Raw genomic sequence first — 57671 nt, forward strand, 5'->3', positions numbered from 1 at the left:
TTAGCGTTAAACCTGATTGATGGGTCAGTGTTACTCGAGAGAATGAACCTAAAAATTCAATCTCGTTGATCAGGACATCGAGACTGTTAGTATCACTATTGTTGATTGATCGGGCACCTATATCTTCGGGACGAATAGCAAGCAGAGCCTGTTTACCAAGCAGCACCTGCGGGGCGCTAACGTTCAGTTTTACACCGCCTACTTCAACTGAATTGGCGTCTATGACGGTGCAGGGTAAAAGGTTAGTGGTGCCGACAAAGTTGGCGACAAAGGCGGTTGCAGGGTGTTGATAAATTTCCTGAGGGGTGCCGACTTGCTCAATGACACCGTGATTCATAACCACAATACGGTCAGCCATTGTCATGGCTTCTTCCTGATCATGGGTGACCATAATGGTGGTTACTTCTAGATTGCGTTGTAAGGCTTTAATTTCACTGCGCAAATGGGTACGTACTTGTGCATCTAAGGCTGAAAGAGGCTCATCCAGTAAGAGTAAGCCTGGCGATGTCGCTAATGCTCTAGCCAGTGCCACCCGTTGTTGCTGTCCACCGGATAGTGCTGCGGGGTATTTGCTTTCTGAACCGGGCAGACCAACCGTATGTAAGAGTTCAGATACTTTTTGTTGAATGTCTGGTTTGCTGGCCTTACGGTTGACCAGTCCATAGGCAACATTTTTTGCCACGGTAAGGTTTGGAAAGAGTGCATAGGATTGAAAGACAATGCCAAAATCACGTTTATTGGGTTGCAACTCAGATACGTCGACACCTGATTGTATTAGCTTTCCTGATGTTTGATGATCGAGTCCTGCAATGGCTCTTAGAAACGTGGTCTTGCCACAACCCGACGGTCCTAGAAAGCAGATAAATTCGCCGCTATTGATGGTGAGTGATATACCTTTTAGCGCAACGAAATCATCGTATTTTTTAACAAGATCGATGATTTCAAGATACTTATTTCCCATCCCTACGACATTTTTAATAGCTGCAGCGGCATCGTTTTTAGGATCGTGATATTCGTATTCAAGTTGTTTTTTTTCTAACGCTACCATAAAGACCTCTAGACTTTTATTGTATATAACGGGCTAAGCAGTGCAGGGCTGTTATGCCCTGCACCTTGGGGATAGAGAGATCTATTTTTTAGGTTCTGATTTGGCGTTGTAGCGACTATTCCATTCGGTCAGTATTTTTGATCGATTGGCGGCAGCCCATGCAAAATCATTATCAATCATGCGTTCGGTGATCTCTGGCGGGAAGTTCTTAACGGGTTTAGCAATGCCTGGAATCGCCAGTACCGCAAAACTTTTGTTATACATTTCGTTGGCTTTAACGGTGACGGAGAAATCCATAAGTTTCTGTGCGGCAGCAAGATTCTTTGTACCTTTGATAATGCCGCCCGCTTCCATATCCCAACCAACACCTTCGGTCGGTACGATGACCGACAACGGTGCTCCTTTATTGATCAGTCTCGCTGCTCGGTAGGCATAAGAGATACCGATGGGAATCTCACCTGCTGCGGCTAACTTGCAGGGTTTAGATCCCGAATGCGTATAGCGGTCGATATTCTTGTGCAATCCATCCATGAATGCCCAGCCTTCATCTTCGCCAAATATTTGTAACCAGCTTGATACATCTAAAAATCCGGTACCTGACGAGCCGGGGTTCGGCATAATCAAGTGGCCTTGGTAGACAGGGTCAAGCAGGTCTTTCCATGAGGTGGGTTTGGGCAAGCCTAGTTTCTTGGATTCAATTTCGTTGTAGCAAATTGAGGCGACCCAAGCATCCATCCCCGTCCATGTTGGTGGGTTGCTGGTATCTTTAAAACTAGGGGAGAGTTTTTCTACGCCTTTGGGGGCGTAAGGTTCAAGCATGCCCTCATTAGCAAGCAGCAGCAGACTCGTTCCTGCAAGACCCCACACAACATCCGCTCGGGAGTTTTCTTTTTCGGCTAGAAGTTTAGCCGTTACTATACCGGTGGAGTCACGTACCCAGTTAATTTTTATATCGGGGTACTCTTCTTCAAAAGAAGACGAATACATTTTTAGTTGGTCTGCTTCTAAAGCAGTGTATACCGTTAACTCTGTTGCGGCTTGTGCTTGATAAGAACCAGCTAACAGCATGGCGACCGAAAGGGACGTTAAGGCCGACTTTACTTTACAAGGAATAAATTTCATCTTCATTCGTATTACCTTATCTCGTTTTAAGTTTAATCGAGCGCAGATTCTGCTATCTCAGTTTAAGGCCGTGGTAACCCGTTATCGTCTTAACGTTGCAACGGTTAGGCCAACTTTAAAAAGTTATTGGCTGTCATCGTTTCTTTCAAAAAGCAGATAGACACTATTTTTATATCATAAATAACAGTATCTGGTATATACCAGAGATATTAAGTGTGAAAATAATTTGTTGTAGATGCTTTTTAATAGATCTTTGTTAAGGTTGTCAGTTGAAATAATACCTATATGAAACAATGGTTTATGTTTTTTAATCATGGGTTTTTATAAATATTTATAAGCTTTTAATATTATCTGATTATGATGCACTGCTGTTTTTTGTCTTAAAAATAAGCGCACTACAATAATGCGGATTAAGGTTTTTTGTATTCAGTAGCGCTCCATTTTAGGTCAATGATAAAGGGGGGGAGTGAATATTCTTTACTATAGCGTTAAGTATAGAGGCGTTCTCTATTCTGATTTTTTGCGCTATAGAGATATCCATCTTATGGATTTAGTCATCGATACTATCAGGTGCTATATAGGGTTGTAATATCATTGATATCACCATGTTTTTGATAAAATTGATCAAGATTAGTAAAGAATTGCTGCAGTATTCTTACAATTTTATGAATAGATCAAACTTTTAATAGAAAAAATTAGCAGATTCACAAAAGAATTTTTTTATTTAAAGTCTTAAGATTAAGGTATATAAAGTAATATTTTTCTGGTATATACCATGAAGAATAGCATTTGTTTGGGGTTTTAAAAAAAGTGAATTCAATTATTGACTGAACCAAGAACAAGCAATATTATTTAGCTCTAATCTGGTATAGACCAGAAAAATTAATTCGGCCATGCAGAGGCAATGATTGATGAACGCTATACCTGACAACCCCTATTTACTCCTAACCCCTGGCCCTCTATCGACTAGCCCTTCCGTTCGTCAGGCGATGATGAAAGATTGGTGCACTTGGGATCAAGAATATAACCAACTCGTCAACGCTATTCGCGAAAGGCTTGTCACGTTGGCGTTACCTGAAAGCCATGACGTCTCTAATGATTACACTTGTGTGTTAATGCAGGGGAGTGGGTCTGCCTCGGTTGAGAGTGTTATCGGCTCTGTTATTCCGAACAGTGGCAAATTATTAGTGCTCGCTAACGGGACTTATGGAAAGCGTATTGGTCAGATTGCTGATGTGCTGTCCATCGATAATAAGGTGTGGGATTTTGGCGAGCAAGGCGCTATTGATTTGGCAGCGCTCGAACAACAGCTATCTGGTGATCATGGTTATAGTCACGTAGCGGTAGTGCATTGTGAGACGACAACCGGTCGCCTAAATCCTATTGAGCAGATTGCTAAAATCGTTAAAAAAACCGATACCTGTTTGATTGTTGATGCCATGAGTAGTTTTGGTGGTGTACCCATTGATGTTGCCAAACTTGAGATCGATTTTTTGATCAGCAGTGCCAATAAGTGTATCCAAGGGGTTCCTGGCTTTGGCTTTATTATTGCAAAACGTTCGGCTTTAACTGCGGCGAAAGGGTTTGCTCGGTCACTTTCTCTGGACCTGTATGATCAGTGGACATGTATGGAGGAGGGCGGTGGAAAGTGGCGTTTCACCTCCCCGACTCACACTGTCAGAGCGTTTGATCAGGCATTGATCGAACTTGAGCAGGAAGGCGGTATCAATGCTCGTTATCAACGTTACCAGCAAAACCACAAAGTATTGGTTGATGGGATGCGAAGCTTAGGTTTCAAAACCATGCTTAATGATGAGGTTCAGTCACCGTTTATCACCACTTTTTATAACCCCACGGATGCGGGTTATCAGTTCCAGGAGTTTTATCGGCGGTTAAAGCTAAAAGGTTTTGTTATCTATCCGGGAAAAGTATCGGATGCCGACTGTTTCCGGATTGGCAACATCGGGCATGTATTTCCTGACGATATGGAGCGACTGATTAAGGTGATCGACTCTGAGCTTTATTGGTTAGCGTAAATTAACCGTTGATAGATCAGCGAACAAACAATGGGGCATTAACATGAATATGCCAAAACAGGATGGACAACGATGATAGCTACAGCAACTCACTACCAATATACCCGTCGATACACTGGGCCAGTAAAAGCCGTTATTTGTGACTGGGCAGGCACAACTATCGATTTTGGGTCACGGGCACCTATTATTGCTTTTTTAGAGCTATTTAAGAAACATGGTGTAATGGCGACAGAAGCTCAGGCAAGAGAGCCGATGGGAACAGAAAAAAGCGTTCATATAAGGCAAATGCTGGTAATGCCTGAGATCTCAGAACAGTGGAAAGCCGCTAAAGGGGCAGAGCCGGTCGAAGCGGATGTGCAGGCCTTATATGAAGAATTTTTACCCTTGCAACTAGCCACTATCCGACAGTGCGGCGAACTAATTCCTGGCTGGTTAACTACTGTAACTAAATTACGTCAGCAAGGCATCCAGTTAGGTGGGAATACGGGTTACAACACTGAAATGTATGGTCAAGTTAAAGCGGTTGCTAAAGAGCTAGGCTATGAAGCGGATGTGAATGTTTGTGCAACCGAAGTATCAAAGGGCCGTCCTTACCCTTACATGGCACAAGCGGTGATGGAAAAACTGGGTGTTCTCGAAGCTCAGGCGTGTATCAAAGTAGATGATACTGAAACCGGTATCGAAGAGGGTTTGAACGCTGGTATGTGGACTGTTGGGGTGGCTGTTAGTGGTAATGCTAATGGTTTAAGTTTGGCGCAGTGGGATGCACTGAATGCTGAAACTAAAGAGAGTATCAGATTGAAAGCTCACCGACAGATGGCACTCTCCGGGGCTCACTATGTGATTGATTCGGTTGCCGACTTACCGGCCGTAGTCGATAACATCAATGCGCGGTTAGCGGCGGGTCAACAACCGTAATTAAGTCATGAGACAGAGTACAACTCATCAATTAATAAATTCGTCTTGGGAATCATCTCTTGATTGATAGATAAAGATTGATAATCGCATGGAGAGGCTGACTTGAGCGTGGCATTCATCAAAGAGTTCCCTTTGATCAGTAGCCTGCTTCAGTCAGCCTGTTGTCGATTCCAGAAACATCTTTCTGATCAAGATATGACCTCCAAAAAGGTGGCGAAACGTTAGAATGGTCGATCGGCTTATCCAGTGGTAAACCTGAAAGAAGCTGCATGGATGCAGTTTCGTAAAGAGCATCCTCTATTGCTGGCTCGCTCATGTTGCACTACTACCGCCATGTCTGCTGAATGTCAGAAGTGGCTCTTCATCAGTGAGTGTTGCAAGGTCACTTTTTTCTGCGTTATCTATCGATCTTTCTTCTTTATAATTCGTTAGAAATCTTTTTATATCCTTCTACTAGCCAGTGGTTAGCCGCCACCACCGACTCAGAAAAAGAGGAGTAGTCCGGGGGAACCTGCTCGATCTGATCAAGATTAAAGTCGGGCCCGATATGAGTCATTGGCGGGACATGCATCTTGGTGGGTAAGTCCAAGCCATCGATGACACAGTTATGTCGAATAACGCAGCCATCGTTAATATGGGATCGGAATACCACGCTGTTAAAGCCGATAAAGACATCATCTCCCACGGTGCAAGGGCCATGGATAATCGAGCGGTGGGCAATTGAGGTACGTTGCCCGACCGTAACCGCTGCGCCAGATTTTGAGTGGATGACGACACCATCTTGAATATTGGAATCACGCTGGATAATAATCGGCTCCATATTGCCATGGGTGTCCACCTCATCGGCACGGATGACGGCGTAGGGACCGACAAAAACATTGTCTTCAATAATGACACGCCCACAGATGATAGCCGTCGGATCGATAAAGGCTTTGGCAGATACTTGGGGGCTGAGGCCTGAAGGGTTTTTTCGTAGCATTATTTAGTTATCCGCCGTGTATTTCTGATCGATGACCACCGCATTATGGGCATGCAGGCTCTCTTGATGTTCCACTTTAAACCAGTAGTCGGTTATCTCGCTCATTGCTTCCAATGATTGCTTGATCCGTCGTGCTGCATCTTCACAGAACATTAGATTTTCTGCATTCAGGCGGGCGAATTCTTGCTCATCGCTGCGTTTCACCGCCGCTTGTACTGGGGTGCCGATAGCTTCTTCGAAACGATCGATGAGTTCGGGTAGTTGAGGAAACGCGTGATCATTCAGCTGCATCTTCAGATAGGCATAGGAGCGTTGACTATGGGGTGTGGCGATGGAGCCAGCCTCGGACTGGAGCCACAGCAGCAGAGCCTCTTTGTCGATGGCTGTACCCGCAAACTTTCGATCGATCGCTTCACTGTATAACTGCCTTGATAAAGAGGCGGAGCAAGGGCAGGTGCTGGAGTAGGGAATAGTCAGTTCTAATTCGATATTAAGGCGGTCGCCCAGCAGTTCCGCATTGAGGGTGAACGGGTAGGATTGATAGCCCTGTTCGTTACTTTTTAAGGAACTTCGTTGCAGCAGCAGATCAAACTGTAGCTGTATCCGTGCGCCTTGGCTGATGCCTTGTTGCGATTCCACCATCAAAGACAGTAGCTGTGCGATAGCGTCTCTACTGAGAGATCTGTTTGCCAGATGGCTGTTCATCTGTAAGTACAGCCGAGACATATGGATACCTTTTGCATCCGGGCTATCGAGGCTGACATAGAGATTGGCACTGGCATTGATCGGCTGCTGATCGTTATTGCCTAAATCAAGCTTGATTGGCAGTGCAATATTTTCCATTCCTACCCATTGCAGTGTCAGCGCATGTGAGGCGGTATGGTGTGCTGCAACATCCGGCAGCGGTTTAGTTTTTAGCATAGAAGTTGTTTTAATCATGTTTTTTAGTGTGAAAAATTAAGCGCCATCGCTGTCGGTGTTGAACTCAGCTGATGGCCATCGAAAACCTGAGTACCATTGACCCAAGTGGAAAGGATTTTTGAGCTAAACGTATGGCCATCAAAGGGTGTCCAGCCACAGTGATAGCGAGATGAAGCATGAGAAGCTGCGGTGTTGCCCTGCGGGTTAACCAATACCAGATCCGCGAAGTAGCCCTCCCGCAGGAAACCTCGCTCGGCAACACCATAACGAAGTGCTGGATTGTGGGCCGTTTTTTCGACTATTTGGGTGACGGTCATGCGCCGTTGATGGGCGTGATCGAGCAAGCTTAATAGGGCATGCTCGACTAACGGTAGTCCAGCTGGCGCCTGCCGATAGGCTTGCTGTTTTTCCTCCCAAGTATGGGGCGCATGGTCGGTTGCAATAATATCTATCTGACCGGTATGCAGAGCTTGAATCAGGGCGTCTCGATCTCTGGACGTCTTGATCGACGGATTACATTTGATTAGGTTGCCCCGAGCTGGATAGTCATCATCAGCGAACCAGAGGTGATGTGCACAGGCCTCGGCGGTAATCGATTTTCCAGTCACGGGGCCCGCTTCAAATAGGTTGAGTTCCTGTTCAGTGGTGATATGCAGGACATGTAATTGGCTGTTATAGCGCTTAGCCAAGCCCACGGCATAAGATGACGAGGCATAGCAGGCTTCATGTGAGCGGATAATGGGATAATGGGATGATCAGTGATCACCGGTTCGATACCTGCGTGAGCATAATGATCCAGATTGTGTTGAATCACTGGCCCACTTTCACAATGGGTGACAATCAAGACGGGGCTCTCTCTGAAAATTGCCTCAAGGGCTTGCGGCGCTTCTACCAGTAGATCCCCGGTGGAGGCTCCCATAAATACTTTGACGCCACAGTGCTTTGATGGGTTCAATCGTTTGATCTGTTCCAGATTGTCTTGGGTTGCCCCCAGATAGAAAGCATAATTAGCCATCGAGCTTTGTTGAGCCAGACCGTACTTCTGTTCTAAGGCGGAGAGTGTCGTGGTTGACGGATTGACGTTCGGCATCTCCATAAAACTGGTGATACCACCGGCTACCGCAGCGCGGGATTCACTGGCAATCGTGCCTTTATGCGTCATGCCCGGTTCTCGAAAATGGACCTGATCATCGATCATTCCCGGAAGTAACCAGCAACCATCAGCATCAACAACGTCATCATTGGCGCTCGCCGGGATCTCCCTTGATATCTGTTCGATACGCCGACCTGCAATACGGAGGTCTGCTACAAACTCGGCACCTTCGTTAAACAGGGTCGCATTTTTAATGAGGGTTGTTTTTATGGGGGACGCTTTCATGGCGGACAGGCATCCCCTAGAACCCTAATTTGTTGCTGTTCAGGCTCAACTTCAAGATAGAAACAGGCGGGCCTACCGGTATGGCAGGCAGCTCCTTTTTGTTGCACCTGACAGAGAATAACATCACCATCGCAATCGAATGACATACTGACTAGCGTTTGGGTATGCCCACTGGTTGCCCCTTTTTCCCAGAAACAGTTACGACTGCGTGACCAATACACCATACGCCGCGTATGTAGGGTTTTATTCAGCGCTTCTCGATTCATCCACGCCTGCATCAACACGGCTTTGGTTGCGTCGTCCTGCGCGATGACTGGAATCAGCCCCTGTTCATTGAAGCAGAGGTTATCCATCACCTCAGCCAATGGCAGCCTGTCGTCATGGGCGTTGTTTTCCAGACGCTGAAAGAACGCCTTACTCATATAATCATCACTCCTGCCATCAATAGCTGTTGTCTCATCTTACTAGACGTTAGAAATACTTCGTTAACCATGTTATAACATAACATTAATTTCGATAATTGTAATAAAAATGTCAGGTGTGGGTATGAATGCGGTCGAGCAGGAAGTAAATCAGGCAGGTTATATCGGGGAAGAGCCGAGCTATTCATCAGGTTGCATACCTGAAGTGCTGACTGATATTTATCAGCAACCGATAAATATCGTTGTATTACAGCGAACGTTGGCAGAAGAGGTGTCTGATTATTGCCAGAAACTAGTCGACAGCAAACCCAATTTTAACCTTCGCTCGGTCATTACTCCTGAGAAAGCCGGGTTGTCACTAAAATCCTCATTACCGGATATGGAAGGCCAATCAGTCTTCATTGACGATCTGGTGTTGTTATTAGAGATGTATGCCTGTTTGTTTGAGCTTGATGAGGTGGGTGTCAGACTGCAGGTGCTCGACCGTGCCATGTGCCCTCGTTTTCATACGGATAAACTAGGTTGTCGTTTGGTCAGCACTTTTCTGGGACAGGGAACCGAGTGGCTGCAGAATAGTGATGTCGATCGCAGCAAGTTGGGGGTTGGGAATCAGGGGTTGAGTGATGATAAATCTGGGCTGTATTTAAGTTCCGCCTGTATTCAACAGGTTAATCCGGGAGGTGTGGTGCTGTTAAAAGGGGAAGGCTGGTATGACAATGATGGATTGGGAGCGGTGCATCGTTCACCGGCGATTTCTGGGGAAAAGCGTCTCGTTGTGACTATGGATTTCGCTTGAGATTTTACATAAGAGTTCAAGGCACAATAGCAACCCGTTAGGGGCTGTTCTAGCTGGGTTGCAAGCTTGATTGTATCGCCGTCAGAAGAGCGCTGGTGACATAATGACACCCGAACATTATCAGTGATTAGAACCTGAGGTGATGACTGGTTTCTTCGTTCTAGAAAGTTCATCAAGAGCCTTACGCTAAACTTTTAATACCGATTCAAAGTAAGCCCAGATAAGGGTACATAGCGTCATAATGAGTAAAAACGTAAACGTTATGACGATTACCTGAGTTTTATACTCGTTAGGCAAATATGTTAGATAGGCTATTTAGTAGAGGGTTAGTCGGGAACTAGTCACAACAGTAGATGAGTGTTTTCCAAACTAAGCCTCTTCTTTCTCAGTATTTCGTCCTGTATAGATAGAGCAATTCAATTATTTCCACATAACGTCAGATTCTTCCTTCGCCGCTGCTGTTAGAAGCTCAATTAGTGGCAGTGCTCGATTTGCCATGCTCACCTCTGTTTCTTCAGTATCCATATTCGTAATAGACTGCGTTTTACCCGCCTCGATCGCTGCTTTTAAATTGCTCAGCGCGACAGGCACGTCGGCTGCTAAGATGGCGCCGGGCACGGTAACGCTGTGTCCCATCATTTTCAGCATGGAAAGCCCGACATCACCAAACATCGTAATGCTGCCATAGGCATCGGTTGTAAAGGTTACTAGCATGAGTTACTCCTTGAATAAATTAATGATCATCTTCCTAAGAGCAAAGTGCAGTGGATAGAAAATCATCTGCATTTCAGTGGATTGCTAATTCCCCCGAAAAATAACAGTGCTCATATAACTCTAAGTGTGCTGATCGAGTTCTTTGTTGTTTACGGGATGCTCCGTTTTAGGTTTTTGATAATGCAAGATACTCTCCTGATAAAGCATCAGCACCTGAATAATTTTAGTGGATGCAGTTCAGAGCCTTGTGTCTAATCATATTCACCGGTGTCAGTTCGAGATCGACAATATGTGCTGCACAGTGGTATGAATCTTTGCTGTGTTACTTACTCAGCAATCTATGTTGAACGTCATCAAGCGCTTTACGAACTTCGTTTAAAATTAACGTATCTGCCAGTTTTTCATCTATTTCTGGAACATCCCACTCAAAAATAGAGCGATATTTTTCAATTAAATCTTTGACGTCTTTGATAATGTCGTCGCGGTGTGCCGATAATTCTAATTCTTCGATGTGAGCCATGATTAGTCCTTTATCATCCTTGTCTGCTTGATATCTAGTAAGACATATTATGCGCTAAATTAGTTCCACTCGGTGCGGCAATGAACAGAATAAATAATTACATATCAATAAGTAAAAAACTTATCTGTTTGAGTTAGCCTCTTCAAGAAGTCGTGGAAATAAAAAGAAATTTATACCCATCTAATACGCCACTTAGTGGCAAGACTAGTGGCAATACATTGGCTGAGTCTGCGCGACAATATTTCTTCTCCTTTCGCCCTGCTAAGTGTTGGTTTTCAATAGGTTAATGATTTATAACTGATAGCAAGCATAGGCTTTACTATGTCCTCGTTCATCACGGCGTGTAATAACCCCCTAAACGGCGCAGGTTCTCTTCAAATTGATTGATATTATCGACTACCTTACTTCCCCCTAATGAGACGCAGACAGACAGTAATGCTTCGATGAGTGCTATGACAGGTACGAGCGTGCCGAAGAAATGGGGTGTTTCATTGTTCAGGGTAAAAACGATCTCGGCCTCGCCTGCGAGGGGGGATCGAAGACTATCAGTCACGGCAATGATTCGAGCACCGGTTTCTCGCACGATTTTGATCGCATTGACCGTGTCGATGGCGTACGGATCTGAACCAAAAACGACCACTACATCTTGCGCATTAATCTCGGCCAGTTCACTTAATAATGTACCTTGGTAGCCGTGGATAAGTTTGATATGTGGGAAGGCTATTTGGCCAACATAGGCGAAGTGGTGAGCGCAAGCAAAGGTATCCCTAAAACCTATCGTGAAAACTTTGCGGGCATTAACGATCATGGGCGCAGCAAGCTCTAATTTACTTAAAGTCTCTTCCTGAAAACAGTGCTCTAAATTGTTAAAGGTCGTGGTAGAAAATTCGGATAACACATTGTTTTCAGTGTTATTGCTGGCGAGGTTTTGTAACGACTCCGCGCGCTGGCTGAACGAGGAGGGCGCTTTAGCGTGTATCGCTTCTTGGAACAACTGTCTGAAACTATCGTAACGCTCAAAGCCTAATGTTTTCGCTAGCCGTGTCATGGTTGAGGGGGTGACAGATGCGGTTTCAGCACTCTTACGGATTGATAGCAGCGCGACTTCCACAGGATGTTCTAGAACAAAATCAGCCGCTTTTTTCAGTTGCGTTGTAAGTGTTGGGTAAAGCGAAGAGAGTTCTTTTAATACTCTATCGGCATCACTTATGTTCTGTGGTTGGCTGGTTTCTGTTGTCATTGCTTTGTGTTGGTCTCTTCATCAATCGTGTTTAGCGATACCTGTCATTTTAACGAGATCACACAGATAAAACACTTAAATAATTTTTTGATACGTTTGTATTGACGTGACACAAATGTACTCTATTATTGATCTATGGATACATTTGTATCGCTATGATTTTTCTATAGCCACAAAGATAATGAGGCCAGTACGACTAATGACTACGCTAAGCTATGAAACTCTGATCTACACCAAGAAACAGAATTACGCAGAGATTCGTTTTAATCGACCGCATCGTTTAAATGCTGTTATCGAACAGTTCTATACCGAACTGCTCAGTGCTTTGGCTCAAGCTGAAGCCGATGGTGATGTGCGGGCGATTTTATTGACCGGTGAAGGTCGTGCTTTCTGTGTCGGCGCCGATATGAAAGAGCATGGGGCGGGTGAGCGTACCCAATATCAACGTCGTGAATACCTGCAATTAGGTAATGATGTATGCGAAGCGATTTTTCGCGCCACTAAACCGGTGGTTGCAGCAATCAATGGATATGCTTTAGGCGCGGGTGCGGAAATGGCGTGTTCCTGTGATTTTGTGATCATGGCTGAAAGCGCAAAAATTGGTTTTCCGGAAGTCAGTATTGGTACCTGTGTCGGCGGTGGTGTTACTCAGTTTTTAACCCGATTGGTGGGGCTAGCGAAAGCTCGGGAGCTTATTTTTCTCGGCACTAAGATCGATGGCAATGAAGCGCTGGCGATTGGTTTGGTGACTCGCGCAGTGCCAGCGGATGATTTACAGCAACAAGCCGAAGCCTTTATCGCAGAGCTGGCGAGTAAAGCGCCGATCTCAATGCGGTTTGTTAAAAAGCTATTAAACAATGCTTCGCATACCGATTTAGATGCCCAATTACAGCAGGAGCTGGATGGGGTATTTACCTGTACAACGACTAAAGATTGGCAAGAAGGCGTCGATGCTTTTGCTGAAAAACGTTCGCCAGCGTTTAAGGGCCATTGATATGAAAAGTTCATTACATGACTTTCTCGCGCCTAACTCAATCGCGATTGTTGGCGCGTCAACGGACCCAACCAAACGGGGCTATAAGGCGATGGTTGGCCTGTTGAATGACGGCTATGAGGGCACTATTTATCCGATCAATCCGAAAGCCGATGAGATCATGGGTATCAAAGCTTATGCATCGCTTACTGAGCTACCCGCTGCAGCGGATATGGCGTTGATCTGTACTCCTGCGAAAACACTGCCAGCTTTGTTAAAACAGTGCGGCGAAAACGGTGTTAAAGGTGCCATCATTCTCGCCAGTGGTTTTGGCGAGGTTGATAAAGCCGGCGCGGCGCTTGAACAGCAGGTTCTTGAGGCCGCACAACAAGCAGGGGTGCGTATTGTCGGCCCGAACACGTCGGGTATTTTCAACCTGCATAAGAAAGTCAATTTGCTGGCGTTGGACAATGTTAAACCCGGCGATATCGGCATCATCTCTCAATCAGGCAATATGTTGTTGTCTCTGGCACTTGAAGCTCAGCATAACGGCCATATTGGATTCAGTACCTATGCGGGGCCTGGGAATCAAACTGATGTCGACTTTGCTGATTATCTCCAGTATTTGGGTGAAGAAGAGAACACCCGAGTGGCTACCTTTTATGTTGAGGGCTTTAAAAATGGCCGTGCCTTTTTAGATGTCGCGCGACAAGTATCGAAACAAAAGCCCGTGGTTGTGTATAAATCGGGTAGTACGGAAGCCGGTCAAAAAGCCGCGAGTTCCCACACGGGCGCTCTTGCGGGTAGCTATCAGATGACGGTCGATCTGTTGCGTCAGGTCGGCGTTAATGTTGTCGAAAATTCAGATGAAATTTTACCGGTTGCCGAAGGTTTAGGTCTGCTGCAGCAAGCGGCGGGTAAACGGGTTGCGGTGCTAGCGGATGGCGGTGGTCAGGCGACCATTGCGTCCGATCGAATTTCAGAAGCGGGGCTCGAACTGGCTGAACTCTCCGATGCAACACGTCAAGCATTGGCCAGCATTCTGTTTCCTCAGGCATCTCTAGCAAACCCCATTGATGTCGCGGGGAGTACGGATGCACATCCGGCGCTGTTAGCCGATTGCATGGAGATTCTAGCCGCTGATGATAACGTTGATATGGTTTTTTTGGTGGGTATGTTCGGCGGCTACGGCATCCGTTTTGCTGAAGAGCTGAAAGAAGAAGAGTTGGCCTGTGCGGATGCGATTATCGAACTAGCCAAACGCACCAGCAAGCCGTTAGTTATTGATAGCCTCTACGCGCATATTAAACCGGCACCCTTGCAGCGGCTGCGTGAAGCGGGACTGCCGATCTATGCTTCGATTGAACATGCAGTAAAGATCATGGCGGCGCTGGGTGAGCGGGGTGCTTACATTGAAAGCAGTCAGCAGGCAGACAATAACGCGCCATTGGTGGTTAATGAACGCTGTTCAGCAAGCTTTAGTCAAGCCCGCGCCGAAGGGCGTGATCTGTTTGAGTTTGAAGCAAAGTCTCTACTGCGTCATTACGGCGTCGATCTGCCTTTGGAGTTGGTTGTCCGCAGCGAGGCTGAATTGGCTGACGTGATCAGTGAGTTTGGCAATACGCCACTGGCGATGAAAGTCGTCTCAAAAGATATTTTGCATAAGTCAGATGCCGGCGGCGTTAAATTGAATGTGGTGGGTGAGGCGGCACTTAACGTTGCCCGTGATGAGATTCTGGCCTCCTGTCAGCAGTATAAAGCGGATGCCGAGATAGAAGGAGTACTGGTCACGCCGATGGCTCGCAAAGGCACTGAAGTCATTATTGGGATGAGCCAAGATCCTATCTTTGGTCCGGTGTTGATGTTTGGTTTGGGCGGTATTTTTGTCGAAATTCTTAAGGATGTCACGTTCCGAGCGATTCCGCTAAGCCGTCATGATGCACGTTCCATGATCGATCAGATCAGGGCTCGTAAGATTCTCGAAGGTGCTCGTGGAGAAGCGGCGGTTGATAAAGAAGCTTTGGTTGATTTGTTAATGAAAGTGTCTGCCATCGTTGAGGCTCATCCCGAAATTGCTGAGCTCGATCTTAACCCCGTTATTGCTTACGATGATGGCTATGCGGTGGTCGATGCCCGCGTCATTGTTAATCAGGAGACACCCTTATGAGCCCAATAAATACGAATAACTTACCACCGCTAACCGATGCTTTAATTACGTTAGACAATCGCGTTGCGACTTTAACCCTCAATCGCCATGATCTACGTAATGCGCTCACAGGGTCGCACTTGATCGAAGATATCATCGCGGTTGCCGAGTGGGTTAATCATTGTGAAGCAGTATCGGTGCTGGTGATAACGGGGGCTGGATCAGCCTTTAGTGCTGGTGGTAATATCCGCGACATGGCCGAGCGCGGTGGTGATTTTGCGGGTGACGTCGCTGAATGTGCTGACCGCTATCGCAAGGGGATACAACGTATTCCCTTGGCTCTGCAAGCTGTTGAAGTGCCCATTATCGCTGCCGTGAATGGTGCGGCCATCGGTGCGGGTTTCGATCTGGCGAATATGGCGGATGTTCGGTTTGCCTCCGAGAAAGCCAAATTCGGTGAAACCTTCCTTAATCTTGGGATTATTCCCGGCGATGGTGGTGCTTGGTTGATGCAACGTTTGATCGGTTACCAGCGTGCGTTCGAATTGACGCTGTCTGGTCGGGTTATCGATGCGGCTGAGGCCAAAGAGCTGGGGATCGTGATGGAAGTGGTATCAGCCGATGAGTTGATGCCGACCGCAATGAAACTGGCTACCCGTATTGCGAGTCAACCGCCTAAGGCGACTCGTCTGACTAAGCGGTTGATGAAGATGGCGCAGCGGATGGAGTTAAAAGATTTTCTCGATGTCTGTGCGGTATTTCAGGGTATGTGCCACAATGAACCAGAGCATTTGGACGCAGTGAATAAAATGTTGGCATCAATGGCGAAAAAATAACGGCAAGGGTTCACCTTGCCCGAGTAGAAGTAAAAAGTAACAACGTAGCTGGTTGTACCGGCCTGAGATAACAATAAGGATGCAAATAATGAAATTAAAGAAACTATTTACGAACACCGTGGTTGCCGCTGGCATCGCGATTGGGATTCAAAGTGGTGCCGCATTTGCAGCCCCGCCATCATCCTATGTGACGATTGGTACAGGCGGTCAAACGGGCGTCTATTACGTGGTAGGGCAGTCTATCTGTCGTTTGGTTAACCGTGGTAATAAAGATCATGGTATTAAGTGTACTGCACCGTCTACGGGTGGTTCAGTGGCTAACCTGAATGCCATTCGTGCGGGGAACCAAGATATGGGTGTGGCCCAGTCTGACTGGCAGTACCACGCTTATCATGGCACTAGTAAATTTGCCGACCAGGGTGCTAACAAAGAGCTCCGTGCGGTATTTTCTGTTCACCCTGAACCGTTCACCGTGATTGCTCGAGCTGATGCTGGCATTAAGAGTTTTGACGATCTGAAGGGCAAGCGGGTCAATATCGGTAACCCAGGTTCTGGCCAGCGCGGCACCATGGAAGTGGTCATGGAGCGTAAAGGTTGGACCAAAGATGACTTCAAACTGGCTTCCGAGCTGAAAGCGTCTGAGCAATCCCAAGCGCTGTGTGATAATAAGGTCGATGCAATTGTCTACACTGTGGGCCATCCTAACGGTTCGATCAAAGAAGCAACGACCTCATGTGATGCGGTATTGGTACCGGTAACCGGTCCTGAGATCACTAAGTTGATCGATGATAATGCTTTCTATGCTGAAGCGATTATCCCAGGTGGCATGTATAACGGTAATGATGCCGATACGACGACCTTTGGTGTGGGTGCGACTTTTGTATCTTCAACTAAAGCTGATCCTGAAGTGATCTACCAAGTTGTTAAGGCCGTGTTTGATAACTTTGATCGCTTCAAGCGTTTACACCCAGCCTTTGCCAACCTTGATCCCGCTAAGATGATCAAAAATGGTCTGTCTGCTCCGCTGCATGAAGGCGCTGTACGTTACTACAAAGAACGTGGCTGGATGTAATAATACACTCCTGACCGGCGGCTCCGCCGTCTATCTCGACTATCCCAGAGTCCCCCTGGGGTAGTCCTTTCTTAGTTCTGGCGGGATCTTTTTGGTCTTGCTGGAGCGTACTAATATTTACCGGTGGTAACGCTGGGAGTGTTGGATCGGAGAGTATTATGACCGAACTGAATTCAAAAGAACCTACTAAACTCAGCGAAGCAGAGCTCCAAGATTTAGTCGCATCGACGGATAGTGGTGCCCGCGACCCTCAAGGTGCACAACGTCTTCTACTGTTGGCCGCAGCGCTGTTTTGGTCGCTATTTCAATTATGGATAGCCTCGCCGCTACCTTTTTATGATTGGCCGTTGATCGGCAGTTTTGGTGTTTTCAACGATACCGAAGCCCGTTCGATCCACCTTGCCTTTGCCGTATTCCTCTCTTTTATGGCCTATCCCGCGTTGGGTGGCTCTCCTCGTGAACGAGTGCCTTTACCGGATATGGTGATGGCGGTATTGGGTGCTTTTTGCGCCGGTTACCTGTTTATATTCTATGTACAAATCTCTGACCGTCCGGGCTTACCGACGACGTTAGATATTGTTGTGGCCGTTGCTGGCGGGATTCTCCTGTTGGAAGCAACCCGGCGTGCTCTCGGACCACCGCTGGTGGTCGTCGCGTCACTGTTTTTGTTTTATACCTTTGCCGGCCCCTATATGCCGGAAATTATTGCCCATAAGGGCGCCAGTCTAAAAGAAGTGGTTAATCACCAGTGGATTACCACCGAAGGTGTGTTTGGTATCGCACTGGGCGTATCGACGAGTTTCGTGTTTCTGTTTGTCTTGTTTGGTGCTTTGCTGGATAAAGCAGGTGCCGGTAATTATTTCATTAAAGTCGCTTTTTCACTCTTAGGTCACCTGCGTGGCGGGCCTGCTAAAGCGGCGGTTGTTGCGTCGGGTATGACGGGGCTAATCTCCGGCTCTTCTATTGCTAACGTGGTCACCACCGGTACTTTTACCATTCCAATGATGCGTCGCGTGGGTTTCAGCGCGGAGAAAGCAGGCGCGGTCGAAGTGGCCTCATCGGTTAATGGCCAGATTATGCCACCGGTCATGGGTGCGGCTGCGTTTTTGATGGTTGAGTATGTAGGTATCTCCTATGTTGAGGTGATCAAGCATGCCTTCCTGCCCGCATTGATCTCTTATATCGCGCTGGTGTATATCGTTCACCTTGAAGCGCTTAAACAGAATATGTACGGCCTGCCTCGGCGTAGCGCAGCTAAGCCTTGGATGGCGCGCTTGATGGGCGTGTTGATTGGCTTTTTTGCCACCGCCGCCGTATCGATGGTGGTCTATTACGGTATTGGCTGGATCAAACCATTATTTGGTCAATACGCCAGTCTCGTGATTGGTGTCTTGTTGTTGATTGTCTATGTCTTGCTGGTGCGTTTCTCTGCGGGCTACCCTGATCTTGAATTGGATGACCCTAACTCTGATGTGGTGGAACTGCCAGAAGTTGGACCGACCGTTAAGTCTGGGTTGCATTTTATTCTGCCCGTTATTGTGCTGGTGTGGTGCTTGATGGTTGAACGCTTGTCTCCGGGGCTCTCGGCGTTCTGGGCGACTATGTTGATGGTCTTTATCCTGCTGACGCAAAAATCCTTGTTTGCGTTCTTCCGTAATGAGGGGGGGCTTGGTCGACAGTTTAGGAAGGGCTTTAATCAGTTGATCGATGGCCTAATCGTCGGTGCCCGTAACATGATCGGCATCGGTATCGCGACCGCGACCGCCGGTATTATCGTCGGTGTGGTATCGCAAACTGGGGTGGGGTCTGTACTGGCCGATCTGGTTGAGGTGTTGTCGATGGGCAATCTGTTGTTGATGCTTGTTCTGACCGCCGTACTCAGCTTGATACTGGGCATGGGGCTGCCGACGACCGCTAACTATATTGTAGTGTCATCCTTACTGGCGCCGGTGATTGTGACCTTGGGGCAAGAGTCTGGCCTGATCGTCCCGTTGATTGCCGTGCATCTGTTTGTGTTCTACTTCGGCATCATGGCCGATGTGACACCTCCGGTTGGACTCGCATCCTTTGCTGCGGCGGCGGTGTCCGGTGGTGATCCCATCCGCACGGGGTTCGTCGCATTCTTCTATAGTTTGCGAACCGCCATTCTGCCGTTCCTGTTTATCTTCAACACCGATCTGCTATTGATCGATGTGACTTGGTGGCAGGGTATTATCGTGTTCGTGGTATCGACGGCGGCGATCTTGTTGTTTACCGCCGCGACTCAAGGGCACTTTTTGGTGCGTAACCGTTTGTACGAAACGGCGCTGCTTATTTTGATTGCCTTCTCGCTATTCCGTCCCGGTTTTTGGATGGACATGGTGGCGCCGCCGTTTAAAACGGTTGCCGCCAGCGAGTTGATGGGGAATAGCTTAGATCTTCCTGCCGGTGCTGAGTTGAGATTGCATTTGATTGGTGAGGATGATGTCGGTAATCCCCGAGATTTTGTCGCGCTATTTGAGCTGTCTGATGGTGCTAATACTCAGGAACGCTTGGTCAATGCCGGTCTAGAGCTGGCTGATATTGATGGCAAAGTGGTGGTCGATATGGTGGGCTTCGATAGCCACGCGGAGAAAGCGGGTTTGATGTTTGATCAGCAAATAGGGCAGGTGGAAGTACCACAGGGTCAGCCGCCTAAAGAGTTGATGTTTATTCCCGCATTGTTGCTGCTGATACCTATTGTGTTGTTTCAGCGCCGTCGCCGACGGGTTGATGACGATCAGGCGCCGATCCCAGCAACGAGTTAAGCCAAAACCGAGGTGCCTGTTATTAGGCTCCTCGGTTTCGATTGCTATATTTTGTGGTAAAGGAAGGATTTATGTTTAAACAAATTATTGTTCCGGTTGATATTGAAGAACCCTCTTTTTCGGATCAGGCGATTGAACTGGCATTGCGTGAAGTGGATAGCGCGGGAGGCACCATTCATTTGATGACCGTCATCCCCGGATTTAACTCACCGCTGGTTGCCTCCTACTTTAAAAAATCGGTGGTTGAGAAGGCTCACGAAGCCGTCGAGAAACAACTGCAAGCACTGGCTCAGGAAAAGCTGCCTGCTGAGGTTAATTGTACGCTTTCAGTTCATCAGGGTAATCCGGCTGAGCGCATTATTAAACAGGCCAAGCGCTGCAATGCTGATCTGATCATCATGACGGCGCATCATCGCAGTAAAGTTGATCACGTTTTGCTGGGGTCTAACTCCTCGCGAGTGGTTGAGCGTGCCGGTTGCTCTGTATTGGTGTTGCGTCCTTAAGGCTAAGTTATTGCTGCAGTGGTTAGACTTTTCGATCAGAGGCGCTGGTGCAAAACCAGCCCTGAATTGATGAGTGAGAACGCTGTGTCGTGTTAAGTGATAATCTCAGATCGAGTAGAGTTACCCCTGAATGTTAAGATTAAGTTTTTGGTTACATTTAGCCCTCAAACATGCGGATACGTGCACTGTCTAAATGGTTTTTCATTGCGGCTCTGGCAGCGGCTGAATCGCCCTCTTTAATGGCGGTGACGATGGCGTGATGCTCTTGTTGCACTAGCTGTAAGCGCGAGGCCGGTTTTAACAACGATAGATTTCGGGTGATATTAATGCCGCCCCTGATGCTATCTTCAAGCAACTCCAACACCGTGTTATAGAAATGGTTATTCGCCGCCTCAGTAATGGCTAAGTGAAAAGCAAAGTCTTCATCGGTCGCTAGCTTACTTGATGCATTGGCATCATTCATTTTTTCATACGCTTTTTCAATGGCTTCTAACTGGGTGCTGGTTCTTCGTTCTGCCGCAAGTGCCGCCGCTTCTGCTTCAAGGTTAGAGCGGAATTCAAAACAGCGTTGTATATCGGCAATACTGGATATCGGAGAGAACTGTAGTACTCGATTATCCGGCTTTTTGATTACATAGCTGCCAGACCCCCGTCGCGAGGTGATCAATTCATCCTCACGTAACCGTGCTAGGGCTTCACGCAAAATAGGTCGAGAGACATTAAACTCTTTACATAACTGGGCCTCTGACGGCAGTTTGGTGTTGAGTGCGTAGGTGCCGTCCATGATAACGGCCAGTATTTGTTCATAAACCATGGCCCCAAGTGATTGTTGGGCCTTTTTTTGAGTAGTTACCTTACTCATCATCTGTTCACCGATATTTAATAAATGTTGTGATAAAGCCGCTGAGGTCACGCTTGCAGCTTGGCTTTTTATTCGCTCAGTCTGGCGCGATAGGCGCTAACAATGCCGTGGGCTGGCAACAACGTATCCCTGATTTACCCTTGGCTTTAACCGCTATCAATGCACTATAATCCCGACTGGCTACTTAACTTATTTTTACAACTTTATCCTCTCTATCTTGAAAATACAAACAAAGCTTTAAAAACAAGGCATTAATAGCGGCTAAAAGGGTTGTTATAATTGATAATTAGTAAATAGTTGTAAAAATTAGTTTGATTTGTAATTTTTCTGAAGGTATTGTTGTTCGGCGTTGTAAAAAAATAAGAGATCAAGGTGAAGAACGATGACGGAAAAATATCAAAAGCTGGCTAGTGATGTACTCGAGCGACTGCAAGCCGTGTCAACGGCCACGTTGCATACAGCCCTCTTTAAAAAAGGTTTGCGCAATACCTACATTCAAGGGATCAGCCGAGTTAACAGCCAGAAAGTGAAAATGGTAGGGCAAGCATTTACGTTACGTTATATCCCCGCGCGAGAAGATTTAGATACCGTAGCGGCGTTTAAAGATCCTGAGCACCCACAGAGGCTGGCGGTTGAAACCGTGCCTGAAGGGATGATTATGGTGTCGGATTGTCGGCAAGACGCATCGGCAGCGAGTGCCGGCAGTATTCTGTTAGCACGACTTGAAACGCGTCTGTGTGGTGGTTTTGTCTCCGATGCCGGCATTCGTGATTTTGATACGGCGATGGATATGGCGATGCCTATCTTTTGTACTAAGCCTAGCGCGCCAACCAACCTTACCAAACACCATGGTGTTGATCTTGAAGTGCCAATCGGTTGTGGCGGTGTTGCGGTCTATCCTGGTGATGTGCTGGTGGGTGACGGTGACGGCGTGATTGTGATTCCATTAGCGCTGGCTGATGAGATTTCACAAGAGGCGTTAAAAATGGAACGCTTTGAAGATTACGTTATCGGTAAAGTGCGCACAGGCAGCCCTGTTATCGGCCTTTACCCGCCAAATGAAACGGCTCAAGACGAGTATAATAAATTTATTGTAGGCTAAGGTGAATCTAGCGAGTACGTATGAATACGGATTATTTTTTGTATTCAATCTGTTCAAATAACAGATAATTTTTTACCCATATCGACCCTAATAATAAGTAAAAAAAAGAGATTATTATGTTAACTAAAAAAATAAAAAAAGCGCTGCTTTGTGCTGTTAGTGCGTGTGTTCTCAGTTCTACTGTTTCTGCTGCAGATTTTCCCTCAAAAGATATTCGTCTGATTGTGCCTTGGCCTGCAGGTGGTGGAGCCGATGCGATTTCACGTAAGATCAGTAGTATTGCGGAACAAGAGCTGACGCAATCGATCTACGTAGAGAATATTGGTGGTGCGGTCACTGCTACTGGGTTAATGCAAATGACCCGTGCTCGCCCAGATGGGCATACCATCGGCGTGTTAACCTATGACAGTGTTATCACTCTGCCGCGCGGTAAAATGGTGCCGGGCTATTCACTCGAAAAAATGCAACCGATCGCCCGCATTAGCCGTGAGGCAGATGCCTTCGTGGTGTCTAAACGCTCGGGCTATAACAGCTTTGATGAGCTGATTAGTGCGGCAAAAGCAAACCCTAATACTGTGCGTGTTGGTGTTGCACCTAGAGGATCAGGCCCCTATCTTGCGGTGCGCCGCTTAGAAAAAGAAGCCGGTGTTCGCTTTAATGTGATTACCTATCCTGGCTCATCGAGCGCTGAAGCGGAGGCCTTGCTCTCCGGTGAACTTGATGCTGCCATCTCAAGCCTAGGTGATTTCAGTGGCATCATTCAGTCTGGGGATGCCAAAGGGGTGGTTGAATTAACCTCTGAACAAAACCCATCGTTTCCTGATGTCCCCCCTGTTAGTACCTTCGGCTATCATTTAGAAACCGGTAGTTTTATCCTGCTAGCCGCGCCTAAAAACACTCCAGAGGCATCACTGTCTAAGCTTGAATCTGCCTTTAAAACCGCTTTTGACAGTTCAGAGTTCCAAGTGTGGGTGGCAACCGTTGGTGTGACCCCAAGTTGGTTAGGTTCTGTTGATGTTCAACATTGGATTGATGAGCTGCAAACCAGCACGTTTAAAGTAATGGATGATCTAAACCTGTAGGGATTAACGATATCAGCCCCGGCTTATGTCGGGGCACTTATAAGGTAGATTATGATGTTATTAAACAAAAGGTTTGCGTTTCAATTTTTGGTTTTTTTGTTTTCTGTTGGCTATTTGTTAACAGCGATAAACTTAGGAAAGCCGCTGTATAATAATAGGCTTGAACCCTCTTTCTTTCCGTTATTGGTTGGTTTTTTTGCGGTTATCTTTAGTGCTGTTTTATTATTTAAAGAAATCGTTTTAATCAAACAGAAAACGAAATTATCTCAGTCGAGAAAAGAAGAGAAGAAGATGAGTAATAAGACGGAGTATGCTCCTCTTCTTATCATACTATCGATCTTTGTGTACATTCTTGCGTTTTCGATAACCGGATATTTTATTTCATCTTTTCTGTTTGTACTTTCTATTATTGTTATTTTCTCATCGTTAGAAAAGATAATACAGAAACTACTGATATCAATAACTATAGTCTTTGTCGGGTATCTGCTTTTTGAACAGATATTCGGTGTTAGACTCCCGGCGTTGTGGGGGTAGATGATGGAATTTATGAATCTGGTGGTGGGCAGCTTTGGCACGCTGTTCGAACCGTTAAATCTTGCTTATATTGTTGCCGGTTTTTTAATCGGAACAATCTTTGCTGCGATTCCTGGTTTAACGGCAACTTTGGCGTTAGCGCTGTTATTACCGCTAACTTATAGCTTAGATGTGACTACTGCGCTGATGGCTTGCGCCAGTATCTATATGGCGGGTATGTGTGGCGGTAGTATTACGGCAACAACCATTAATATTCCCGGTGCTCCATCATCAATGATGACCGCGCTCGATGGCTATCCTATGCAGCAACGGGGCAAAGGGGCGTTGGCTTTGGGGCACGCATCGGTTGGCTCGATGATTGGTGGTGCACTGGGGGCGATATTGCTAATTGCGGTGGCCCCGTTTGTTGCTGAAGCTTCATTATTGGTTAAAACCACGGGTAAGTTCTCGTTACTTGCCTTTGCTATCGTCATTATTATCATTGCGCAACGTGGCAAGATGATTAAAGCGGCAATGGCCGCTTGTATTGGCTTGATGTTAGCAACGGTGGGCTTGGATGCGATGGAGCCCGTCACGCGTTTTACCTTCGGTTTGAGTGAATTAACTGCCGGTATTGATCTGATGCCGGTGATTATTGGCACCTTTGCGATTAGCGAAATTTTGATTCAAGCGAACTCGTCGGTCGATACAAAAAAGGCCGCAGAAGCCTTTAGCAAAGTGAAAATTCGACGTCGTGATTTTATTCCACCGCTGTCTTCCATCCGTGAAATCGGCGTGATGTGCTATATCAAATCGAGTTTAATTGGCTATTTTGTTGGAACTCTGCCCGGCGCAGGTGGTTCGATGGGCAGCTTCCTTGCCTATGCTGAAGCCGTACGTACCTCGACTAACCCCGATAGCTTTGGTAAAGGCAACCCGAAAGGTATTGCGGCATCAGAAAGTGCTAATAATGCGGTGTGCGGTGGTGCTTTAGTACCTATGTTAACCTTTGGTATCCCAGGTGATCCGATTACGGCAATCATGTTGGGCGTATTAGTTATTAATGGTATTCAGCCAGGCCCACAGCTGATGTCTGGCCAAGCGGAGTTAATTGCTCCAATGCTGGCTTCGTTGTTATTCAGCGCGGTTGTTTTGATTCCCTTAACCCTATTTTTATTGGGTCCATACTTTATTAAAATCGTCTCAATTCGCAAAGATGTACTGTATGGCATGATCGCTTTGCTGGCGGTCGTGGGCAGCTATGTTGCCACTTACTCTAGCTTTCAGATGATGATGGCATTGGCATTAGGGGTATTAACCTATTACCTCAGGAAAAATGACTTTCCTATTATCACTTTACTATTGGGTTTTATTCTTGGTCCCAATTTAGAGGAGTTTTTGCGTCGCTCATTAGCGCTGTCAAATGGCAATCCAATGACTTTTTTCACTAACCTAGATAGCTTGTTCTTTATTGTTCTGACGCTGGTGTTTGTCTATTTCCTAGCGATTAAAAAACCACTGAAAAGCCCTATAGAAAAAGCTGCCGTTAATTAACCTTAGGGCTAGCTTATTAATCCACTTCGTACCGATTTTTGGTTAGGCGTCTGCGCACGCTTAGTCGATAAGTTATAACGACCGAAAGGTCATCTTTATTAAGTATTTAGGAGTAGAACATGAATTTAACGGGCCAATTACTGATAGGTCAGAATAACCTTGTTGCAACCGGCGATAAAGTTTGGGCGACTAATCCCGCGACCGGTGAAAAACTTGAACCCGGTTATCATGGTGGTGGTCTTCCAGAGGTCGACCAAGCTTGTGCATTGGCGGAGGCGGCCAGCGTTGCTTTTCGTCATACCTCTTTAGAGCAACGGGCGATCTTTTTAGAAACGATCGCTGTTGAAATTGAAGCGATTGGTGCGCCTCTGGTTGAGCGCTGCATGTTAGAAACGGGTTTGCCGCAGGCCCGTATTGAGGGTGAACGTGGCCGAACCTGTGGTCAGTTACGCTTGTTTGCATCGGTGGTGCGTGCGGGTGAATGGCTTGATCGACGTATCGAACCTGCTATGCCTGAAAGACAACCGTTACCACGCGCCGATTTACGGCAGCAAAATATAGCGCTGGGTCCCGTTGCTGTGTTTGGTGCGAGCAACTTTCCGCTTGCTTTTAGTGTTGCAGGTGGTGATACAGCATCGGCTTTAGCAGCAGGCTGTCCCGTGGTTGTTAAAGCGCATTCGGCTCATCCGGGTACATCTGAGTTGATTGGGCGTGCGGTCCAAACGGCGGTGGCGAAGTGTCATCTGCCCGAGGGCGTTTTTTCTTTATTGTATGGTTCCGGCACTGTACTGGGGCAAGCGTTGGTATCGGATGCTCGCATTAAAGCGGTAGGCTTTACGGGATCTCGCTCGGGCGGTTTGGCATTAATGGCAACCGCTCAGGCGCGTCCGCAGCCGATTCCGGTGTATGCCGAAATGAGTAGTATCAATCCGGTGTTTTTATTGCCCCAGGCAATGGCCAGCCGTGGCGCTGAGCTTGCCGAAGGTTTTATTGGTTCGCTATCGATGGGGGCAGGGCAGTTTTGTACTAACCCAGGTTTGCTTTTGGCCGTGCGCGGCGAAGCGCTGGATAATTTTTTGCAGGCGGCCAGTAAAGCGATTGTTAATGTTGCGGCACAGACAATGCTGACACCGGGCATTCATAAGGCGTATCTGCAGGGAGTCAGTGCGTTAGCGAATAATGCTAAGGTTAAGCTGCAGGGCTGTGGTGAAATCCGCCTTGCGCCAAACGTGTGTCAAACCCATCTGTTTACCACCACCGCGAATGATTTTTTAGCGGATGAAAGTCTAACCGATGAGGTTTTTGGTGCATGTTCTTTGCTTGTCGTTTGTGATGATTTGGCACAAATGGCACAGGTTGCAACGCAGTTAGAAGGGCAGTTAACCGCTACATTACAAATGGATGATGACGATCTGGAGACGGCTAAAAAATTACTGCCAGTGTTGGAGGAAAAAGCGGGCCGTGTGATGGTGAATGGCTGGCCAACCGGTGTTGAAGTGTGTCATGCGATGGTGCATGGCGGGCCTTTCCCGGCAACCTCTGATGCACGAACAAGTTCGGTGGGTAGTGTTGCCATCCAGCGTTTTTTACGCCCTGTTTGTTATCAAAATCTACCTCAGGGATTGTTGCCGGAAACACTACGTGAAGAGAATCTCGTGGCAAGTTCCTATTTGATGGACGGTAAACGGGTGGGTTGAAGCATGGATTGAAGTTAGGGAGGCATGAGTTGAGCATCATCGTTAAGTGAGCATCCACTGTTTACTTAACGGCGATGTTGTATCGCCTCTTCATCTATGAATGCAACAGCTGTGCGACTTCAGCTTTAACGCTTCTATTTTAAATCCTCTATTTTAAATCCTCTATTTTTTACACCTCTGGTTTTATCAGCCCTGTTTGACGCCGACTAGCTGAATCACACTGCATTCGCCACGATGAAGCTCGCCTTCGTTGACCGGTCTAAGGCACTCGCGGGCCAGCAGCAGATCTAGCTCGGCGAGTTCCTGTTTCAAATCGAGCAGTGACATCAGCATGTCGAGATCTTTAGGACCACCTAAACCGCTGCTATTCAGTTGATTCGGACTAAAAGCCTCGAGAATGAATACCCCTCCAGGTTGCAGGCCCGATACAACCTTTTTATGTAGCTCCCGTCGCAAAGCTGAAGGGCTATGGGCAAAAATTGAAACAATACCGCTCCAGTGTTCAGGTGCAATCTCAAGGTGAGTCAAATCGCCGACATCGTAGCGTATCCGTGTTCCCGTTTTTTCTGCCAGACTCATCGCTTTATCGCGGCCTATAGTGGATAGGTCGATCGCATGAACTTCATAGCCCTTTTGTGCCAGATAAACGGCATTCCGTCCCTCTCCCTCTGCTAGGCAAAGGACAGATCCTTGCGGAATTCGATAGGCTTGCTCTACTAGAAACTCATTTGGCTCGGTGCCATATACGAAATTCTCACCACTGTAACGTTGATCCCACATAGATGCCTCTTTTATTAAATACCTGCTTACTTGATACAAAGCTGCATGAATACCGCAGAATGACCTGTACGGTAGGTCTTAACTAAGAATGCCATCCGCAGGCAGGTCTGAATATTGTCAGCCATTTTTGAGCGCGTAGCCTGCTTCTACCACTTGAAAATTAAGTAGACCCTTAAGTAGACCCTTAAGTAGACTCACTTGGTAATGCCATTTTTATGACAAATATCATCTTATCATCACATAGTGATTTTGCATTAGAATAATCTAATGTAGTATGTCTTTTAACAACAGAGGCGTTAATGAATTTTTTCTATACTAGACCGATAAAACGCTTAAGTTGGTAATATCTTACCTCATCATTATTAGATCTTTTTTATACGTGAGTCTCGGTCGGTTGAGTCTATGAATAGGCTTTTAACGATCTCTAACTCTCGTTCGGCACAACTTCAAGGATAAGGAGATTGCTGATGTTAAGACGAGATCAAAATCAACCATGGCATCCGAGTTACTGGTTGGCAGCGTTGGGTGCCGGTGGACTTTCCATCTCATTTTTTATGTATCTAATGTGGTTAGTCCCTCATCAGGGTTTTCCTATGCCAACGTGGCAGCACCTTGAAGCATTGCTTGCGGGGAGTACGGCATTACCCACAGGGGTGCGCTTCGTTGCGATTCTGGCGACGCTGTTTATGTTACTGCTGGCTTTATTGCACTTTACGTTGCTGGTCTGGAATATTCGTGAATACCGTGAGGCCCGCACGACTGAAGCCTATCAACAGCTGCTTGGATCACCGAGTGAGGCTCAGTTGATGACACAGCCGCTGACATTTGCGATGACGGTCAATGTCTGCTTTGCACTGGGTGCGCTCTGTGTGCCGAATTTATGGACTGTTGTGGAGTATCTCTTTCCGTTCGCTTTGTTGGCTTTTGCTGCTATCGGCGTCTGGTCGCTCAAGCTTTATGGTCGCTATCTTAGCCGGATGCTAGTGAGTGGTGGTTATCGGCAAGAAGAGCACAACCATCTCTCTCCGTTGATGGCTGTTTTTACTTTTTCTATGTTGTCTGTCGGCTTTGCAGCGCCGGCGGCGATGTCACAGTCTCTGTTCGTCGCGGCGCTGGCGGCCACGTTATCGATTCTGTTTTTGGTGGTCGCGGTGGTTTCTGGCGTACTGATTTTGATATCGGGCCTACAAGCGATGCTACAGTATGGTTTGCAGGCGCAGGCCACGCCCAGCATTTGGATGCTGATTCCGATTATGACGTTACTGGGGATCGAATGGGTGCGAGTACAGCATGGCTTGAGTCATCATTTTGCGGCGCCTGTTGAACAAGGAAAGCTGTTTGTCGTACTAACAGCCATCTATATGTTGCAGCTAGGCGTTATGTTGTTGGGGTATCGTGTGATGCAGCTGAACGGTTATTTGAAAGCCCATTTTTTGGGTGATCAGCGTAACCCTATTAGTTTCGGGCTGATCTGCCCCGGTGTTGCTCTGTTTGTGATGGGCATGTTTTGGTGGCATCTAGTGTGGGTGCAAGGTGGAATCGTCGTGGCATTTAGTTTGGTTTACTGGTTAGGTATTGGTGGGTTAGCGGCGGTGCAATTTTTAACGCTGGCAGCACTGTTACGCCTGAGTCATCGCTTGTTGAGACACAAACCTATTAAGATTGCATCGATGGAATAGATGTATTGTGACTATGAGCATCATAGTTAAATTTAAAGAGTATAAAGCAGACAGTACATGAAATATCATTTAATATTAGAGTTATCTAATATTAAGAATTCGGAGATATACCATGAGCGAAGTACAAGTTTCCTCGTGTGTGCCTAAGGTGAAAGCCTTTTTTGATGAGCCTACCAATACATTCAGTTACGTGGTGCGAGATCCCGATTCTAATGCCTGCGCCATTATCGATTCGGTGCTGGATTTTGATTATGCCAGTGGCTGTACCGATGTGCGTTCGGCGGACGAGATCATTGCTTATGTGCGTGATAACAACCTCTCGGTTGAGTGGATTCTGGAAACCCATGTTCATGCAGACCATCTATCGGCAGCGCCTTATCTTCATCAGGCGCTGGGTGGCAAGACCGGTATTGGAGCTATGATTACCGTGGTGCAGGATACCTTCGGTAAAGCATTCAATGCCGGTACTGAATTTGCGCGTGACGGAAGTCAGTTTGACCATCTTTTTGAGGAAGGTGAGGGTTTCCGTATTGGTAATCTTGAAGGCAATGTGTTGCATACGCCGGGACATACGCCGGCCTGTCTAACCTATGTTATCGGTGATGCGGCGTTTGTCGGCGATACTTTGTTTATGCCGGATTACGGTACAGCCCGTTGTGACTTCCCCGGTGGTGACGCACGCACTCTGTTTCACTCGATTAAAAAAGTGCTCAGTTTGCCGGGTGAAACGCGGATTTTCCTCTGTCATGACTACAAAGCGCCGGGTCGTGAAGAGTACTGTCATGAAACAACCGTCACTGAGCAGCGTCAGCACAATGTGCATGTGCATGAAGGTATTACGGAAGCTGAGTTTGTACAGATGCGCACCGAGCGGGATGCGACGTTGGACATGCCGACACTGATTTTGCCATCGGTTCAGGTCAATATGCGAGCGGGTGAGATGCCACCAGCAGAAGACAATGGCCAAGTGTATCTAAAAATACCGCTTAACCTATTTAAATAACACGAGGAATCTATGGATATCAAAGTACTTGAACCGGGCTTTTCCATCTGTCATGCGATCTACCCAAGTGATATGAAAGAGCTGAAAGCAAAAGGCTTTCGCGCAATTATTTGTCATCGCCAGCCGGGTGAAGCGGATGACCATATTAATGATTCTGAACTACGCCAAGCAGCCGAGGCTGAGGGGATTGAATGGGTTGAGATCCCTGTTACACCGGGTGAGTATACAACGGAAGCGATTGAGGCCTTTGGTGCCGCCATTGATAGACTACCGACGCCTATCTTGGGATTTTGCCGCAGTGGCCGCCGAGCGGTGTCCCTCTGGATTCATAACCAAGTGCAGCAGGAAAACTGTGATATAGGGCAGTTACTGCAGGCGGCCCATGCTGCCGGTCATGATTTGCATGCAGAAAAGGATAGCTTTATTAAGAGCTGATCTTGAGCGCTATTAAGGGATTTAAGTGAATATTAAAAAATACCTGCCGATTCTGGGATGGCTACCGAACTACCGCTTAGCCATCTTCAATCAGGATTTGATGGCGGCCATGATTGTGACGGTGATGCTGGTTCCTCAGTCATTGGCCTATGCGATGCTGGCAGGTCTACCCCCTGAAGTTGGGCTGTATGCCAGTATTGCGCCCTTACTGATCTATGCCGTTTTGGGCACCAGTAGTGCCTTATCAGTAGGTCCTGTAGCGGTTATTGCCTTGATGACGTTCACGACCGCGGGCAGTATTGTTTCGCCAGAGGGTGATGCATACCTGACCACTGTCATTTTGCTGACCTTTATCTCCGGTATTATGCTGACCTTGATGGGGTTGTTTCGTCTGGGGTTTCTTGCCAACTTTCTCAGTCATCCAGTGATTTCTGGCTTTATCACCGCTTCAGCAATTATCATTGCTATCAGCCAATTCAAGCATCTGTTAGGTGTCTCGGTGAGCGGTCATAACCTGCCGGAGCTGTTGTTCGCATTGGTTAAGGCGCTGCCGGAACTAAATGTGATAACGCTCTTGCTGGGCAGCGGCACTTTGTTGTTTTTATATGCAAGTCGTCGTTGGTTAGGGCCACTTTTGATTCAATTAGGGTTCAGTCGAGCCATCGCTAGTAGCGTAGGGCGCTTGGCGCCGATCTTGGCGGTGGTTGCGACCACAGGGATAGCCGCTTATTTTTCGTTAAACGAGCAGGGCGTTGCGGTTGTGGGCAATGTACCAGCAGGCTTGCCACCTTTGGCGATGCCATCTAGCGATATCAACCTTTGGCAACAGCTCTGGGTTGGGGCGTTGTTGATCAGTATTGTCGGCTTTGTTGAGTCGGTATCTGTGGGTCAGACATTGGCCGCAAAACGTCGCGAGCGTATCGATCCAGATCAGGAGTTAATCGGTCTTGGTTGTGCCAATCTTGGAGCGGCCGTTAGTACGGGGATGCCGGTCACGGGCGGATTTTCTCGCTCAGTGGTGAACTTTGATGCCGGCGCACGCACCCCCGCCGCTGGCGCTTTTACCGCCTTGGGTATTCTGGTGGTTATTCTCTGGTTAACGCCGCTGTTGCAGACGCTGCCGATCGCAACCTTGGCGGCGACGATTATTATCGCCGTACTTTCTCTAATCGATATCCACGCTATCAAGCATACGTGGCGTTATTCAAAGGCTGACTTCTCAGCGATGCTGCTAACGGTTGTTATCACGCTGCTGCAAGGGGTGGAAGCGGGTATTCTCTCCGGTGTTGGTTTATCACTAGCGTTGCACATTTATCGTACTAGCCGTCCGCATACGGCCGTCGTAGGACGGGTTGCCGGTAGTGAACACTTTCGCAATATCGAGAGACATGCGGTGGAGACCAGCCCTAATGTCTTGATTATTCGGGTTGATGAAAGTCTCTATTTTGCTAACGCCCGTTATCTGGAAGACCAGATACAGGCGCTGGTGAGTCAAAATCCGGCACTGCAGCATTTGGTGATCAGTTGTCAGGCGGTCAACCTAATCGATGCGTCAGCACTGGATAGCTTAGAGTCGATCAATGCTCGCTTGAAGGATACCGGAATTAAATTGCACTTAGCTGAAGTGAAGGGACCGGTTATGGATCGTTTAGAAAAGGTCGAATTCCCCGAGCGGCTCAGTGGCGAAATATTTATCAGTACGTTTGCCGCCTGGGAGCGGCTGAAGAGCAGCGATAAGGACTAAAAGCCGCGTTTAGATTAGAGGTCTTTAGGATGCATAGCGATCACATTATAAGTTTCAACTATTGAATGTATTGCTAGGCTTAATTTCCTTTAGGTATAAGCTTATATTATTATGTTATTAATCAAGGGCAAATATGCCCACTAAAGTAACACAACTGGAGAAATGAAAGATGGCACTTCGAATCAATGACATCGTCCCTAATCTCGATTTGAAAACCGATCTAGGCGACTTCAAATTACATGATTTCATCGGTGATAAATGGACTATTTTGTTCAGCCACCCGAAAGATTTCACACCCGTTTGTACAACAGAGTTTGGTGCCGTGGCTCAGCTAGCGGCTGAATGGGAAAAGCGTGACACTAAAGTTATTGGCCTGTCTGTTGACGGCGTTGAAGAGCATGTTCAATGGAAGGCAGATATAGAGAAATACTCAGGCGCTCCAGCAACATTCCCGATCATTGCTGACGAGGATATGGCGGTTGCCAAAGCACTGGATATGTTACCGGCGGATGCTTATCTACCGGATGGTCGCACTGCTGCTGACTCTGCCAGTGTGCGTGTGGTCTTTATCTTCAGCCCAGACAAAAAACTGCAGCTGTCAATGACCTACCCAATGTCTGTCGGCCGTAACTTTGCTGAAGTTGTGCGCGCTCTGGATGCCCTTCAAGCAACCGCTAAAGGACCGATTGCGACACCAGCTAACTGGCAAGCAGGCGAAGATGTGATTGTGGGTCTGTCGCTGAATGATGAAGAAGCGAAGGCTAAGTTCGGTGATATCGACGTTAAACTGCCTTACCTACGTATGACTAAACAGCAATAATGACTGCTTAGTTATCATCGCAAGATTAAAACGCCCTGTCCGGAGCTTAGGTTTGCTGGCAGGGCGTTTTTGTATCTGTGAATTATTCGCTGCAGTCCTCTCTATCCTCTCTATCTTCTCTTCAGTCGCGACAAAATTGTGCTCACCAGTCATCGACTGCTTGGTGTTCTTGTAAATTACCGGTGAAGCTAAATCGCAACATCGATGACGAGTATTTAAGGCTTATCAGCCCACGGCTGCTTTTCTTTGCGAGCTAATAATTAGCCGTCCTTACCCTAAGTGAATTGAGTCTTCAGTTCAGACTATTCAAAATTCAGTGTCCGCTAGGTTCTGGCTTTTTAGGTCTAGGTGTTTATCCAGTCGGTCATCAAAGACAATTGGCAGCTTTGGCTGTGTTGATTTCAGTTTTAGGCTGATTAAGCCGAACGCACCGAAGCTGTAAAATATAAGCGTAGAGTCGTTTTAACAAATTGTTTTCGTTAGTCGAATCGCTTTTGTTTCTTGTCGATTAATGAAACTGCGCAGACCGTACATCGGTGATTAAATCTTTTGTCGAACAGTATCACCAGCAGGTTCATGAGTCAGTGCCGCTCAGTGACCTCGGACTGCCTTTTTCGGTTGGTTTAGTTGAAATGATAAGGGATTGGATAGGAAAGCAGGGTACTCCAAATCGAAACTAAACAGGCTAACTCAGGCTAATCGGTATAAGGTTGCTACTGATTTATCAGAGAATCTTGATCGTCTAAGGGTAATATGGTGTTACTTTAGTTGGCATTAGTTGTTAAATTACCCATCCGAACCGCATGTTTAGGCATTTTAATTATAATCATGGGCTTACCAGATTTTAGTCGTATTAATCGCCGTAGGGAAATAAGTAACCGACTTTGTGTGGGTCTTTTTTGTGAGCATCTAGGGCGCCTCTTTGCGCTGCTGATGTTGCTAATGATCAGCACTGTTTGTCAGGCTCAGTCGCCGATCAAACTATCATCCTCGATGGCGGGTATAGGCACGGGAATGAATGTTTTGTATCTTGAAGATGCAAGCCACACCTATACTTGGGAACAGATAAAGAGCGAACCACTTGCTGCTCGTTTTATGCCGCTGCCAAACGGGAATAGTAACTTTGGTATCAGTGGTGCTGATTTCTGGTTGCGTATCGATCTAGAAAACAGCAGTGAAGAAGCATTGTCATGGTTGCTAGAAGTACCTCACCCCAATTGGGATTTTGTTACCTTTTATACGCAAGGTGCTGCAGCCCAAGTGGGCGGTGATCATATCCCATTGACTGAACGTGCGGTTGCTGCTGAGAGCAACTTATATCCGGTGAATACACCTGCAGAAACGGTCCAGCGGATATGGGTTAAACTCTCCTATGCATTGCCGGGTAAGGCCGAAACTCAGCTATTAATGTGGACCCCCGATGCCTTTTCGCAACACTACGCCAAAGGTTATTTTGTTATTGGCACTTTTATCGGTATTGGTTTGCTGCTGGTGCTTTCTAATTTTTTGATCGGCTATTCCACCCATTTACCCGAATACAAATGGTATACCTTATATATTATGGCGGCGATGATGGTGTTGTTGACCAATACCGGTCTTGGCTATCGCTATTTGTGGCAGGGACATAACTGGTTTGTCGATTTTGCCCCGATCATTTTTGCCGTGCTGACATTGGTGTTGGCGACTCAATTTACGCGTTGTTTTCTGAATACAAAAGAATCGTTGATTATTGATCGGCTGCTGCAATCCCTTTTGGTTTTGGGTGGACTTTCTGTGCTCTGCTATCTGTTAGGCGGGCGTGAATATGCAGTAAAGCTCACTCTGCTGTATGCGCTTTTGACGGTTTTCTTTCCATTGATTGGCGTGTGGCAATATAAAAAGGGTCGGGAGGATGCTCGATTTTATGTGCTGGGTTGGAGTATCTGGAGTATGGCGATTCTGATGGCCGTAACGCGGAATATTGGCCTGATTCCTGCTGATTTTATTACCAATTTTTCTCCTCCGCTGGGGCTATGTATTGAAGGGGTACTGCTTTCCTTAGCGTTGGCAGATCGTATTAACTATTTAACTCAAGAGAAAGAGACTGCAGAGCTGCAGCATATTCTGCACCTACAGCAACAACAGGCGATGCTTGAAGGGCTGGTATCAGAACGCACAGCTGAACTGGAAAAGGCGGTGAAGCATGCTGAGTTGCTGGCGCAAACGGATTCGTTGACTGGCGTATTAACCCGTCGTGCTTTCTACGAATTTAGCGAGCGAGAAGTTAATAGAGCTCGTCGGTTTGAAGCGCCGTTGGCGGTGGTTATGATTGACTTGGATATGTTTAAACGGGTTAATGATAATTACGGTCATGCGACTGGAGATAGGGTCTTGATTGCGGCAATCAATGCACTGCAAGTGATCATGCGGGATGTCGATATTATCGGGCGTATTGGTGGTGAAGAGTTTGCCGTGCTTTTGCCGCAGACCGGTTTGCATGATGCAAATGAGCTGGCCGAGCGCCTCCGAGTAGCGTTGGCAGAGATGGAGGTCAGGGTAGGAGAGCTGAGACTTAAGGTCACCGCCAGTTTCGGTGTGGCTGCGGTTAATGTGGCAAACGAGTCACTGGCTGATTCGATGCGACGAGCCGATGCTGCGCTTTATCGGGCTAAATCCCATGGCCGTAATCGTGTCGAGCAAGCCGACGCCTCCGATCTTGTGTTAGAGGCCAGCAGTGGGTCTTTACAAAAGGCTTAAGATTTTTCGTGTGCAGATAACAAGGTCAAGCACTCTGAAAAGTAATTCCCTTTGAAAAATAACTGACCCGAAAAAATGCTCTCTGAAGAAACAATTCTCCCTAAAAAATAGTGCTTACCATTCAGGTGGGTGCTCAAGCTGAGTACTCAACGCACTTAAGCCGTGTTCAAGCCCGTGCTTTTGCGCCACATAACTGAGTTATTTCTCAGCTTGCCGCGGCAGTGTTTTTCACTGTTATGCTTTTTCAAATGAGTATCGTGGTTAATGTCGTAAGCGATCAATAAACCTCATCTAAAACTTTGCGACTAGTCAGCGCACCTGCACTCTCATCAAAATAGAGGGCAACGCGATGGTGACCGAACAAAAACTGATCTTTAATATATTGCCTGTGCCTGTTCCTGTCCCTGTGTTGGAGTGGAGGATTTTATCTCAGCTAGAGAATAAAAAAGCCCAGCCAGTTCTACTGGGTGGGCTTAGTTGTGCATTTGATAGCGGGATGTGACTGTTATTTCTGCTCAATCATAAAGACATCAAAGAACTGCTTAAGCTCTTCGTGTGCCGTCAGGGGTAAGATAGACGCGATATGTTGGTCAGGTCTTACAATCACTATGCAACCGGCGGAGCGGTCAATTTCGCGTAGATCGTAGATGTCATTGCCTGGTTCAGCTTGGAATACTTTTTCGTAGTCCCGCAATCCGTATTTTCCTTTTGCCGGCCAGAGGAAGTCATGCAGGTCATGCATCGACAAATCCTGCTGCTGGAATACAGCATAGGTATCAATCACCGAATCGACGTCAGCGCCCTTTGGTGTGTATTTTTGCACCGGTGAAGACTCATCGTTGGCCAAAAAGTCGATGAATTGATAGGCCGCTGATGAAGGCTCTCTAGGGTCTTGTGTATCGCCAAACAGGAATATCCTCCAGCGGCCATCCGCTTTAACCAAGTGACCTAGATGCTGGCTTCTACCGTCAGCAACACGTGTCGCTTCAGCCGAGTGGATGCGTTGGCCAATGTGAAAGCCTTTGGCTAAATGTTGGTTTTCTTGACCCGTGCAAATGTATGACGGGAAGTATTCAATCGATGTGCCAGAAACAAAACCGCTTTGGCGCTTCATAAAGGCTTCGATCTTGGCCGTATCAACGGTTGATTGCTTGGCGTCATTGCCTGCGGTTGGTCGTGTCGCTACCAGCCTAGACAGCTCACGGTCGGCGTCGATCAATTGTTGCGCTACTTTGCGTCGCTCCGTACCGTAGGTTCTCAGCAATTTAGGATGACTTTTCCCTTGCAGTACGGCCGCAAGTTTCCAGCCGAGGTTGAAGGTGTCAGGCAGTGAGGTGTTCAAACCCCAACCACCTTTAGGGCTGTGGGTATGACAGGCGTCACCCGCGACAAATGCACGGGGGATAATGTCTTCTGAACTGCCTACTGGGCGATTATCAAAGCGCTCAGCAAGGCGTTGGCCAACCTCGTAGATCGACCACCAAGCCACTTCTTTTACATCGAGGGTATAGGGGTGAAAAATCTTTTGAGCTTTGGCGATGAGGTCTTGTTCGGTCAGGTTGGTATCCTTAACGCGTTTGTCTTTGCCAAGCAGGTCCATCTCAACATAGAACCGGCAAAGATAGCCGCCCTCACGTGGGATGGTCATAACGGCGCCGTGATCTTTGGATTGGATAAAGCTCTTGACGCGGATATCTGGGAAGTCGGTGTTCAACAGAATATCCATAACGCCCCAGGCTTTGTTGGCGGAGTCACCTTCTAGCGGTATGTTCATACTTCTGCGAACGTTACTTCTGGCACCGTCGGTGCCCACTATGTAGCGGGCTTTAACTGTTTCTATTTTGCCCGCACCTGCCTCATCGGCTCGTTTGAAGGTTGCTGTGATCGGGTACGCATCAAGGTCTTGAGTGAGACTGTCGTCAATCTTCATCTCAATCAGTTCGCGGCTGTAGTGAGGAAGGAGGTGGGTTACCGATCTTTCCATGCCATCAAGGAGTAGCTCATGCAGGCGTGCCTGATTGACGATACCGTGGACAAACTCGGAAAGTCCTGCGCGAGCATCGGCGATCTTATGTGTGAGCTTGATGTTCTCAGGGTTGGCCTCATCCGGCTCCCAGAAGGTGTTCTGTTTCAGCTGGTAGGTCTCTTTAACCACCATTTCACTGCTATTAAAGGCTTCCATGATCTCCATGGTGCGGCAGGATATACCATCCGCGCGGCCAAAGAGTAACGGGCCGGGAGCCATATCAACAATGCATGTTTTAATGTCGGGGAATTCAGATAGCTGCCTAGCCATGGTTAAGCCCGCAGGTCCAGTACCGATGATCAGAACATCAACTTCATTAGGCAGGTCCACAATCGGTGGTTCAGGGTAAGGCTTTCTCGCCTCATCGGGAACTTGGTAATTACCGGGTTTGAACCCGTTCAGATGATATTGCATTACGCGATCCTCCTTGTTTATGGCCTTGTTATTGATGTACCGGCCATTAGTTAATATGTTAATGATATTAAGAGAGTGCCACTCAATGCAAGAACATTATGAACAGAGATGTATCATAAAGTGTAGTTCGGCACTGGATATTGGGTTGGCGACAGCGAGAATAGTTGGCGTTTTTCCAACTATCGAAGCGGTATGTCGTATGTCTATTGTTGCAAAAGTTAAAGCATCTTGGCGGGTATTTGTTGTTTCTGATCAGTTACATGGATGTTAATTCCGTTTACTGTTGCATCGAATGTTATATTGGTAGCGGTAGATTAGCCGCTGAGTGGTTGGCCATAGGGATGAAGCGACTAACGTGGGTTTTGCAGGCACAAAAAGGAATGGTGAAATGAGTAGGAAAAAAATCATTATACCCATCGTGGTATTGGGGTTAGTCGCTATTGTTGCCCTGTTCTGGTGGCGCACTGAACATGGACATAGTAATGACACCACGGTGCAGCTGTACGGTAATGTGGATATCCGTGAAGCCCTGTTGGCCTTCAATAGCAGTGAGCATATTGCTGACATCTATGTACAAGAGGGTGATCGCGTTAAAAAAGGACAGTTGCTGGCTAATTTGCATACTGAGTTACTTGATGCGCAACTGGCCGAAGCCGAAGCGACACTGCTCGCTCAACAACAGGTTGTTGCTAAGCTGGAGGCGGGGAGTCGTCCAGAAGAGATTAGTAAGGGGGTGGCTGAATTTAATGCTACCCAAGCTAAGGCGAAGTCGACCCGAGATAGCTATAAGCGGATAGTGCGGCTGGTGGAGAAGCGGTTAGCATCGGATGAAGATGTCGACAATGCGCGTTCGTTGGCCGATGTCGCTGAAGCTCAGATGGAGGCGGCGAAACAGTCACTAGCGTTGTTGCAGGCGGGCCCTCGCAAAGAGGACATCGCGGTGGCACGAGCCGAATTGGCTGCGCGTGAGGCGGGCTTGGTGCTAGCTCAGCAGCAATTGGAAAATGCGAATCTTTATGCGCCCGCCGATGGCGTTATTCGTAACCGTATTTTAGAGCCGGGTGATATGGCGTTTCCTTCAACACCGGTGCTGACGTTGGCTTTCATTGAACCGGTCTGGGTACGTGCCTATCTGTCGGAAACCGTGTTGGGACAAGTGCCTCTGGGTGCTAAAGCGCTGATCTATACCGACAGTTATCCCGATAAGGCTTACCAAGGCTGGGTTGGCTATATCTCTCCTACCGCGGAATTTACCCCGAAAAGTGTCCAAACCGAAGAGTTACGTACCCGTTTAGTTTACTCAGCTAAAATCTATGCCTGTAATGGACAGGGAGAGTTGCGCCTTGGTATGCCGGCCACCGTCACTATTGAGCTTGACCAGTCGTTGGACGAAACCACGACTAACGGTTGTGGACAATAGCGGTGAGCAGTGCTGCGCTTAAATTTTCGGCGGTTAGCAAAACCTTCACCGATGGCCGGCAGGTGTCGGCGCTGGACGATGTAAGTTTTAGTATTCAACCGGGTCGCGTGACAGGATTAATCGGTCCCGATGGAGCGGGCAAGACGACACTGATACGCTTAGCCGCCGGTTTATTACTGCCGGATGCGGGCGACATTCGCGTCTTGGATATCGATGCGCTTGCCGAGCCTTTGAGGGTTCAGTCTAGCATTAGCTATATGCCGCAGCGTTTCGGCCTGTATGAAGATCTGAGTGTGCAGGAAAATCTTGATCTCTACGCCGACCTGCAAGGATTACCGGTATTAGAGCGCCCAGCTCGCTATGCCGAGTTGATGCAGATGACCGGACTGTCTCCCTTCGCGCAGCGTTTGGCGGGACAGTTGTCCGGCGGCATGAAACAAAAACTCGGGCTTGCCTGCACCTTAGTGCGTTCACCGCGATTGCTGTTGTTAGATGAGCCTACGGTGGGTGTTGACCCTGTGTCACGCCGTGAGTTGTGGCAGATCGTCTATCGGCAGGTGCAAGAGGCTGGTATGACAGTGTTACTCAGTACGGCCTATCTAGATGAAGCGGAACGCTGTGACGAGGTAATCTTACTGCATCAGGGCAAGTTGCTCGATCAGGGGGAGCCTGCGAAATTCAGCCGCTCAGTGGCAGGCCGTACTTTTCGGGTCAGTACTCAAACGTTGAGTCATCGTCGTTTGCAGGAAGCATTGAGCCGAGCGCCTGGCGTGTTGGATGCGCTGATTGAGGGCGAGACGGTGCGTTTGGTCATGGAAACCGCCCAGCCGCCCACGGCTGAACGTTTACTGCCGGGACAAACGGATATTAATATTAGCGCGGTGGAACCACGGTTCGAAGACGCCTTTATCGCACGGCTAAAAGTTCGTCGCACAGACGCGCCGCAGGTTGAATTTACACCGCCATCAAAAATAGACGCGGCAGCGGGCGATGAGGTCATCCGAGTTGATAAGTTACAACGCCGTTTTGGTGACTTTATTGCGGTCAATAATGTCAGTTTTAGCGTGCGTCGGGGAGAGATTTTTGGCTTGCTCGGGGCAAATGGTGCGGGTAAATCCACGACTTTTCGTATGCTTTGTGGCTTGTTGCCCGTCAGCAGCGGAGAGCTAGCGGTCGCCGGTTATGATCTGCGCCGCGCGGCTGCCACGGCTCGTGGACGCATTGGTTATATGGCGCAGAAGTTCTCGCTGTATAGCAATCTATCAGTACGACAGAATTTACAGTTTTTCTCCAGCGCCTACGGTTTAAGGGGAAAACAACAAAAAGCCCGTTTGGATTGGGCACTGACCACCTTCGAGTTGGCAGCCTTTCAGAATGCTAATGCGGGGGATCTGCCCTTAGGCTATAAACAGCGCCTGTCGTTTGCTGCAGCGTTAATGCACGAACCCGATATTCTCTTTCTTGATGAGCCTACCTCAGGTGTTGACCCACTGGCTCGACGGGAGTTCTGGGCGCGCACCAATGCGCTGGCTGAGGCGGGGGTGACCGTGTTGGTTACAACCCACTTTATGGAAGAAGCGAATTACTGTGATCGCTTGGTGATTATGGCGGATGGTGAAGTGCTAGCCGCAGGAACACCACTGGATATGAAAATGCAGGCTCGGACGGTGGATAATCCTGACCCAACGATGGAGGATGCTTTTATTCAGTTAATTGAGCAGCGTCAGCAATCATCGGAGGTTGAGGCATGAGTTCGTTAGCCCATATGCGTCTCTGGGGGCTGATCCGTAAGGAGAGTTTGCAGATTCTGCGTGATCCATCGAGCATCGCTATCGCCTTCGTAATGCCGGTCGTGTTGCTGTTTCTGTTTGGCTATGGGGTTTCTTTAGATGCGAAGCATATCCCCGTGGGTATTGTTATTGAACAACCGGATAGGGAGACCCAATCATTGGCTGGGGCTTTCGAGCGTTCCGAGTTTTTCAGTCCGCAGTATTTCAGTGTTATTCAAACGGCACAAAAAGCGCTGGATGAGCACCAGATAGACGGCATTGTCTGGTTACGGAGTAATTTTTCCGCGCAGTTATTATCCAATACCGAATCGCCTATCGGAGTCATCGTCAACGGGGTGGACTCTAATCAGGCGAATATCACCCAACGTTATATTACGGGAACTTGGCAGGGGTGGCTGAGCCATTATGCTGAGAGTCGTGGCCAGTCACTACAGATGCCGGTGAGTGTAGAGCAGCGAGTCTGGTTTAACACTGCGCTGTCTAGCCGTCTGTTTCTGGTGCCGGGGTTGATCGCTATCGTGATGACACTGATCGGTTCGCTGCTCACGGCGATGGTGGTGGCGCGGGAGTGGGAACGTGGCACGATGGAGGCGATGATGGTGACACCCCTTCGTCGCGGCGAGATACTGGCGGGTAAGTTAATCCCTTATTTTGTGCTGGGTATGGGGGGGATGTTGTTCAGTGTGGCGCTGGCGGTATGGCAGTTTAATGTGCCTTTGCATGGTTCTTTCTGGTTGCTGATGGTCAGTTCGGCGCTGTTTATGCTGGTGGCGTTAGCTATTGGTCTGCTTATCTCTATCGTGGCCAAAAATCAGTTCGTCGCGGGGCTGCTGGCTATTATTGTTACGTTTTTACCCGCCTTCATCTTGTCGGGCTTTCTGTTTGATATTCACTCCATGCCCAGCTGGATACAGTTTATTACCTACTTAGTACCCGCACGTTATTTTGTGGCGATCCTGCAAACGCTGTTTCTCGCGGGTGATGTATGGTCGGTGGTGCTGCCGAATATTGCTGCCTTGCTGATTATGTCGTTGTTCTATTTTTCACTGGTGTGGCGCAAATTCCACAAGCGGCTGGAGTAGTCTATGGTTTTCAGACAGATTTTTGCCCTAGCGATCAAAGAGTTTCTGGCGCTGTTGCGTGATAAGCGTAGCCGCTTTGTCATTATTGGTCCGCCGATTATTCAGTTACTGGTGTTCGGTTTTGCGGCGTCCTATGATCTTAATAATGTACCGGTAGCGATCTATAACGAAGATCTTGGCGGTGCGTCGCGAGAATTAGTGAGTCATATCGAGGGCTCACCCAATTTTGAGGTTATTGCTTATATTGATCATGACAGCGAAGTTGCCCCGCTAATCGATAATCGGGATGTACTGCTTGTATTGCACCTTGGTCAATATTTCAGTAGTGATCTTTTGCTGGGTAACAGTGCCTCGTTACAGGTGATATTGGATGGCCGAAACTCCAATACCGCCATGATGGCGATGAATTATCTCAATAGTATCGTGTTGGATTATAACCTTAGCTGGTTGGCATCCCGGGGTAAAAGTGGCGCGTTCGCAACGTTGCAAACGCGGGCTTGGTATAACGATAATTTACAATCGAATTGGTTTATCGTGCCCGGTATTGTCGGTCTACTGACCCTGCTAGTAACCCTGTTAGTCACATCGCTTTCGGTGGCTCGGGAACGTGAGGCGGGCACTTTTGACCAATTACTGGTCACGCCTTTGCGGCCCATGGAAATTCTTATCGGTAAAGCTATTCCCGGTATTGTGATTGGTTTGCTAGAGGCAACGCTGATCATTGTGGTGATGGTGGTTCTATTCGAGATTCCTCTGCGCGGTAGTCTGGGAGCATTGTATCTAGGGATCGGATTATTTCTGCTCTCTGCGGTGGGGGTTGGCTTGATGATCTCGGCTATCTCCGTGACGCAACAGCAGGCGGTGCTGGGGGCTTTCCTGTTTATGGTGCCGGCGATAGTTCTGTCGGGGTTTGCAACGCCGATCGCCAATATGCCACCGTTTGTGCAGTGGTTAACCTATCTTGATCCGCTGCGTTATTTCTTGGTGATCGTGCGCGGTGTCACGCTGGAGGGGAACAGTTATTCACTGTTGATTCATCAGTACTGGCCAATGGCCATCATTGGTTTTGTCACACTGTCGTTAGCCGGTTGGTTGTTTAGGCACCGGATGTACTAGCACCTCACCGCCTATCGCTGTTCCAGCGGGTGGGGGTTTTACCTGTCCAACGTTTAAATGCTCGGCAAAATGCGGCGGTCTCTGAAAAACCGAGTCGCTCGCTGATATTCACAATTCTTAAATCTTCGATGGTTAGCAGTTTGATGGCATATTCCCGCCGCAGGGATGCTTTTATGATGGAAAAGGAAGTGCCTTCCTCTTTCAGTTTTCGTCTTAGAGTTCTCGGTGTTAAATTCATATGTTCGCTGATCTCTTCCAAGTTTGGCATATCCGTATAGTCATGTAGGGCTAACAGCCCTCGGACTTTGGCTTGGAAACTTTCGTCTTGGCTCGGGCGGTGCAGAACATAGGCGGGGCATTTTTGTAAAAAATCGGCTAACTCTGATTCACGTCGAACAATAGGCAGTTGTAGATGTCGAGCGTGGAGGTAGAAACCACTGCTTTGTTGCTTGAACAGGTGACTGCCTGGGAACATCACCCGATACTCCTCAACATGGGCTGGCGCGGGATAACTGAACTCTGAACCGGCAAAAGGAATCTGTTGGCCGACCAGCCAACAACTAAAGCGTTGCCACATCAGCATCATAAACTCTTGTAAAAGATGGTCGGGATCGTAGGTGTTGTCTTTTAGCGATAAACGTAGAAAAACCAGATTCTCATCCTTAGAGGCTTCTTCTAACGCAATATCAACATCACGGCATAGCGTATTGTAAAAGCGAGCACTCTTTCGCAACATGGCGCCTAAGGTTTGTGAGGGAAGGCAATACTCGGCCATTAAAGCAAAGGTTCCGTTATGACACTGTCCAGCTGTAAGCCCCATAAATTCATCATGGGTTGCTCGCCATACGGCTTTAATCAGGCGGGCTAGCTGTTGCTCGGTGATCAATTTGCTGGGTTGATTAAGCCACTCGACGGGGATTTCTGCCGCCGTCAATAACTCCGCAGCCTCAACCCCTTGGCGTTGCGCGCCACGAATAGACGCTTGCAGATAATGGTTAGCGATATGGGCTCTGCTCATAAGGACAAGTTTGAACGCGTTGCGTAACCGATTCGGTCAATTTTTTCGTCTTTATCGGTCATTTCTTTAGGTTCCTTCCGGATAGTATATTGCCTGTCAACAGCGTTAATAATCAGTATAACAATCGGTAGGACTCGCATGCTAGGACATTATGAAGACCGTGATCTGTACCAAACCATGATTAGTCGGGCGTTGAAACAGGAGGTTTCACCTTACTATGATGCTTGGGAAGCGGCGGGCGGAATGCCTAAATCTATATGGCCGACACTCGGTGCTGCTGGCCTGTTGGGGATCGATATGCCCGAACAATATGGCGGTGCAGGAGCAGGGGTAGAAGTTTGCCAGCAGGTCGTTGAAGAGATTGCCCGTCAGGGGTTTGGTGGTTTGTGTGCTAGCTATAATATCCACGCCAATATTGTGATGCCTTACATCCTTCATATCGGTACGGAAGACCAGCGACAGCGATGGTTACCTCCCATGATTAGTGGTCAAACGGTGGGGGCCATCGCGATGACAGAGCCTAGTGCTGGGAGTGATCTTGCGGCGCTTCGTACCTCTGCCAAGCGCACCGAGGACGGTTGGTTGATCAATGGTGCTAAGGTCTTTATTACCAATGGTTTGCATGCTGATTTGGTCATTGTGTGTGCTAAAACCGACCCTAAAGCTGGAGCCAAAGGGGTTTCACTGTTTTTGGTTGATGCCAGCTTACCGGGCTTCTCACGGGGGAAGGGGATTAAAAAGATCGGCCAACACAGCAGCGATACCGCAGAACTTTTTTTCGCTGATCTCCTCGTACCCCATGATGCGTTACTTGGCGAAGAGGGCAAAGGATTTTCTTATTTGATGCAAGAGTTACCCCGTGAACGCTTAGGCGTTGCCGCACATGCAATTGGCGCGACAGAAGGGGCGTTAGCGCTAACGTTAAACTATGTACAAGAACGTAAGGCCTTTGGTCACAAGATCGGTGATTTTCAGAATACACGCTTTAAACTTGCCGAGGCGAAGGCGCAGCTAGATATGGCACGCGTTTACCTCGATCACTGTCTCTATAAATATAACCGCGAGGCGATGACGCCAACCGATGCGGCTATTTTGAAACTTCAGCTTACCGAAATGCAGTGCAAGATTACCGATGAGTGTTTGCAGCTGTTTGGTGGTTATGGCTATACGGAGGAGTATCTGATCTCCCGGTTTTATGTTGATGCACGCGTACAGACGATCTATGCCGGCACCTCAGAAATCATGAAGGAAGTGATCGCCCGTTCTCTGCTGGGCAAATAATAGTTTCGTCGAACGAATAAAAATAAGGAAGTAGTGTATGAAATTTACCGATGTCGTGATTTTAGATGGTGTTCGTACCGCAATTGGCGGTTTTGGTGGCAGTTTATCTTCTTTATCGCCTGCTGAGTTGGGCACGGCGGTGGCCGTTGAAGCGATCAAACGATCGGGCGTTCCCGCCGCTGATATCGACCACTCGGTGTTTGGCCATATCATCACCACGGGGCCAGAAGATGTCTATCTTGCCCGTCATATCGGTTTAAATGCAGGTCTACCGGAGAGTTCTGCCGCCCTTAACGTTAATCGCCTTTGTGGCTCGTCAGTACAGTCGGTGATTTCTGCTGCACAGATGATTTTGCTGGGCGATAGCCAGATCGCTCTAGCAGGTGGTGCAGAGAGTATGAGCCAAGGTGCTTATTTGCTGCCTAACACCCGTCGAGGGCTGCGTATGGGGGATGGCAAAGTTGTCGATATGACCATAGGTATTCTGAGTGATCCCTTTGGTAGTGGTCACATGGGGCTCACGGCGGAAAATATTGCTGCAGAGTATGGTTTCAGTCGGGAGCAGCTTGATGCGTTTTCGCTAGAGAGTCATCGTCGTGCGAATGCGGCGATTGAGCATGGATATTTCAGCCATCAGATTGTGCCGGTGACTGTGAAGCAGGGGCGTAAGCCCTTTACCTTTGCGCAAGATGAACATCCACGGGCTGATATTACTCTTGCAAGTTTGGCCAAGCTTAAACCGGCGTTTAAAAGGGATGGTATCGTCACACCCGGAAATGCCTCTAGCCTTAACGATGGTGCAGCGGCGTTGGTGTTAACCAGCTTTAAGGAGGCAGATCAGCGTGGTATTAAGCCCCGTGGCCGGTTTGTGAGCTACGCCTTTGCCGGTGTTAAACCTAATATGATGGGCCTAGGGCCGATTACTGCCGTTCAAGTGGCGTTGGAAAAGGCCGGTTTGACCGTTGCCGATCTTGACGTTATCGAATCTAACGAAGCTTTTGCCGCCCAAGCGATGGCGGTCAGCCAAACCTTAGGATTTCCGGCTGAGAAGGTCAACGTTAACGGCGGTGCCGTGGCGTTAGGTCATCCTGTTGGTGCGACGGGTTCTCTTCTGATTGTTAAAACTTTGTCGGAGCTTGAGCGTACTGATGGTCGCTACGGTTTGGTGACGATGTGCATTGGTGGAGGTCAAGGGATTGCGTTGATTGTGGAGCGTTTAAGATGAATCCAACCGCGACCATTAACGGATGTTCTGACATAAAAAAAGTAGCTGTGATCGGTGCTGGCGTGATGGGGGCCGGTATCGCAGCCCAGGCCGCCAATGGTGGTGCTGAGGTGTTACTGTTAGATATCGCATCAACGAATAGTGAGGATGAAAACTGCAATCAGATTGCTCAGAATGCTGTCGATCGTTTACTGGCATCGGGTTGCGCAGGTGGTCTGATGCATCCTGCGGTCGCTGAACGTATTCACGTTGGTAATATCGATGATGATCTCCATCGACTCGCTGATTATGACTGGATTATCGAAGTGATTGTTGAACGGCTGGCGATTAAACAGGCTCTTTTTCATCGCATTGCAAAAGTGCGTCGCAAGGACGCCATTGTCTCCTCCAATACCTCTAGCATTCCTTTGAAGACATTGGTTGACGGGTTACCCGAAGATTTTCGGCAGCATTTTGTGATCACCCATTATTTCAATCCTCCCCGCTATATGCGCTTGGTTGAGGTGATCAAAGGGGAGGACACCCTCACTGATGTGGTCGAACGTGTGAGTCGGTTTAATGATCAATACATGGGTAAAACGGTGATCGACTGTGCTGATCGGCCTGGGTTTATCGGTAATCGTTTAGGCGTGTTCTGGTTACAGGTCGCACTACAGGAAGCGATCAAGCTGAATTTACGGGTCGAAGAAGCCGATGCGATCATGAAAGTGTGTGGTTTTCCCAGCACCGGTATCTTTGGCTTATGGGATTTGGTGGGTATCGATCTAATGCCATCGGTCACCCAAAGCTTGGGTGATCTGCTACCGGATAATGATGACTTTGTTCCCTATGCGATGACTGTCGCTACGGTACAGGGGATGATTGACAAGGGTTACTATGGGCGTAAAGGTGCTACCTGCCAAGGTTTCTATCACCCATTTAAGAATGAAAAGGGTGACAGGGTTAAAGAGGTCATAGACCTTCATACTCTCGATTATCGCGCAGCGCAAAAAGTGACGTTAGCCAGTGCATTACTGAAACCCGGCCAACTCGCTGAGTTGATCGGGTGTAGCGATAAAGGCGGGCAGTACGCTTGGCGGGTATTGTCGCAGGTTCTGCATTACGCGACTAAATTGATCCCCGATGTTGCCACGGATGTCACTGCTTTCGATCAGGCGATGAAGCTGGGCTATAACTGGTCTTGGGGGCCATTTGAGATGCTGGATATGCTCGGCTCACAGGCCTTTGTTGAACGGCTAATCGCTGATGGTGTTAAGCCCTCGGCTTTTTTGCAAGCGGTCAAACAGCGCCCGATTTATGCTTACCAAGATCAACAACCGGTCACCTTGAATGAGTGCGGTGAATACGGTTTGCTAAATACTGCCGAAGGTATTCTGAGCCTGTCTGATATTAAACGTCGTCCAGCCCTGCAGCAATACAGCAAGCTGTCGCTATGGGATTTGGGTGATGATGTGTGGTGTGTAGAGTTTACCGGCAAGGTGCCGGTGCTCAGTCACGAGTTACTGGACCAGATATCGATAACGCTTGAGCAGGCGACTGGGATGCAAAAAGCGCTCGTTTTTTATAATGAAGGCCTGGTGTTTGCTGCAGGGGCGGACTTAAACGAGTTCTTAGCGTTGATCGACCAGCCGGAACAATTAGACGCCTATATTGAAAAAGGTCAAACGCTGTTTCGTGGGCTGCAAATGGCGTCGATTCCGACCGTTGGTGCGCTGTCTGGTAAGGCATTAGGTGGTGGGCTGGAGCTGCTTTTACACTGCCAGGCGATTCAGGCTCATGCTGACATCGCGGTTGGATTAGTGGAAACTCAGGTGGGTATTGTGCCCGGTTGGGGCGGTTGCAAAGAGATGTTGTTGCGCAGTGCCGAACGCTTCGGTGCTGAAACAGCGATTGCCCACTGTTTCGACCTGATCCGGAGCAGCAGAGTCACTCGGTCGGCAGAGGAAGCGAGAGCGTTAGGTTTTCTACGTTCTAGTGACGGTATTAGTATGAACCTTGACCGTTTGCTTTTTGATGCCAAACAAACCGCATTAACGTTGCGCACGAGGCTTCCTTTAGCGGTAAAAGAACCGTCGCCACTCGCTCCAGCGCAAGCGGTCACGGTGAGTTCTGAAGGATATCAGGCAACACTAGAGTCAGCGCTGCTAACGTTATTGTTACAGGCAACGTCAGATAGCTGGTATCAGCACTTTTTCCATTATGAACATGAAACGAATCAGCGGTTATGCCAGATGCCGGAAGCGAAAGCTCGGATGGTACAGCTGCTCAAGACTGGGCGTGCTTTACAGAATTAAGTACTGATATAGCGTCTTATCTATTTAAGCAAAATCCTACCCAGACCGCGGTCATACCGGTCATGGGATATAACAAGAAGAGGGATACGTATGCAACATGCACTGACAGCACACATTCAATACGCCACACGTAACTGTATCGGTGATGCCTTGGCTCGCTCGGTCATGCGTCAAGAAAACAAAGAGGCGCTAGCCTTTGCCGATCGCCGTTGGACATATCGGCAATTAGACGATGCGGTTAACCGTGTTGCCAATCAATTGATCGAGGTGGGGTTGCTTCCCGGTGATCGGGTGGTCGGTTACGGTAAAAATTCAGACGCCTATTTACTGTTATGGTTAGCCTGTACCCGTGCCGGCCTTATTCATGTCCCGGTTAACTTTGCGCTGATTAAGGATGAGTTGAGTTATATTCTCAATCAATCCGGTGCCCGCGCCATCTTCTGTGATGACTCCCTTGCCGCCAATATAACAAGCCTTCAGGGGGAGATTAAGGCCGATATTATTGGATCATTGTGTAGTACCGAGCCATCAGATGGTGGATTGGATATTCTGGCTGTCGCACAATCGAATGCTTCGGCGGAATTACCCTCGGTTGAGCTAAACGAAAACGACGTTGTTCAGCTGTTGTATACCTCGGGTACGACGTCCGATCCGAAAGGGGCGATGCATACCCACCGTTCATTATTGAGTGAATATAGTAGTTGCCTGCTCCATTTAGACATTAAGGCAGAAGACAATGCTCTGGCGGGTCTGCCCCTGTATCACTCGGCGCAAATGCATGTGTTTGTCATGCCTGGGTTGTTAGTGGGTAGCCATATTCATCTGATCGAAACCCCTGCTGCCGAACAGGTCTTGAAGCTAATTGAAGCCGAAAAGATCAATTCATTTTTTGCCCCGCCGACCGTTTGGATCGGGCTGTTGCGCCATGCTGATTTTGATCAGCGTGATATCCGCTGCCTGCAAAAACTCTACTACGGCGCCTCTATTATGCCTGAGCCTATTGTGATTGAGCTTGCTGAGCGCTTACCGAACTGTGGTTTGTATAATTGCTATGGGCAAAGTGAGATTGCACCGTTGGCCACGGTGCTGTCGCCGGAGGATCATCAACGTTATCCGGCCTCTGCGGGCAAGCCAATCTTCAATGTACAGATGCGTATTGTTGATCCTGCGACGAAGGAAGAGTGTCAGCCGGGTCAGCAGGGCGAGATTGTGCATCGCTCACCACAGTTGATGGTGGGTTATTGGGGTAAACAGGCTGAAACCGAGGACGCCTTTGCCGATGGTTGGTTCCACTCTGGGGATCTGGCTTATCAGAATGAGGAGGGCTATCTGTTTATCGTCGACCGTATCAAAGATGTGGTGAATACAGGCGGAGTGCTGGTGGCGAGTCGCGATGTCGAGGAAGCTTTCTACGGACACCCTGCGGTTGCCGAAGTGGCGGTCATTGGGCTACCCCATGAAAAATGGATTGAGGCGATCACGGCGGTTGTGACGATCAAGCCTGGCTTTGAAATTGAAGAAGCGGAGCTACTTAAACACGCACAAGCGCATTTAGCCCCCTTTAAAGTGCCGAAAGCGATTCATTTTGTCGATGCACTGCCCAAAAATACCGCCGGTAAACTTCTCAAGCGCTCCTTGCGCAAAACCTTCGGTTAACGATCTCAATCTTCGATGCCGTTATGTCGTCTTGTTAAAGGCGACATAACGCTGTTGTTATTTGATTTCACTTTATTCTAAGCATCGTTCTAGAGGCCATAGAATGGAACAGACGGTAGAAAAGCTTATCGGCTTCGAGTTAGAGAATGGCGTGGGTTATATCACTCTGAACAGGCCAAACGCCCGCAATTCAATTAACGAAGCTATGTTTGAATCATTACTGGCGGTGTTGCAGCGGTGTGAAACCCTAGATTCGTTAAAGGTTCTAGTGCTACGCGGTGAAGGTGATGTGTTTTGTGGCGGTGGCGATATTCAGTTCTTTCGCCAACTATTGACGGCCACACCGGCTTCTCGACAGCAACAACTGGCCGGTTATATTCATTCAGCCCATCAGGTGATTGCCGCGCTGATGGCCATCTCTTGTCCTGTTGTGGCGGCGATTCAAGGGGCTGCAGCAGGCTATGGTATGAGTCTCGCTTGTGCCTCGGATATCATTATTGCAGAGCAGGGTTGTCAGTTTATTCCCGCTTATACGGCGCTCGGTACTACGCCTGATGGTGGGCTGACTTATTTATTACCGGCGCTGATCGGTGAAAAACGTGCCTTGGACGTGTTGTGGTTTAATCGTGCCGTTAAGGCGGAGGAGGCGCTTGACTGGGGGCTGGTTAATCGCGTGTGTGCGCCGGGTATGTTGGCACAAACCGTCGAAGAGTTCACCGCGACATTGTCTCAAGGCGCACGGCAGGCGCAACGTAATCTTAAAAAACTGGTGACCGAGCGATCAAGGTCACAGCTGAGCCAGCAGATGGATCAAGAGTTAAACTCTTTTTTAAAGTGCGCGGCGACCGACGACTTTATTGAAGGGGTGCAGGCGTTTCTTGAGCGCCGTCCCAGTCAGTTTAAGGGCTGTTAATCTCACCTACATAAAAGGGACCTGAGTTGAATAGCCAAAATGGGAGGCTTGAGATGTTTAATGCAATGCCTTGTTAAATGAACGTTTAATCACAGGGGATCGAAGAAATTATTTACCCGTATCACCATCAAAACAACATAAAACAACAACAATAAATTTGGATATGCCATGAAATTGATACGTAAAACTCTGCTTGCCTCCGCCATGATCGTTGCTGCAAGCACGGCGCAAGCGAGTCTTTCCGACGACAAAGTGAAGATCGGTGTTCTAGTCGACATGAGTGCGGGTTACTCCGATATCACCGGTAAAGGCAGTGTTGAGGCTGTGATGATGGCCGTCGAAGATTTTGGCGGCAAGGTGTTGGGTAAGCCAATAGAGGTGGTGGTTGGCGATACTCATCTCAAAGCGGATGTCGGCTCCTCGATCGCACGTAGATGGGTGGAAGATGAGCAGGTCGATGTCATTAATGGCGCGGTTGCTAGCTCAGTAACGGGAGCGGTTACGAAGTTTATGACTTCTCAAGAAAAGATCACCCTGATTGCGGCATCGGCAAGCCATACCTTTACAACCAAAGATTGCTCTCCGTTCAATGCTCACTGGACCTATGATGTGGTCGCTGTGGCTAACGGCACTGTTAAGCCCATGGTAGAAGGGGGCAGTAAAAAATGGTTCTTCATTACAGCGGATTATGGCTTTGGTCATGCGTTGGAAAAAGTGGCTACCGTTGTGATCAAGAGTAATGGCGGCGAGGTGGTTGGTGGCGTCCGTGCGCCGCTCGGTACAACCGATTTTTCATCTTATATTCTTCAGGCGCAATCGTCAGGCGCTGATGTTATTGCACTGGCCAATGCGGGTGCTGATATGATTAATGCATTAAAGACGGCGGCTGAATTTGGCGTGACCGACACCGCTGAAGTTGCCGGCCTGTTAGTCTTTACGCCCGGTGCGCAAGCGCTCGATCCGGCGATAGCCGGTGGCATGAAGTTGACGACGGGGTTCTACTGGGACATGGATGATCAGACGCGAGCTTGGTCTAAACGTTATATGGCGCGTATGGACGGTAAGATTCCTTCCATGGCCCATGCTGGCACCTACTCCTCCACAATGCATTACTTGAAAGCCGTTGAAGCGACGGGTACCGATGAAGGAAAAGCGGTGATGGCCCAAATGAAGGCTACGCCGGTTGAAGACTTCTTTTCCCGTAATGGTTACTTACGTAAAGATGGTCGAATGGTCCACGATATGCTGCAAGTACGGATTAAAACGGCATCTGAGCGAAAAAATGAGAATGATATATTTGTGATTGAACAGATCATTAAAGGCGACGATGCTTTCATGAAAATCGAAGATGGTGGTTGTGAGTTCGCGTTAGCAAAATAAGCCCCGGAGTAACCAAAATCCATGGTTTTGGTTACTGTTTTTTATGGATGTTTAATGAAGGGGCTGAATAGACGCCAACGGGACATGGCATTTAAACCCATCCGTGCGTAGGCTGTCTCTTACGCACGACTTAAGGTGCCTGTTAGCTCAGTGCCCGGCGCGATGGTATTAAATACGGTACCGAATTTTCTAACATTGTCATGGAGCAGGTCTAAACGGTGATCAGACTCGTCGGTTGTGACTTTGATCCTATACTGAATCGATTCCATTTTGGGTGGGGCATCCTGCCTGACGCCAGTAATCTCAACGTCAACCTGTTGCAGGTCAAATTTTAAAATCGGCGTGACGCGCTCAATACCTTTTATAATGCAGGCCGCGAGCGCGCTCATTAATAGTTCCGCCGGATTGAACGCATCCGTTCGGCCTTGCAAATCGGTATCGACTACCAGTGAAGCATCTTTACATGTGACAGTGCTACCGTGCGCATCCGTGCGATGGGCCACGACGTTAAAGGTCATTTTTTGGTTCATGATTCTTCTCCTAAAATACACGCCATCAGTTAACGAATGACGTTACGAATGACGTCGCATATGGGCGGTCATGCTAAGCGCCGTTCCTTAGATGCCTAGAACGGCATAAAAAAGATCGTTATGACGGTGTTAGCCATTCTTTAACTTGAGCGGCTTGAGGCACCGAGCCCGAGTGAATCAGCTGTTCATCGATCACGACAGCGGGTGTACTCATAACACCATAAGCCATGATTACCTGAGGGTCGGTTTCTTTGGTAACAGCAACTGAGACACCTTGCTCTTGAGCTACTTTTTCAATTAGCTCGGCGGTTTTTATGCATTTAGCACAGCCGGTACCCAATACTTTTATGGTTTTCATCTGTTTATCCTTTGCTTCAGTGGCGATGCTATTTTATCTGCTACGTCACAGAGGGCGTTCAGTTTGTTCAGCAACATGTTGATATTCTTTCGGGTCGACTGCCCATGCGAGTTAACTGCGCTAGGTTCTCTTTTAGAAAATCGCTGTTGTTGACGGTTGTCTCGGTGATGATTTTTTGACTCCACTCCGGCAGGGCAGGGTTAATGCGGTAAAAAATCCACTTTGCCTGTCGTCGGTCCAGCAGTATCCCGCATTGGCGAAGCTGAGCTAGGTGCCGAGAAATCTTAGGTTGAGATTCTTGTAGAGCTTCAGTTAGTTCGCAAACACAGAGTTCACTCTCATGCTCAATTAATAATATGCATTTTAATCGCGTCTCGTCAGCGAGGCATTTGTAAAATTGTACGGGGTTCATAACGCGACCTTTATGATGCTGGCCTTAAATAGTAGCTAATATATGAAATATTGTATATGAGAGGCTAGATGTCGAGAAAGGCTTTTATCGACTCTTGTGTTGTTATCAATCAGCGCCAGCGCTCAGTCTCTGCTTTTATGGTGAATGGGTATGATCGACACGAGGGTTCCAAGTTATCACAAGCTATCCTGTGGATGTTGCAACAAACGTGGTTCTGCGAATCTTAACCCTCAGTGACCCTCTGTCAGTCGCTGTTGTGCTGATGCTATAAACCGCGAACCTTGTCACTTAATAGGCGTTTAGTGGGAGGTGTTTATGATGACAACAATGGGTTTTGACAATGCGCGGTAAAAGGCAGTATATTCTCTGCCGTCGAATTATTTCGATTTCGTTCTCGGGGCGGGGTGAAACTCCCCACCGGCGGTAAAGAATTATTTCTAAGCCCGCGAGCGCCTTTAAGTATCTACTTTTAGGGTCAGCAGATCTGGTGAGATTCCAGAGCCGACGGTTATAGTCCGGATGATAGGGAACGTGTCAGACAAAATATTAAACTGGGCCGTCTTTTTTGCGGCTTCGGTGTCGTCCTATGCGACGTATTTTCCTGTCCGTTCGCCCTGATTCACCTTTTCTTATAGGGTTTTACTATGAATCAGAGCTCAACGAAGTTCACTCCAGCCACTAAGCGCATTGCTTTTATACATGCCACTTGGCATGAAAAGATCGTGCTTAATTGTTTGGATGGCTTTAAGCAAACATTAATCTCGCTTGGTTATGACGTATCACTGATCGATGTGATACCGGTGCCTGGTGCGTTTGAAATTCCACTACAGGCGAAACTACTTGCTAAAAGTGGGCAGTACGCGGCGATTGCCGGTAGCGGGTTGGTGGTCGATGGTGGTATTTATCGCCATGATTTTGTCGCACAAACGGTCTGTAATGCGCTTATGCAGGTGCAACTAGACACTGAAGTGCCGGTTGTTACCGCGGTACTGACACCGCATCACTTTCATGAACATGATGAGCATAAAGATTATTTCTCTCGCCACTTCATAAAGAAAGGCATTGAACTAGCAAATGCGTGTGATCAGGCGATTCAGCTAACCGAAAAAGCGAAGCGAACACTCTATGTCTGAGTGTTGGTCTTAACCGCCCGTTATAAAATGGCGTTCATATCGGTGAGATATGTTCGCCATCTATACATAAAACGGCTGTTCATGCCGAACATTCTGTCAGCTAATGCTGGCAGACCATCACTACTGGTAACTTAACGTCTACTTTTAGTCCTTAAAAAGTGAGATGTCATCCTTCCAAGACCTTTGATTAAAAAGATCTTAGACAAATCTGATAGAACCCATCAAGACAAATGTATTGGCATCGGCTATCCGTTAATGTTCAGTTCTAACAAGGGCGGTTTAAATCGTTATTATTCGATTTAAACCGCGCGACTAAACGGCAATCGCTCGCAAATCATTATGCTGTTACGACCTAAACATCTAAAACGGTGTTTAGGTCGATTTATTTTCGCCCACAAAAAGTTATGTCACCCCTCAGTTGCGTGGAAATCTTTAACCGCTCATTCAACTTATTGTCTGCTCTGTTTTTACCTGACTTTCATCGCTCGGCTTCCTCGTCAATCTTCTGTGTCTAAATTACTTTAGTGCCTTTTATCGGCTTATCCCACGAGTTACTGGTGGCGATATCGTGAAGCTTATTTCAATCTCATCGGGTTTATAGACACAGATTAAATATTTTTTAGTGATGATCATGCAATCTCATAGATAAAACCTATTATCAGTATAGGCGTAAATGGTTTCCCATCCTGTTAGGAATGATCAATAGTAGTGCCTGAATTTATAACATGGCTAGATAACAACGTCTTTTCATGAGAAAAGTAGGAGCTTGAGTGATGTCTAATAATAAATGCCCTGTGATGCACGGTGGTGCGACAGAAAGCAGTATGTCGAATATGGAGTGGTGGCCAAAGGCCTTAAATCTAGATATTTTGCATCAATACGATAGCAAGACAAATCCCATGGGCGAAGCGTTCAACTATCAGGAAGCGGTTAAGAGTCTTGATGTTGCGGCGCTTAAAAAAGATATGCATGCTCTGATGACCAACAGCCAAGAGTGGTGGCCTGCCGATTGGGGTCACTATGGTGGGTTGATGATTCGGATGTCTTGGCATTCGGCGGGGACCTATCGCATTGCTGATGGTCGAGGTGGTGCGGGTTCAGGCAATCAGCGTTTTGCGCCGATTAACTCTTGGCCGGATAATGCGAACTTAGATAAGGCCCGTCGTTTACTATGGCCGATCAAAAAGAAATACGGTAACAAACTTA

50 protein-coding genes and 1 riboswitch (2 of these 51 running past the window's edge) are annotated in these 57671 nt (G+C 47.8%); of the genes, 32 read left to right on the top strand and 18 right to left on the bottom strand.

The features are described from left to right. Window positions 1–1048: the 5' portion of a putative 2-aminoethylphosphonate ABC transporter ATP-binding protein gene (locus KO512_RS01465; protein WP_354667724.1), read on the bottom strand. The gene continues 122 nt to the left of window position 1, outside the view; the window shows 1048 of its 1170 coding nt (coding positions 1–1048); the start codon lies at window positions 1046–1048; the stop codon falls past the left edge of the window. A gap of 81 nt (window positions 1049–1129) precedes the next feature. Further along, complete coding sequence (locus KO512_RS01470) at window positions 1130–2176, bottom strand: putative 2-aminoethylphosphonate ABC transporter substrate-binding protein (RefSeq protein ID WP_215950556.1); 1047 nt, start codon at window positions 2174–2176, stop codon at window positions 1130–1132. Between the two features lie 905 nt (window positions 2177–3081). Here KO512_RS01470 and phnW point away from each other — a divergent pair. Beyond that, the gene (gene phnW, locus KO512_RS01475; protein ID WP_215950557.1) at window positions 3082–4206 is read left to right on the top strand and encodes a 2-aminoethylphosphonate--pyruvate transaminase; all 1125 of its coding nucleotides are present in this window, start codon (window positions 3082–3084) and stop codon (window positions 4204–4206) included. 72 nt (window positions 4207–4278) lie between these two features. Beyond that, window positions 4279–5124, top strand: coding sequence for a phosphonoacetaldehyde hydrolase (gene phnX, locus KO512_RS01480; protein WP_215950558.1), 846 nt, complete (start codon window positions 4279–4281; stop codon window positions 5122–5124). A 136-nt stretch (window positions 5125–5260) separates the two neighbouring features. On the opposite strand, the gene KO512_RS01485 is transcribed toward phnX, so the two are convergent. From KO512_RS01485 to hisI, 6 genes are all read right to left on the bottom strand, one after another. Continuing rightward, a complete protein-coding gene (locus KO512_RS01485) occupies window positions 5261–5440 on the bottom strand; it encodes a hypothetical protein (RefSeq protein WP_215950559.1) in 180 nt (59 codons plus the stop codon). Between the two features lie 102 nt (window positions 5441–5542). Further along, complete coding sequence (locus KO512_RS01490) at window positions 5543–6103, bottom strand: carbonate dehydratase (protein WP_215950560.1); 561 nt, start codon at window positions 6101–6103, stop codon at window positions 5543–5545. A gap of 3 nt (window positions 6104–6106) precedes the next feature. Beyond that, window positions 6107–7024: a GTP cyclohydrolase FolE2 gene (gene folE2 / locus KO512_RS01495; RefSeq protein ID WP_215950561.1), complete on the bottom strand. Its 918-nt coding sequence runs from the start codon at window positions 7022–7024 to the stop codon at window positions 6107–6109. Window positions 7025–7047: 23 nt separating this feature from the next. Then, window positions 7048–7632 (bottom strand): amidohydrolase family protein, encoded by a 585-nt coding sequence (locus KO512_RS20090; protein ID WP_303492756.1) that lies wholly within the window; start codon window positions 7630–7632, stop codon window positions 7048–7050. Continuing rightward, the gene (locus KO512_RS20095) at window positions 7629–8402 is read right to left on the bottom strand and encodes an amidohydrolase family protein (protein WP_252734727.1); all 774 of its coding nucleotides are present in this window, start codon (window positions 8400–8402) and stop codon (window positions 7629–7631) included. Before KO512_RS20095 ends, KO512_RS20090 begins: the two co-directional genes overlap by 4 nt. After that, complete coding sequence (gene hisI, locus KO512_RS01505) at window positions 8399–8824, bottom strand: phosphoribosyl-AMP cyclohydrolase (RefSeq protein WP_215950562.1); 426 nt, start codon at window positions 8822–8824, stop codon at window positions 8399–8401. The genes KO512_RS20095 and hisI overlap by 4 nt, the downstream gene beginning before the upstream one ends. A 124-nt stretch (window positions 8825–8948) precedes the next feature. Here hisI and KO512_RS01510 point away from each other — a divergent pair, with 124 nt between their 5' ends. Beyond that, entirely contained in the window at window positions 8949–9620 is a 672-nt protein-coding gene (locus tag KO512_RS01510; RefSeq protein WP_215950563.1) for a DUF1826 domain-containing protein, read from the top strand. A gap of 420 nt (window positions 9621–10040) precedes the next feature. Here the strand turns inward: KO512_RS01510 and KO512_RS01515 are convergent, their stop codons facing one another. The 3 genes from KO512_RS01515 to KO512_RS01525 all read right to left on the bottom strand — a co-directional run bounded on the left by KO512_RS01515 (window position 10041) and on the right by KO512_RS01525 (window position 12094). After that, complete coding sequence (locus KO512_RS01515; RefSeq protein WP_215950564.1) at window positions 10041–10334, bottom strand: DUF1840 domain-containing protein; 294 nt, start codon at window positions 10332–10334, stop codon at window positions 10041–10043. Window positions 10335–10656: 322 nt separating this feature from the next. Continuing rightward, window positions 10657–10854: a hypothetical protein gene (locus KO512_RS01520; protein ID WP_215950565.1), complete on the bottom strand. Its 198-nt coding sequence runs from the start codon at window positions 10852–10854 to the stop codon at window positions 10657–10659. Between the two features lie 334 nt (window positions 10855–11188). Continuing rightward, entirely contained in the window at window positions 11189–12094 is a 906-nt protein-coding gene (locus KO512_RS01525; protein ID WP_215950566.1) for a MurR/RpiR family transcriptional regulator, read from the bottom strand. Window positions 12095–12293: 199 nt separating this feature from the next. Between KO512_RS01525 and KO512_RS01530 the strand changes: the two genes are divergently transcribed. From KO512_RS01530 to KO512_RS01555, 6 genes are all read left to right on the top strand, one after another. Further along, complete coding sequence (locus tag KO512_RS01530; RefSeq protein WP_215950567.1) at window positions 12294–13088, top strand: enoyl-CoA hydratase/isomerase family protein; 795 nt, start codon at window positions 12294–12296, stop codon at window positions 13086–13088. A gap of 1 nt (window position 13089) precedes the next feature. Then, entirely contained in the window at window positions 13090–15234 is a 2145-nt protein-coding gene (locus tag KO512_RS01535; RefSeq protein WP_215950568.1) for an acetate--CoA ligase family protein, read from the top strand. Beyond that, on the top strand, window positions 15231–16049 hold the full coding sequence (locus KO512_RS01540; RefSeq protein ID WP_215950569.1) for an enoyl-CoA hydratase-related protein: 819 nt from the start codon (window positions 15231–15233) through the stop codon (window positions 16047–16049). Before KO512_RS01535 ends, KO512_RS01540 begins: the two co-directional genes overlap by 4 nt. An 88-nt stretch (window positions 16050–16137) precedes the next feature. Beyond that, window positions 16138–17121, top strand: a complete 984-nt coding sequence (locus KO512_RS01545) for a TAXI family TRAP transporter solute-binding subunit (protein ID WP_215950570.1) — start codon at window positions 16138–16140, stop codon at window positions 17119–17121. A gap of 158 nt (window positions 17122–17279) precedes the next feature. Then, the gene (locus KO512_RS01550; protein ID WP_215950571.1) at window positions 17280–19907 is read left to right on the top strand and encodes a TRAP transporter permease; all 2628 of its coding nucleotides are present in this window, start codon (window positions 17280–17282) and stop codon (window positions 19905–19907) included. A 71-nt stretch (window positions 19908–19978) separates the two neighbouring features. Continuing rightward, a complete protein-coding gene (locus KO512_RS01555; RefSeq protein ID WP_215950572.1) occupies window positions 19979–20410 on the top strand; it encodes a universal stress protein in 432 nt (143 codons plus the stop codon). Between the two features lie 157 nt (window positions 20411–20567). On the opposite strand, the gene KO512_RS01560 is transcribed toward KO512_RS01555, so the two are convergent. After that, complete coding sequence (locus KO512_RS01560; RefSeq protein WP_252734729.1) at window positions 20568–21275, bottom strand: FadR/GntR family transcriptional regulator; 708 nt, start codon at window positions 21273–21275, stop codon at window positions 20568–20570. 379 nt (window positions 21276–21654) lie between these two features. Here KO512_RS01560 and KO512_RS01565 point away from each other — a divergent pair, with 379 nt between their 5' ends. The 5 genes from KO512_RS01565 to KO512_RS01585 all read left to right on the top strand — a co-directional run bounded on the left by KO512_RS01565 (window position 21655) and on the right by KO512_RS01585 (window position 27220). After that, window positions 21655–22374: a ribonuclease activity regulator RraA gene (locus tag KO512_RS01565; protein ID WP_215950573.1), complete on the top strand. Its 720-nt coding sequence runs from the start codon at window positions 21655–21657 to the stop codon at window positions 22372–22374. A gap of 116 nt (window positions 22375–22490) precedes the next feature. Continuing rightward, a complete protein-coding gene (locus tag KO512_RS01570; RefSeq protein WP_215950574.1) occupies window positions 22491–23456 on the top strand; it encodes a Bug family tripartite tricarboxylate transporter substrate binding protein in 966 nt (321 codons plus the stop codon). A 54-nt stretch (window positions 23457–23510) separates the two neighbouring features. Further along, the gene (locus tag KO512_RS20405) at window positions 23511–23990 is read left to right on the top strand and encodes a tripartite tricarboxylate transporter TctB family protein (protein WP_354667726.1); all 480 of its coding nucleotides are present in this window, start codon (window positions 23511–23513) and stop codon (window positions 23988–23990) included. Continuing rightward, window positions 23991–25523, top strand: coding sequence for a tripartite tricarboxylate transporter permease (locus KO512_RS01580; RefSeq protein WP_252734731.1), 1533 nt, complete (start codon window positions 23991–23993; stop codon window positions 25521–25523). It begins immediately after the preceding gene. A gap of 119 nt (window positions 25524–25642) precedes the next feature. After that, window positions 25643–27220, top strand: coding sequence for an aldehyde dehydrogenase (NADP(+)) (locus tag KO512_RS01585; RefSeq protein WP_215950576.1), 1578 nt, complete (start codon window positions 25643–25645; stop codon window positions 27218–27220). Between the two features lie 186 nt (window positions 27221–27406). Here KO512_RS01585 and KO512_RS01590 read toward each other — a convergent pair whose 3' ends face one another. Next, the gene (locus KO512_RS01590; protein WP_215950577.1) at window positions 27407–28000 is read right to left on the bottom strand and encodes a class I SAM-dependent methyltransferase; all 594 of its coding nucleotides are present in this window, start codon (window positions 27998–28000) and stop codon (window positions 27407–27409) included. A gap of 467 nt (window positions 28001–28467) precedes the next feature. On the opposite strand from KO512_RS01590, the gene KO512_RS01595 reads away from it, so the two are divergent. From KO512_RS01595 to KO512_RS01620, 6 genes are all read left to right on the top strand, one after another. After that, entirely contained in the window at window positions 28468–29679 is a 1212-nt protein-coding gene (locus KO512_RS01595; RefSeq protein ID WP_215950578.1) for a TsoY family (seleno)protein, read from the top strand. Between the two features lie 112 nt (window positions 29680–29791). Further along, complete coding sequence (locus KO512_RS01600) at window positions 29792–30682, top strand: MBL fold metallo-hydrolase (RefSeq protein ID WP_215950579.1); 891 nt, start codon at window positions 29792–29794, stop codon at window positions 30680–30682. A gap of 12 nt (window positions 30683–30694) precedes the next feature. Beyond that, entirely contained in the window at window positions 30695–31117 is a 423-nt protein-coding gene (locus KO512_RS01605; protein ID WP_215950580.1) for a TIGR01244 family sulfur transferase, read from the top strand. Between the two features lie 25 nt (window positions 31118–31142). Continuing rightward, window positions 31143–32861, top strand: a complete 1719-nt coding sequence (locus KO512_RS01610) for a SulP family inorganic anion transporter (protein WP_215950581.1) — start codon at window positions 31143–31145, stop codon at window positions 32859–32861. Between the two features lie 169 nt (window positions 32862–33030). Then, window positions 33031–33681, top strand: coding sequence for a peroxiredoxin (locus KO512_RS01615; RefSeq protein WP_215950582.1), 651 nt, complete (start codon window positions 33031–33033; stop codon window positions 33679–33681). Window positions 33682–34623: 942 nt separating this feature from the next. Then, complete coding sequence (locus tag KO512_RS01620) at window positions 34624–36417, top strand: sensor domain-containing diguanylate cyclase (protein ID WP_215950583.1); 1794 nt, start codon at window positions 34624–34626, stop codon at window positions 36415–36417. Window positions 36418–36922: 505 nt separating this feature from the next. Here KO512_RS01620 and KO512_RS01625 read toward each other — a convergent pair. Next, window positions 36923–38857, bottom strand: a complete 1935-nt coding sequence (locus KO512_RS01625) for an FAD-dependent monooxygenase (RefSeq protein ID WP_215950584.1) — start codon at window positions 38855–38857, stop codon at window positions 36923–36925. Between the two features lie 388 nt (window positions 38858–39245). On the opposite strand from KO512_RS01625, the gene KO512_RS01630 reads away from it, so the two are divergent. The 4 genes from KO512_RS01630 to KO512_RS01645 are packed head-to-tail and all read left to right on the top strand — an operon-like array spanning window position 39246 to window position 44265. After that, on the top strand, window positions 39246–40277 hold the full coding sequence (locus KO512_RS01630; RefSeq protein WP_215950585.1) for an efflux RND transporter periplasmic adaptor subunit: 1032 nt from the start codon (window positions 39246–39248) through the stop codon (window positions 40275–40277). Window positions 40278–40279: 2 nt separating this feature from the next. Further along, the gene (locus KO512_RS01635; RefSeq protein WP_215950586.1) at window positions 40280–42028 is read left to right on the top strand and encodes an ATP-binding cassette domain-containing protein; all 1749 of its coding nucleotides are present in this window, start codon (window positions 40280–40282) and stop codon (window positions 42026–42028) included. After that, window positions 42025–43149: an ABC transporter permease gene (locus tag KO512_RS01640; protein ID WP_215950587.1), complete on the top strand. Its 1125-nt coding sequence runs from the start codon at window positions 42025–42027 to the stop codon at window positions 43147–43149. Before KO512_RS01635 ends, KO512_RS01640 begins: the two co-directional genes overlap by 4 nt. Before the next feature lie 3 nt (window positions 43150–43152). Further along, window positions 43153–44265 (top strand): ABC transporter permease, encoded by a 1113-nt coding sequence (locus KO512_RS01645; RefSeq protein WP_215950588.1) that lies wholly within the window; start codon window positions 43153–43155, stop codon window positions 44263–44265. Between the two features lie 4 nt (window positions 44266–44269). Here KO512_RS01645 and KO512_RS01650 read toward each other — a convergent pair whose 3' ends face one another. Next, window positions 44270–45283 carry an AraC family transcriptional regulator gene (locus tag KO512_RS01650; RefSeq protein WP_215950589.1) on the bottom strand — a complete coding sequence of 338 codons (1014 nt, stop codon included), beginning with the start codon at window positions 45281–45283 and terminating at the stop codon, window positions 44270–44272. 138 nt (window positions 45284–45421) lie between these two features. On the opposite strand from KO512_RS01650, the gene KO512_RS01655 reads away from it, so the two are divergent. The 6 genes from KO512_RS01655 (at window position 45422) to KO512_RS01680 (ending at window position 54032) form a co-directional block, all read left to right on the top strand. Further along, entirely contained in the window at window positions 45422–46564 is a 1143-nt protein-coding gene (locus KO512_RS01655) for an acyl-CoA dehydrogenase family protein (RefSeq protein WP_215950590.1), read from the top strand. A 37-nt stretch (window positions 46565–46601) separates the two neighbouring features. Then, window positions 46602–47789, top strand: a complete 1188-nt coding sequence (bktB, locus tag KO512_RS01660) for a beta-ketothiolase BktB (protein WP_215950591.1) — start codon at window positions 46602–46604, stop codon at window positions 47787–47789. After that, the gene (locus KO512_RS01665) at window positions 47786–50083 is read left to right on the top strand and encodes a 3-hydroxyacyl-CoA dehydrogenase/enoyl-CoA hydratase family protein (protein ID WP_215950592.1); all 2298 of its coding nucleotides are present in this window, start codon (window positions 47786–47788) and stop codon (window positions 50081–50083) included. The genes bktB and KO512_RS01665 overlap by 4 nt, the downstream gene beginning before the upstream one ends. Before the next feature lie 90 nt (window positions 50084–50173). Next, window positions 50174–51739 (top strand): fatty acyl-CoA synthetase, encoded by a 1566-nt coding sequence (locus tag KO512_RS01670; protein WP_215950593.1) that lies wholly within the window; start codon window positions 50174–50176, stop codon window positions 51737–51739. A 103-nt stretch (window positions 51740–51842) separates the two neighbouring features. Beyond that, complete coding sequence (locus KO512_RS01675) at window positions 51843–52652, top strand: enoyl-CoA hydratase/isomerase family protein (protein ID WP_215950594.1); 810 nt, start codon at window positions 51843–51845, stop codon at window positions 52650–52652. Between the two features lie 168 nt (window positions 52653–52820). Beyond that, window positions 52821–54032 carry an ABC transporter substrate-binding protein gene (locus KO512_RS01680; RefSeq protein ID WP_215950595.1) on the top strand — a complete coding sequence of 404 codons (1212 nt, stop codon included), beginning with the start codon at window positions 52821–52823 and terminating at the stop codon, window positions 54030–54032. A 119-nt stretch (window positions 54033–54151) separates the two neighbouring features. Here KO512_RS01680 and KO512_RS01685 read toward each other — a convergent pair whose 3' ends face one another. From KO512_RS01685 to KO512_RS01695, 3 genes are all read right to left on the bottom strand, one after another. After that, window positions 54152–54562: an OsmC family protein gene (locus KO512_RS01685; RefSeq protein ID WP_215950596.1), complete on the bottom strand. Its 411-nt coding sequence runs from the start codon at window positions 54560–54562 to the stop codon at window positions 54152–54154. A gap of 118 nt (window positions 54563–54680) precedes the next feature. Further along, window positions 54681–54920 carry a thioredoxin family protein gene (locus KO512_RS01690; RefSeq protein ID WP_215950597.1) on the bottom strand — a complete coding sequence of 80 codons (240 nt, stop codon included), beginning with the start codon at window positions 54918–54920 and terminating at the stop codon, window positions 54681–54683. Between the two features lie 67 nt (window positions 54921–54987). Beyond that, complete coding sequence (locus tag KO512_RS01695; protein ID WP_215950598.1) at window positions 54988–55332, bottom strand: metalloregulator ArsR/SmtB family transcription factor; 345 nt, start codon at window positions 55330–55332, stop codon at window positions 54988–54990. 386 nt (window positions 55333–55718) lie between these two features. Continuing rightward, a riboswitch (FMN riboswitch) is annotated at window positions 55719–55867 on the top strand. Between the two features lie 109 nt (window positions 55868–55976). On the opposite strand from KO512_RS01695, the gene KO512_RS01700 reads away from it, so the two are divergent. Continuing rightward, window positions 55977–56465, top strand: coding sequence for a 6,7-dimethyl-8-ribityllumazine synthase (locus KO512_RS01700; protein ID WP_215950599.1), 489 nt, complete (start codon window positions 55977–55979; stop codon window positions 56463–56465). A gap of 773 nt (window positions 56466–57238) precedes the next feature. Further along, window positions 57239–57671, top strand: partial view of a catalase/peroxidase HPI gene (katG, locus tag KO512_RS01705; protein WP_215950600.1) — the start only. It continues 1724 nt past the right edge of the window; 433 of the gene's 2157 nt are visible here — the first part of the coding sequence; the start codon lies at window positions 57239–57241; its stop codon lies off the right edge, out of view.

Source organism: Amphritea atlantica (genome assembly GCF_018860855.1).
GTDB classification, from domain to species: domain Bacteria; phylum Pseudomonadota; class Gammaproteobacteria; order Pseudomonadales; family Balneatricaceae; genus Amphritea; species Amphritea atlantica_A.

Bases quoted from the DNA above. Each gene is read 5' to 3' on its own strand.
- KO512_RS01580 (WP_252734731.1), top strand. From the start codon at position 23,991: ATGATGGAATTTATGAATCTGGTGGTGGGCAGCTTTGGCACGCTGTTC.
- KO512_RS01585 (WP_215950576.1), top strand. From the start codon at position 25,643: ATGAATTTAACGGGCCAATTACTGATAGGTCAGAATAACCTTGTTGCA.
- phnX (WP_215950558.1), top strand. From the start codon at position 4,279: ATGATAGCTACAGCAACTCACTACCAATATACCCGTCGATACACTGGG.
- KO512_RS01560 (WP_252734729.1), bottom strand. From the start codon at position 21,275: ATGATGAGTAAGGTAACTACTCAAAAAAAGGCCCAACAATCACTTGGG.
- bktB (WP_215950591.1), top strand. From the start codon at position 46,602: ATGAAATTTACCGATGTCGTGATTTTAGATGGTGTTCGTACCGCAATT.
- KO512_RS01545 (WP_215950570.1), top strand. From the start codon at position 16,138: ATGAAATTAAAGAAACTATTTACGAACACCGTGGTTGCCGCTGGCATC.
- KO512_RS01620 (WP_215950583.1), top strand. From the start codon at position 34,624: ATGATCAGCACTGTTTGTCAGGCTCAGTCGCCGATCAAACTATCATCC.
- hisI (WP_215950562.1), bottom strand. From the start codon at position 8,824: ATGAGTAAGGCGTTCTTTCAGCGTCTGGAAAACAACGCCCATGACGAC.
- KO512_RS01625 (WP_215950584.1), bottom strand. From the start codon at position 38,857: ATGCAATATCATCTGAACGGGTTCAAACCCGGTAATTACCAAGTTCCC.
- KO512_RS01670 (WP_215950593.1), top strand. From the start codon at position 50,174: ATGCAACATGCACTGACAGCACACATTCAATACGCCACACGTAACTGT.
- KO512_RS01640 (WP_215950587.1), top strand. From the start codon at position 42,025: ATGAGTTCGTTAGCCCATATGCGTCTCTGGGGGCTGATCCGTAAGGAG.
- KO512_RS01615 (WP_215950582.1), top strand. From the start codon at position 33,031: ATGGCACTTCGAATCAATGACATCGTCCCTAATCTCGATTTGAAAACC.
- KO512_RS01645 (WP_215950588.1), top strand. From the start codon at position 43,153: ATGGTTTTCAGACAGATTTTTGCCCTAGCGATCAAAGAGTTTCTGGCG.
- KO512_RS01630 (WP_215950585.1), top strand. From the start codon at position 39,246: ATGAGTAGGAAAAAAATCATTATACCCATCGTGGTATTGGGGTTAGTC.
- KO512_RS01600 (WP_215950579.1), top strand. From the start codon at position 29,792: ATGAGCGAAGTACAAGTTTCCTCGTGTGTGCCTAAGGTGAAAGCCTTT.
- KO512_RS01535 (WP_215950568.1), top strand. From the start codon at position 13,090: ATGAAAAGTTCATTACATGACTTTCTCGCGCCTAACTCAATCGCGATT.
- KO512_RS01510 (WP_215950563.1), top strand. From the start codon at position 8,949: ATGAATGCGGTCGAGCAGGAAGTAAATCAGGCAGGTTATATCGGGGAA.
- KO512_RS20405 (WP_354667726.1), top strand. From the start codon at position 23,511: ATGTTATTAAACAAAAGGTTTGCGTTTCAATTTTTGGTTTTTTTGTTT.
- KO512_RS01570 (WP_215950574.1), top strand. From the start codon at position 22,491: ATGTTAACTAAAAAAATAAAAAAAGCGCTGCTTTGTGCTGTTAGTGCG.
- KO512_RS01550 (WP_215950571.1), top strand. From the start codon at position 17,280: ATGACCGAACTGAATTCAAAAGAACCTACTAAACTCAGCGAAGCAGAG.
- KO512_RS01695 (WP_215950598.1), bottom strand. From the start codon at position 55,332: ATGAACCCCGTACAATTTTACAAATGCCTCGCTGACGAGACGCGATTA.
- KO512_RS01530 (WP_215950567.1), top strand. From the start codon at position 12,294: ATGACTACGCTAAGCTATGAAACTCTGATCTACACCAAGAAACAGAAT.
- KO512_RS01685 (WP_215950596.1), bottom strand. From the start codon at position 54,562: ATGAACCAAAAAATGACCTTTAACGTCGTGGCCCATCGCACGGATGCG.
- KO512_RS01650 (WP_215950589.1), bottom strand. From the start codon at position 45,283: ATGAGCAGAGCCCATATCGCTAACCATTATCTGCAAGCGTCTATTCGT.
- KO512_RS01680 (WP_215950595.1), top strand. From the start codon at position 52,821: ATGAAATTGATACGTAAAACTCTGCTTGCCTCCGCCATGATCGTTGCT.
- KO512_RS01690 (WP_215950597.1), bottom strand. From the start codon at position 54,920: ATGAAAACCATAAAAGTATTGGGTACCGGCTGTGCTAAATGCATAAAA.
- KO512_RS01540 (WP_215950569.1), top strand. From the start codon at position 15,231: ATGAGCCCAATAAATACGAATAACTTACCACCGCTAACCGATGCTTTA.
- KO512_RS01605 (WP_215950580.1), top strand. From the start codon at position 30,695: ATGGATATCAAAGTACTTGAACCGGGCTTTTCCATCTGTCATGCGATC.
- phnW (WP_215950557.1), top strand. From the start codon at position 3,082: ATGAACGCTATACCTGACAACCCCTATTTACTCCTAACCCCTGGCCCT.
- KO512_RS01665 (WP_215950592.1), top strand. From the start codon at position 47,786: ATGAATCCAACCGCGACCATTAACGGATGTTCTGACATAAAAAAAGTA.
- KO512_RS01700 (WP_215950599.1), top strand. From the start codon at position 55,977: ATGAATCAGAGCTCAACGAAGTTCACTCCAGCCACTAAGCGCATTGCT.
- KO512_RS01565 (WP_215950573.1), top strand. From the start codon at position 21,655: ATGACGGAAAAATATCAAAAGCTGGCTAGTGATGTACTCGAGCGACTG.
- KO512_RS01470 (WP_215950556.1), bottom strand. From the start codon at position 2,176: ATGAAGATGAAATTTATTCCTTGTAAAGTAAAGTCGGCCTTAACGTCC.
- KO512_RS01555 (WP_215950572.1), top strand. From the start codon at position 19,979: ATGTTTAAACAAATTATTGTTCCGGTTGATATTGAAGAACCCTCTTTT.
- folE2 (WP_215950561.1), bottom strand. From the start codon at position 7,024: ATGCTAAAAACTAAACCGCTGCCGGATGTTGCAGCACACCATACCGCC.
- KO512_RS01520 (WP_215950565.1), bottom strand. From the start codon at position 10,854: ATGGCTCACATCGAAGAATTAGAATTATCGGCACACCGCGACGACATT.
- KO512_RS01655 (WP_215950590.1), top strand. From the start codon at position 45,422: ATGCTAGGACATTATGAAGACCGTGATCTGTACCAAACCATGATTAGT.
- KO512_RS01595 (WP_215950578.1), top strand. From the start codon at position 28,468: ATGTTAAGACGAGATCAAAATCAACCATGGCATCCGAGTTACTGGTTG.
- KO512_RS01515 (WP_215950564.1), bottom strand. From the start codon at position 10,334: ATGCTAGTAACCTTTACAACCGATGCCTATGGCAGCATTACGATGTTT.
- KO512_RS01590 (WP_215950577.1), bottom strand. From the start codon at position 28,000: ATGTGGGATCAACGTTACAGTGGTGAGAATTTCGTATATGGCACCGAG.
- KO512_RS01525 (WP_215950566.1), bottom strand. From the start codon at position 12,094: ATGACAACAGAAACCAGCCAACCACAGAACATAAGTGATGCCGATAGA.
- KO512_RS01485 (WP_215950559.1), bottom strand. From the start codon at position 5,440: ATGAGCGAGCCAGCAATAGAGGATGCTCTTTACGAAACTGCATCCATG.
- KO512_RS01675 (WP_215950594.1), top strand. From the start codon at position 51,843: ATGGAACAGACGGTAGAAAAGCTTATCGGCTTCGAGTTAGAGAATGGC.
- KO512_RS20095 (WP_252734727.1), bottom strand. From the start codon at position 8,402: ATGAAAGCGTCCCCCATAAAAACAACCCTCATTAAAAATGCGACCCTG.
- KO512_RS01490 (WP_215950560.1), bottom strand. From the start codon at position 6,103: ATGCTACGAAAAAACCCTTCAGGCCTCAGCCCCCAAGTATCTGCCAAA.